Genomic DNA, 52648 nt, shown 5'->3' on the forward strand with positions numbered 1-52648 from the left:
CGTACAGGAGACGCCGCGGATCCCACCCCGGCGCGAAACCGGAGACGCCGACGCCCGGTCGGCAGCACGAGCAGCGGAACAGGCGGCCGCGGAGGCGGAAGCCGAAGCGCATGCAGCGCGCGGGACCGTCCCACCACCGGGCGAGGTCGAGCCCCGGCTGGTCGGCTACCTCGTCGAGCTCAACGTCGACGGAGCCTGACGCTGACGCGAACCTGACGCGTTCGCCAACCTGGCCCGCGCGGTTCAGCCCGCGAGCCCGAGGCTCCGCAGCGTCGCGTCGATCAGGCGCTCGGCCCGCGCCGGCGTCATCCGGTCGGACTGCTCAGCGGCACGCGCCACCGCGATGCCGTCGAGGACGGCCAGAAGGAGTGCCGCGTCGTCGGCCGTGAAGGCCGCATCGGGGAGGGCCTCGACGAGCAGGCGCAGCAGGACCGCTTCGGTGCGCGCCCAGTCCTCGGCGTGGATCGCCCGGATGTCGGCGTTCGTGCTGGCCCGCGCCGCGAACGAGACCCACACGATCCCGTCGGTGAGGTCCGCGCCCTCGATGCAGGCGATCTCGCGACAGAACACCCGGAGCCGCTCCTCGCCCGAGGTGAGGGCCTCGAGACGCTCGGCGACCCGGGCTCGGAACCGCTCGTTCACCTCGGTCATCGCCGCGACGAGCAGGCGGTCCTTCGTCGCGAAGTGATGCTGGACGGCGCCGACGGAGACGCCCGCCTCGCCCGCGACGGTGCGGATCGTCAGCGCGTCGGCACCCTGCGTCGCCATGATCCTGAGCAGGGCGTCGACGATCCGCACCCGGCTGCCGTTCTCGTCCGCCATCGCCTCCGCTTTCACCTCGCCCTCTCGACAGGGTACGGTCTTCCCATGACCAATACGAGCGTATTGCCCACGGCCGTGCGGCCGTCCCCGCGGATCGCCGCCCTCGACGTCGTCCGCGGACTCGCGATCCTCGGCACGCTCGGCACGAACATCTGGGTCTTCTCGCACCCCTGGGGGCTACTCGGCATGCTCGCCGCCCCGGTCACACCGGAGACCGGCCCCGCTGCCGGGGTGACCCAGCTCGCATTGATGGCGCTCACCCAGGGCAAGTTCCTCGCCCTGCTGACCCTCATGTTCGGCGTCGGCCTCGTCATCCAGCACGACGCCGCCCGACGCCGCGCACGCCCTTGGCCCGGCCGTTACCTCTGGCGTGCCACCCTGCTGCTCATCGACGGCGCGGTGAACTACGTCCTCATCGCGGAGTTCGACGTCCTCATGGGCTACGCGATCACCGGCGCGATCGTCGCCTGGCTCCTGCTCACGAGACCGAGGACGCAGCGGGTGATGATCGTCGTCTTCGGCGCGCTGCACGTCCTCCTCATCACCGCGATCGTCGCGTTCGTCGCCACGACACCGTCGGCGTCAGGCGACCTCGAACTCCCGGCCGGGCCGAGCCCGTACGCCACCGACTCCTTCCTCGGACTGGCGGCCTTCCGCCTCGACAACCTCGCGGTGTTCCGGGCGGAACCGGTCCTCATCGGGTTCCTCACCCTGGCCATGTTCCTCGCCGGCGCGCACCTCTTCCGCGCCGGCGTCTTCGGTGAGACCAGCGGTCCGCTCCGACGCCGACTCATGATCATCGGCGCCTGCGCCCTGCCGGTCGACCTCGTGCTCGGCATCGCCGGAGGCACCGCGGGGCTCCTCGCCGAGCGCTATCTGGCCGCACCACTCGTCGCCCTCGGTGTCCTCGGGGCGACCGTCGAGCTGTGTCTCCGCTTCGGCACGGACGGATGGGCCGCGCGACGCCTCCGGGAACTGGGCAAGGTCGCGCTGAGCGCCTATCTGCTGCAGAACCTCCTCGGTGGTGCGATCTTCTATGGCTGGGGCTTCGGCCTCGCCGAGCTCACGGCCGAATGGCGCGTCCCGGTCACGGTCGTCGCCTTCGTCGTGGTCGCCGCCCTCGTGACCGGCTTCGCCCATCTCTGGCTCCGTCGCTTCACCCTCGGCCCCGTCGAGTGGCTCTGGAAGCGCGGTGCAGAGCTCGGAACGCAGCGCTCCGAGGACCGACCCTCGCTACGGTGAGACCATGACCACCGTGCACCTGACCGGCCAGTTGATCTGCGCGACACCGACCGAGGCGGCGACCGTCGAAGCGCATCTCGCGCAGCACCTCACGCTCACGCGCGCCGAACCGGGGTGTGTGTCGTTCGAGGTCACCCGGTCGGACGACCCGCTCGTCTGGGACGTCGCCGAGTTCTTCGACGGCGACGAGGCGTTCGAAGCCCACCAGGCCCGCGTCGCGTCGAGCGAGTGGGGCCGCGCGACCGCCGGCATCGAGCGCCGCTACCAGGTGACGCGGTCGCCAGCCGGCCAGACCGTCATGGACGTCGACGCCGACGAGCTCGCCGACCTCCGCCGTCGACTCCACGACACCCGCTGGCCCGAACGGTGGCCGACGGACGGTTGGGAGGCCGGCACCGACCAGGACGAGCTGCGACGGCTCGTCACCTACTGGGCGGACGGCTTCGACTGGACAGCGCAGCAGTCGGCGATCAACGCCCTGCCGTGGCACCGGGCCGAGATCGACGGTGCGGACATCGGCTACCTCCGATTCGACGCCGAGACTCCGGGTGGGATCCCCATCGTCCTCACGAACGGGTGGCCGAGCACCGCCCTCGAACTCGTCGAACTCGCCAGGCGCCTCGCGACGCCATCCCGCTTCGGCGGCGACCCGGCGAGCGCCGTCACCGTCATCGTGCCCGCGCTGCCCGGGCTGCCGTTCTCGCCGCAGCGGCCGACCTTCGGCCAGCAGACCCACGAGCTGTGGCACACCCTGATGCACGATCACCTCGGGTTCAGCCGGTACGCCGCGCATGGCGGTGACCTCGGTGCGGGGATCACCTCGCGCCTCGGGCAGGCGCACCCCGAGGCGGTCGCGGGTATCCATCTCCTCGCGGTCGCTGCGCCACGTGACGTCGACGCCGAGACGCTCACCGCGGAGGAGCGGGCGCATGTCACCCGGGTGGAGGTCTGGGACGCCGAGGAGGGTGCGTACGAGCATCAGCACCACACGCGTCCACTCACGCTCGCTCCCGCACTGTCCGACTCCCCCGTCGGCCTGCTCTCCTGGATCCTCGAGAAGCACCGGGCCTGGAGCGACTGTGACGGTGACGTCTCCACGCGGTTCAGCGACGACTACCTCGCGACGCTCGCCTCCGTCTACTGGTTCACGAACGCGATCGGCACCTCGCTCCGCCCGTACTACGAGTCCGCGACCGGGATCACGACGCGCGTCGACCGGGTGGGCGTGCCGACGGCGGTCGCGCTCTTCCCGCACGATCTGGCGAGCCCGCCGCGCAGCTGGGCCGAGCGGAGCTACGACGTGCGCCGGTACACGGTCATGCTCCGCGGCGGCCACTTCGCGCCCCACGAAGAGCCCGAGCTCCTCGCGGACGACATCCGGGCATTCCTGGCGGCGCTGTAGCGGACACACGCGCGACCAGCGCTGTCACCGGTAGGCTGCCCCGATCACCGGCCTCATGGAGCGGTCCTCGCTAGACGCGCCTGAACCGGGCCGGAGCACCCCGATCCGTCACACCGCGGAGGCCGCTCAGTCGTGGTCGATGGAGGAGACCGCGTCGGCCACCTGGGACTTGCCTTCGGCGACGCGGTCGTCGTCGTCCGTGACGATGCCGATGGTCTCCACGATCCGCCCCTGCACGGCCTCGAGGACCGCCTTCGGCTGCGGCGCCTCGGGCTCCCGGTCGTCACTCCGCTCCTCGTCCTCCGGGTAGACCTGGAGCCGGTCGTCGTCGCCGTCCGCCACCGTGCGTCGGGCGTGGTCGACGCAGAGTTTGGCGACCTCCTCGGCGTGCGCGTACATGACGGAGTGCGCCGCGCCCGGGATCTCCCAGAGCCGCGAGGAGGGGAGCAGCTCGCCGACCCGCTCCACCCATTCGCGTGGAGCGACCGCGTCGTACTCGCCGCGGATCACGAGGGTGTGCGCCTCGACCTTCGGCAGCGCCTCCTCGATGGGATAGCTGAGCATCTCCGGGAGGACCCGCGAGAACCACTTGAACCCGCAGAAGACGTAGGCGCTGATGGCGAGCACCTTGACGGTGAGCGGCTCGTGCCAACTCGACTGCAGGAAGCGCACCGCCTGGGTGAGCACGCGACGCTGACCGGGCACGACCACCGGACCGATGAGGATGAGCGTCGACAACTCGGGACGACGCGAGACGAGGTCGCTGACCACCTGGCTGCCCATCGAGTGACCGACGATGATCGGGTCCTTCAGGTCGAGCTCGTCGATGACCCGGCCGACGAGGTCGGCGTACTCGCGGATCGTGAGCGTCGACGTCGGGTGCGGGACGCCGCCGAACCCGGGCAGGTCGAGGGCGTGCACGGGGCCGAACTCGTTGAGGTGCGGAGCGAGCCGCTCGAAGTAGGTCGAGGAGACGCCGATACCGGGGATGAGGATGAAGGAGCGGTCGCCGCTGGAGCCCACGGAGTTGACGCGGACGTAGACGTCGCCGTCGTACACGCGATCGACCCGCACACTCCGCTTGCGACGCTTGCGCTCGATCCTCGACATGCCCCAAGCGTACAAGTGGCGGGCACCCGGATGACGAGAGCTGTCAACCGTGCGGGATCCGGCCAGGCGGGCGCGAAGATGGAGAGACCGGAGCGGCCATCCCTCGCTCCTCGAGAGGTGCACCATCATGACCGTCCCCCGCGTCCTCATCTCCGGAGCCAGCATCGCCGGCCCCTCCCTCGCCTTCTGGCTGAACCGCTACGGCTGGCACACCACCGTCGTCGAGCGGGCTCCGGCCTTCCGCGACGGCGGCCAGAACATCGACGTGCGCGGGGCGGCCCGCGAGGTCCTGCGACGTGCCGGCCTCGAGGACGCCGCGAAGGAGGCGACGACCGGCGAACGCGGCACCCGGTTCGTGGGCGACGCCGGCGAGACGATCGCCGAGTTCCCGGTGTCCGAGTCCTCGGAGACCGACGGCGCGACCGCCGAGGTCGAGATCCTCCGCGGCGACCTGGCGCGCATCTTCGTCGACGCGACCGAGGGCGCGACCACCTACCGGTACGGAGACCACATCACCGGGCTCGACGACGACGGCGAGCGCGTGCGCGTGTCGTTCGCGCACGGTGACGACGAGGAGTTCGACCTCGTCGTCGCGGCGGACGGCATCCGCTCCTCGACCCGCGAGCTGGCGTTCCCGGGCGAAGCGGTCATCAGGTCCCTGGGGCTCGAGATGACGTACCTCACCATCCCCCGCGACGCCGCGGACGTCCCCTGGTGGCAGTGGTACTCGGGGGTCGGCGGCCGCAGTGTCACCCTGCGGCCGGACCGCCACGGCACCACCCGGGCCGTCCTCACGGAGGTCACGTCCGACCGCGGCGACGGCGTCGTACCGGCACGCCGCGACCTCGAGGCGCAGCGACGGCACCTGCGGAACCGGTTCGCCGGGCTCCCGTGGCAGGCGAACCGGGTCCTCGACGCCCTGGACCACGCCGACGACGTTTATTACGAGTCCATCGGCCAGGTCCGGACGCCGCGCTGGGCGTCCGGCCGGGTCGCGCTGCTCGGTGACGCCGCCTGGTGCGCGTCACCGGTGAGCGGCATGGGGACGAGCCTGTCGATCGTGGGCGCCTACGTCCTCGCGGGCGAGCTGGCCGCGCACGTGCACCACCGGGACGCGTTCCGCGGGTACGAGCGGATCATGCGCCCGTACGTCGAGCAGGCGCAGACACTCCCCCCGGGCACGCCGCAGCTCGCCAACCCGACCTCAAAGGCCGGTGTCGCCGCCTTCCGCACGGCACTGCGGGTGGCCGGGTCGAAACCGGCGAAGTTCGTCGGCGCACAGCTCTTCTCGCCGCCGGCCGACACGATCGACCTGCCGGAGTACGAGCACCTCGAACCCCTCCGGGACCGCGCGTGACCGACGTACCGGAAACCCGTCTCGCCGCCATCTCCCCCACGGCGACGGCGCTCGCAGGTCCCGTCGTGGCTGCCCAGGAGTGGCGACACCTCGCCTTCGTGCACTGGCGGGTCCCGGCGAGCGCCGTCGCGCCGCTCCTGCCGCCGGGCGTCGTCCCCGACGTCTTCGACGGCTCCACCTGGGTCGGGCTGATCGCGTTCGAACTGGGTGACGCCCGCATCGGACCCCTGCCGCCGTCGCCGATCGGCGGGTCGTTCACCGAGGTGAACGTGCGGCTCTACGGGGTCGACGCCGAGGGGCGCCGCGGCGTCGTGTTCCGTTCGCTCGAGGCGTCGAGCCTGCCCGCGGTCCTCGCGGCCCGGGCGATGTTCGGCCTGCCCTACGAGTGGGCGCGGACCGCGCAGCGCCCGACGACGGACGGCTGGGAGTACGCGTCCCGCCGGATCACCGCGTCACCGACGAAGCGCGGTCCCGGGTTCCGGCTCGGCGTCGACGTGGACGGCACCACGACCGTCGACGACGAGCTGTCGCGGTTCCTCACGGCGCGCTGGGGTCTGTTCCAGAGCCGCTTCGGGCGGACGCAGTGGTTGCCGAACGAGCACGAGCCGTGGGTGCTCCACCCGGCGCGGGTGACCACGCTGCGCGACGAGCTGACGGCGGCGGCGGGTCTCCCCGGCGTCGTAGAGCGGGAGCCCGACTCCGTCCTGTTCAGTCCGGGCGTGAACGCCCGCTTCGGGATCGGGTCGTTCCTGCGCCCCTGAGCCCGGTCAGTCGGTGGCGGTGACCGCGGCGACGACCACCGGGTCCTCGCACCCGCGCGCGAACCCGCGGATCCGGCGGTCGATGTCGCGTTGGAGGACGAACGCGCCGATGCGTTCAGCGATGGGTGCCAACCACCGCGGCTGGCAGGTGAAGTTGTACCGCCACACGGCGAGCGTGCTCCCCTCATCGCCCTCGACCGCGCTGAAGCGCCACCCGCCGGCGAGCCGCTCGAAGAACCACGAGCCCTTCGTCATCTTCATGCCGACGTTGGTGGGCGGGTGGTAGGACACGTATTCACTGACCATGCGGAACCCGAAGCGCTGCACGGTGAAGGTGCGCACACCCTTCGCCGCGGCCGTCGCGCCGTCGAGGAAGTGCTGGCGCCGGATGAACGGGTCCCAGCGCATCCGGATCGCGCCGGTGGTCTGGGAGATCGCGAAGGCGACGTCGGGGGTGACGGGCACGGTGCAGCGGGATTCGACGACGGGCATGCCCCATCCTGACACGGGTGCTTGACATCCATCGCTTGTTTGTGTTCAATCAGTCACATGAGCCGATCGACCGCAGAGGACCAGCGCGTGCGCACCATCGCGAGCGCCGTCGAGGTCTTCGCGATCGCCGGCTACCGGGCCACCCCCGTCACGGACGTGGCCAAGGCCGCCAAGATCTCGCCCGCCTACGTCTTCCGCCTCTTCGACGGCAAGCTCGGACTCTTCGTGGCCGCCGTGGAGCACTGCTACGAGCAGGTGGCGGCCGCCATGTCCGGCGCCGTCGCCGAGCACCCCGAGTGGAGTCCGGCGGACAAGCTCGACGCGATGACCCAGGCCTACATCGAACTCATCCGCGACCGCAGCCTCATCGCCCTTCAGGTGCACGCCCAGAGCGCGTGCGACGTCCCGGAGATCCAGGAGGCCGTCCGCGCCGGCCTCGCACTCGTCGTCCGCGTGATGTCCCGCGACTCGGGGGCGGACGCGGTCTCCGTGCAGCGCAGCCTCGCCTACGGCCAGCTCTGTCACCTCGTGGTCCAGGCGGGGCTCGGCGACGTCGACGCCGACTGGGCGCGCGTCGTGGACCACGGCATCCGACACGACTGACCCGTGACGACCGCCGGTCGTCATCGTTCCGCACCCATCGAAGTGACTGTCCAGTCACACACAACAGGAAAGCAGCCCATCATGAACACGACACCGACCCCCGCCGCCGAGCTCGTCACCACCCAGGTCGTCCTCCCCGGCCTCGTCGAACCGTCCGGACTCGTCGTCACGACGGGCACCGTCCCGTCGCCCGGCCCCGGACAGCTCCTCGTCGAGATGGAGGCGACCGGCATCTCCTTCGCCGAACAGTCCATGCGGAAGGGCCGCTACCTCGGCCAGCCCGCCTTCCCCTTCGTCCCCGGATACGACCTCGTGGGACGTGTGCTGGCCGTCGGCGACGATGGCGACCGGAGCCTGCTCGGCAAGCGCGTCGCCACCCTGACGAAGACGGGCGCCTGGGCGAGCCACTCGCTCGTCGCCGCCCGCGACAGCATCCTCGTCCCCGAGGGCGTCAGCTCGGAGGACGCCGAGACCGTCGTCGTGAACGGTGTCACCGCCTGGCAGATGCTGCACCGCACGGCGCGGGTGCAGCCGGGCCAGACGATCCTCCTCTTCGGCGCGAACGGCGGTGTCGGCGGCATCCTCATCCAACTGGCGCGACTGCACGGCGTCCGGGTCATCGGCGCCGCCTCACCACGACACCATGAGGCCCTGCGTGCTGCGGGGGTCATCCCCGTCGACTACGCGGATCCGGCACTCGCCGAGCGCGTGCGCGAGCTGGCTCCCGACGGGGTCGACGCGGTGTTCGACAACGTCGGCGGGAAGACCACCCGCACGGCGTTCAGGCTCCTCGCGCGGGGCGGCTCGCTCGTGACCTACTCGATCATCTCGGTGGTGGGCGGTTCCGGCGCCCTCATGACCCCGTTCCTCAAGGCCATCGGGCAGGCCGTGCTGTGGTCCGCCCTCCCGAACGGACGCAGTGCGACGTTCTACGACCTGTGGGCGGGCCACCGGCTCCGTCCGGCCCGCTTCCGCCGCCACCTCGAGGCGGACCTCGGCGAGGTCTTCCGACTCCTCGAGCACGGCGAGCTCACGGCCAACATCGCAGCCCGGTTCCCGCTCGCCGACATCGTCCCCGCGATGGAACTCGCCGAGTCCCGGACGCTCAACGGGAAGGTCGTGCTGCACCCCTGAGCGTCGCCGGCAGCACGCGGTCGACGAGCTTGAGGAGCACGGCGAACACGATCGCGACGACGAGCACCAGCAGGGCGTTCCGCACGGCCCCCGGCAGACCGAGCTGGGTCACGTCGAGGAAGGGGTACGGGTACCACCCGGTGATCCCACCGCGGACGAAGGTGAACACCACCCAGGTGAGCGGCCAGATGAACGCCCAGGCGACCGTGCCCCAGGTGAACCGCGGGCGTGGGCCGAACACGAGCCACGCACCGAGCGTCAGCCACGGCGAGAGGTAGTGGAATCCGATCGTGATGACGAGCGCCCACCCGGTGAGGTTCACCTGCGGCGCGAGCACCACGGCGTAGACGATGCCGGTGATGACGATGCTGAGCAGGGCGTCGAGTCGCGCGACCCGCCAGAGCCGTCCGTCGCGGAGCGGATCGATGGCGAGGAGGACGGAGACCGTGAGCACGATGAGGTTGCTGAGGATCGTGAAGGCGCTGAAGATCCTGGCGAAGCGGGTCGCCAAGCCGACGGACATGTCCACCCCGCCCGAGCGGGCGTCGGCTCCGCCGGTGATGACGAGGACGATCTGGATGACGAGCGAGATCGCGATGATGACGGCGATCAGCAGGTACACCACACGACTCGTGGCGAGGGCCGCGGCGGACGGCGCGCGCTCGGCGGGCTGGACAGGGGAACGCACCCGACAACCCTAACCAGCGCCTGGCACCCGTTCCTCCGTAGCGACCGGGCTTGCGCTCAGGCGAGCAACGGCAGCCTGCCGACGATGCGGTCCACCCGGTTGCGGGGGCCGACGAGTGCGACCGCCAGCGGGGCGAGGGCCGCGGACGGCGTCTCGGCGACCGTCTCCCGGTACTCGTCGTACACCCGCGTGAGCTGTGCGGCCTCCGGTATGTCGACGACGAGCACCCCCTCAGAGCCCGCCGCCTTGCTCCGGATCGCCGTCAGCTGCTCGACCGCCGCGGCGAGCACACTGCATCCCGCCCAGGGCAGGCCGACATGGGTCGAGCCGTCGGCGTCCACGGCGTCGGGACCGAGCAGGCCACTCACCCCGGCACCGACGGCTGCGGCGACGCAGGCGACGGCGTTCACGGCACGGCCCGCGGGAACGCCCTCCCGGACGACGACGACCCATTTCAGGCGCGCGGACCGCGTGGGTGCGGCCGTGTCGATCTCCTCCGGCGTGAAGCCGACGCGTTGCTCTTCCGTCATGTCTCTCCCTGATGTCGTGCGTGGAACGGGCAACAGGCTATGACGATCGACGCAGGCCTGGGTTCCAGGCCGTACGTCGTACGGTGATGCTGCGAGAATCGACCACATGGACGAACTTGATACGGCGATCCTGCGCGAACTGCAACGCGATGCACGACGCACCAACCGCGACATCGCGGCGGCGGTCGGCGTCTCCCCCACCACGGCACTGGACCGGACGCGCGGGCTCTTCCGCCGAGGCGTCATCCGCGGTGCGCGATTGGACGTCGATCTGCCGTCCATCGGTCGCTCGGTCCAAGCGCTCATCGCGATCCGCATCCGACCGCCGTCGCGGGTCAACATCGACGCGTTCCGCAGCTGGGCGATCACCCTGCCGGAGACCATCGCCGTCTTCGTCGTGTCCGGCAACGAGGACTTCCTGCTCCAGGTCGCCGTGGCCGACAACGACGCACTCTACGCGTTCGTGATCGACAAGCTCACAGAGCGTGAGGAGGTGGCCGACGTCCGCACGAGCGTCGTGTACGAACACGTCCGGCCCCAGGTGGTGTCGCCGGCCCAGCCGTCCGACTGAGGAAGCGCTCCGCGGAACGCTAGCGCGCGTGCTCCTCGATGAAGGCCCGCACGTCGGTGATCTCGGCCTGGTCGATACCGTGCGCGAGACCGGGATAGGTCCGTTCGGTGAGCGTGGTGTGCAGCGGCAGCCAGGCCGCGGCGCGCGCGACGGCCGGCTCGGCGATGACCCGGTCCTCGAGACCACGTCCCCAGAACACCGCGGGCTTCGTGGCGGCGAGCACCTCGTCGCCTGGCTGCGGGGCGCTCAGCACGAACCCGGCGAGGATCACCGGAGCCACGACCCGCTCAGGCCGCGTGCGGAGCAGCTGCGAGGCCATGAAGCCGCCCTGCGAGAAGCCGATCGGCACGACGCGCGCCTCGGCCGGCACGTGCTCGTCGATCCAGCCCCAGACCTCGTCCGTCGCGCGGGCGATCGGCTCCGGGTCCGGGTTGCCGGGCGTCGTGATCTCGAACCACGCGGCACCGCCGTGGCCCATGTCGAGCGGCGCGCGCAGCGACGCCCACGGCATCCCGAGCGCGAGCGGCTCGACGAGCCCCGTCAGATCGTGTTCATGGGAGCCGTAGCCGTGGAGGAGCACGGCGACGGTCGGCGCGGATGCGGCGGTGCCCACCCAATCGGCGGATCGGACGTCGCGCAGGGTGGTGGTCATCGGGACAGCAGCTCCTCGGTCGAGAGGTCGGGCAGGGCGACGGTGACGCGCGTGCCCCACGGGTCGGACACGCTCACGGACCGGCCGTCCGCGTCGAACGGGATGGCGTGCGAACGCAGTCGTGCGGTCAGCGTATCGAGGTTCGCGAGGTCGGGGACGGTGATGGCGACATCCCCGAGGCCGAGCGCGGCCGCCCGCGGACCGGCACCCTGGCTGTTCCACACGTTCATCGCGATGTGGTGGTGGTATCCGCCGGCGGAGGCGAAGACCGCACCGGGGTACTCCGTCTGCGTCGTCTCGAAGCCGAGGGCGTCGACGTAGAACGCCCGGGCCGTCGCGAGGTCGCCGACCTGCAGGTGCACGTGGCCGACGGCGCCGGCGCGGGAGGGGCCGGCATCGAGGGCGTCCTCGGTGAGGTGCCGCTGCAGGTAGGCGTTGGGATCGAGGTACGTCGTGGTCATGGCGATCTGGTCACCGGACCGCACCCAGGTGCTGCGCGGGCGGTCCGTGTACAGCTCGACGCCGTTACCCTCGGGGTCGGTGAAGTAGAACGCCTCGCTCACGAAGTGGTCGCTGGATCCGACGAACTGGCCACGAGGGTCCTGCGCGGCGCGGTACACCGTCGCCGAGAGGCTCGCCTCGTCCTCGAAGAGGAACGCGGTGTGGAAGAGACCGGCCTGACGGCGGTCCACGGCAGGGAGGTCCGGTGTGTGCACGAGACGCACGAGCGGGGTGTCGCCGCGCCCGAGGGCCCGGTGCACCTCACGAGCCCGACTCCGCTCCTCCAGCGGCTCCATCGCGAACGCGTTGGCGTAGTACCCGGACATGAGGTCCAGATCACCGACGCGCAGCGTGACCGCACCCATCGTCGTCTCCGGGGCGAGCAGTCGCTCGTCGAGCACAGTGGACATGCGATCTCCGTTCGGTGGTGCGGCGATGCGCACGGGTCGATATTACTTGTAGGTATAACCATTTGGAGGCGGCGATATTCCGAATCGCCGGACACGCCTGTCAAGCCCTTGCCTCGCGCGCGCGAGGGGTGTGGGCTGGAGGACCACAACGAGAAGAGTGCTGACATGACCGATGCCAGAAGCGCGGCGGACCGCAGACGGAGTCGCCGCGGACTTCCCCCGATGAAGACCCTCCTCACCGATCTCCGCGAGGACGTCGTCCGCCTCGTCACCGGCGAGATCGCCCTCTTCAAGGCCGAGATGACGAAGAAGGCGAAGGACCTCGGGATCGGGGCCGGCCTGCTCGTCGCAGCACTCGTGCTCGTCCTCTTCGGATTCGGGACCCTGATCGCTGCGGCCGTCCTCGGCCTCGCGACCGTCCTCCCGGCGTGGTTGGCCGCGCTGATCGTCGGCGTCGTCCTGATCCTCGTCGCCGTCATCCTCGCCCTCGTGGGCGTCAAGAAGCTCAAGGCCGGCGCCAAGCCCGTCCCGGAGCGCAGCGTCGAAGCCCTCACCGGCGACCACGTCGCCGACCAGCCGCACCACGACTCGAAGCACGACCGCAAGGAGGCCGCAGCATGAGCGACCAGGACCTCACCCGCCCCACCCCGCCCGAGGGCGCCGGCCTGAACAGCCTCCAGCTCGAGGTCGAGGAGACGCGGGAGCACCTCGCGCAGACGCTCGACCTCCTGTTCCGCAAGTTCGACGTCCGGACCGCGGTCGCCTACCACCTCCGGACCACGGCGATCGTCGTCGCCTCGGTGGCCGTCGTCGGCGCCGGTGTGCTGCTGTGGCGCGCGAACCGGGGGCACCGTGTCTGAGAGCACCAAGCAGGGCCGTGAGCGCAGCGACGCGAGCCAGCCGGACGACCCGGAGAACCGGAACGCGGACGACGGCGAGGAGACGATGCTGCCGCAGCGCGTCCCGGTCCCGAAGGGCTACGTGCTGAAGCGCACGCTGCACTCCTTCCTCTCCAACCAGTGCACCGACCTGGCCGCAGGACTCACCTACTTCGCGATCCTGTCGCTCTTCCCGGCGGTCCTCGCGCTCGTCTCGATCCTCGGCTTGTTCGGGCAGAGCCGCAGCGGCACCGACGCCCTCCTCGAGATCGTCGGCAACCTCGCGCCGGGCGACAGCCTCGGCTTCCTCACGGACGCGGTGAACCAGTTCGTCGAGTCGCCCGCCATCGGCTTCGCCCTGATCGCCGGTATCGCCGGTGCCATCTGGTCGGCCTCCGGCTACGTCGGCGGGTTCGGGCGCGCGCTCAACCGCATGTACGGCGTGGAGGAGGGCCGCACCATCTGGACCCTGCGGCCCACGCAGCTCATCGTGACCCTCGTGGTCCTGCTCGTCGTCTCGGTGATCGCGATCGCGCTCATCGTCTCCGGCCCGGTCGCCCAGGCCATCGGGCAGGCGGTCGGCCTCGGCGAGACGGGCCTCACCGTCTGGTCGATCGCGAAGTGGCCCGTCATGGCCGCGGCGCTCGTCTTCGTCCTCGCGGTGCTGTACTCGGCCACGCCGAACGTGAAGCCGGCCAAGTTCCGCTGGATCAGCATCGGGGCGCTCGTCGCCCTCCTGATCCTGCTCGTCGCCTCGCTCGGCTTCGGGTTCTACATCGCGAACTTCAGCAACTACGACGCCACCTACGGTTCGCTCGCCGGCATCGTGATCTTCCTGTTGTGGATCTGGATCGCGAACCTGGCGCTGCTGTTCGGCGCCCAGCTGGACATCGAGATCCAGCGCGGCCGTCAGCTCGCGGCGGGGGTCGCGGCGGAGACCGAGCTGCAGCTCCCCCTGCGGTCGGACGCCGCCATCAAGGCCGTGGCCGAGCGTGACGCCAAGGACGTCCTCGAGGGCCGCCGGGTCCGCCGAGCGGCAGACCGCGCGGACTGAGCAGGACCTCCACGAGCAGCGCGCCCCACACGACGAAGCGCACGGCCCCGAGGGACCGTGCGCTTCGTCGTGTCGCCGACGCTTACGGCGTGGGCATGCCGCCGTTGACGTTGAGCGTCTCACCGAGCACGTAGCTCGACTCCGCCGACGCCAGGAACACGTACGCGGGGGCGAGCTCGGCCGGCTGGCCCATGCGGCCGAGCGGGGTGTCCTCGCCGAACTCGGCGATCTTGTCCTGCGGCTGACCGTCGGACACCTGGAGCGGCGTCCAGATCGGCCCCGGTGCGACCGCGTTGACGCGGATGCCCTTCGGCGCGAGCTGCTGGGCGAGCGCCTTCGTGAAGGCGTTGATGGTCGCCTTCGTCGACGCGTAGTCCACGAGGATGTCCGACGGCGAGTACGCCTGGATCGACGTGGTGTTGATGATCGACGAACCGGCCGGCAGGTGCGGCAGGGCGGCCTTCGTGATCCAGAACATCGCGTAGACGTTGGTCTTGAAGGTGTCGTCGAACTGCTCGTCCGTGAGGGTGGTGAGGTCCTCGTTGAACTTCTGCTTGCCGCCGTTGTTCACGACGATGTCGAGGCCGCCGAGGCCTTCGACGGTCTTGGCGACGAGGTCGCGGCAGTAGGCGGGGTCGCGCAGGTCGCCCGGGAGGGTGAGCACGGTGGCGCCGGCCTCGCGGACGATGCCCGCGATGCGCTGCGCGTCCTCCTCCTCCTCGGGGAGGTAGGAGAGCGCCACGGAGGCGCCCTCGCGGGCGTAGGCGATCGCGGTGGCGGCACCGATGCCGGAGTCGCCGCCGGTGATGAGCGCCTTGCGGCCGGTGAGCCGCCCGGTGCCCCGGTAGCTCTCCTCGCCGAGGTCGGCCTTGGGGTCGAGCTCCGCGTCGAGCCCCGGCTCGGGCTGGTGCTGCTTCTCGGCGGAGATGTGGGCGTAGAGCTTCGCCGGGTCGGTGAAGGTGTACTGGTCGTCGGCCATGGTGATGGTCCTCTCGTTCAGTGTTCGGTCGGTGGGTGGTCTAGGTGGGTCAGGTCGGTGTGCCGGCGGGGGCGGCTGCCGAGCTTGATCGACGTCCGTAGGTGTTGACGGGTCGGCCGGTCGCCAGACCGTCGAACCGGAAGATGGCGCCGCTCAGCGGGGCGCGCTCGAGCTCGTCCTCGGAGAGGCCGTCGCGCGACGTGCCGACGAAGAGCGTCGAGAGCTCCGGCCCGCCGAAGGCGACGGAGGTGACGCCGGGCACCGGGACCGTGAGGCGGTCCTCGACGGCGCCGTCCGGTCCCCATCGGAGGACGGTTCCGGCTCCGGAGACGCCGTTCCAGAAGCGGCCCTCGGTGTCCAGGGCGAGCCCGTCGGAGTCGTAGTCGACGAGGAAGGCTTCGAGCGGTCCGAGACGTCCGTCCTCGCCGTAGGCGGCGCGGTAGACCGTCTTGACGGCGGTGTCGGTGAGGTAGAAGGTCCGCCCGTCGTCGGACCATTCGAAGCCGTTGGCGACCCCGAAACCGCCGAGGAGCGTGCGGAGCCCGGTGTCGTCGAGGAGGTACAGCGCCGCGTCAGGATCGCCGGTGGTGGTGTTCATCGATCCGACCAGGAAGCGTCCGAACGGGTCGACCTTCGCCTCGTTGCTCCGCATGCCGGCGTGCGCGTGGTCGATCCGTGCGACGGTCTCGGCGATGAGCCCGTCCTCGTCGAGGGTGACGATGCGATCACCGAGTGCGGCGATGTACCCGCTGCCGACGCGCGGCTGCACCGCGCTGAGGGGCGGAGGCAGCTCGGTGACGCGGTCGTCACTGCCGTCGACGGCTCCGTCGAGCGGGCCACGGTGGAGTGTTCCGGCAGCGATGTCGACCCACACGAGTTCGTCCGTGCGGGCGTCCCACCAGATGCTCTCGACGAGGATGGCGGGGGTGCCTCGGAAGACCTGCGGTTGAACATCCATCGCTGCAACGGTACGGATTCCGCGGGCTCCGACCCCGGGGCTTGCAATCCTGGAGCCGAGGGGTTACTCCCGTGCGCGACCGCGCGGGGCGAGGCTGATCGATGACCTCGCCGACCGTCAGCAGGGTTACTCCCGTGCGCGACCGCGCCCGACGCTACTCAGTCCTCGGCGGTGAGCTCCTTGATCGTCAGGGCCGTGTTGATGAGCGCGAGGTGGCTGAGCGCCTGCGGCAGGTTGCCCCAGTGCGCGCCGTCGGCCGGGTCGATCATCTCGGCGAGGATGCCCACGTCGTTCGTCATGCCGACGAGTTCGTCCATGGCGGCGATCGCTTCGTCGTGGCGGCCGACACAGGCGAGGGCGGACGCCCGCCAGAACGCGCACGCGACGAAGGTGAACTCCTCCTGCTGCACGCCCGAGTAGCGGTACAGCAGCGCGCCGTCCCCCAGCTCGGCCGTGATGGCGTCGATCGTCGAGGACATGCGCTCGCCCTGGTCGAAACCGCTCATCGCGTGGAGGAGCACCGAGGCGTCGAGGTCGTCGCTGCCCGGGTGCATGACGTAGGCCCCGCGCTCCTCCGACCAGCCGTGCTCGTCGATCCACTCGCGGATCCTCGTCTGCTCGGCCCGCCAACGATCGGCACTGCCCGCGACCTGACCGAGCTCCGCCAGGTGCACGGCGTCGCCGAGCGCCTGCCAGCAGCCCATCTTGGACGAGACGTAGTGCTCCTCGTCGGGCAGTTCCCACATGCCGGCGTCGCGGTTGCGCCACAGGTCGCAGGTGCGGTCGGCGACCTCGGCGAGCAGTCGTCCGGTCTCGACGTCGAGCACGTTGCCGGCGTCGACGTAGGTGCGGCAGATCGCGATGAGGTCCCCGTAGACGCCGAGTTGCAACTGCCCCTGGGCCGGGTTGCCGCTGACCACCGGGCCGATGCCGCGCCAGCCGGGGACGTCGTGCTCGACCACGCCGTCGGGCACCCCGCCCTCGAGGCCGTAGAAGATGTGGAGCTCCGGTCCGTTCTCACGGATGGTCCTGAGCAGCCACGAGACTGCGGCGTGGGTCTCCTCGCGGAGGCCGAAGCGGACGAGCGCGTGCGCGGTGTACGCGAGGTCGCGCACCCAGGCGAACCGGTAGTCCCAGTTCTTCGCCCCGCGGGGGTTCTCCGGCAGGGACGTCGTCGCCGCGGCGGCGATCGCGCCCGTCGGGCTGAAGATCAGCAGCTTGAGGGCGAGCGCGCTGCGCTGCACCTGTTCGGCCCACGGACCCTCGTAGGAGAACGCCCGCGACCACGCACGCCAGTTCTCGATCGTCCGGTCGATGCCGGCGTCGACGTTGGCCGGCACCGGGAGGTGGATGGGCTCACCGTGGGTGGCGACGACGATCAACAGGTGGCGGGAGTCCTCGCTCGTCGTGAACCCTCCGTCGAGTTCCGTGGCGCCGGATCCGGCCCCGTCGACCGGTGCTGCACCGTGCTCGTCCCCGACGACCGCGATCGTGGTGGCGCCGGAGCGGATGATCGGACCGCGGGTGCTGTCCTCGATCCACGGGGAGGCCGTGCCGAGTGCGGTCCCCGGTCGCACCCGCCACCGGAACTCGACACTGCCGGAGATCCCGTCGATACGACGCGCGAGCTCGGCCCACGGGAGGCGCCCCGCGATGCCGGTGACGAGGGCGTCGGTGATGGACGCCCGGCCGTGCTCGGTGGTGAAGGTCGTCCGCAGCACGTTGGTGTTGGCGACGTAGCGCCGCTTCACGGTGTATTCGCCGACGGGCTCGAGTTCGATGCACCCACCGGTGTCGTCGTCCACGAGCCTCGCGAACACGGGCATCGAACTGAGGTCGGGGATGGGCAACCAGTCGACCTGGCCTCGCATCCCGATGAGGGCGACGGTACGGCCGTCTCCGATCGGTGCGTACGAACGGAGGTCCTCGCCAGCTGCGGTCATGCACTTCACCCTACGAGCCGCGTCCCGGAATCGTCGGGGCTGGCGGGGCCCCCACGCGACTGCTAGCGCCGTCCGCCTCGCCCAGGTCGGGCGTCAACCCCTGGAGGCGGATCTCCCGGATCGGCTTGGGTGGAAAGACCGCACACCGCAGCATGCCGACATCCACAGCAGCACAGGGAGGAACACCATGAATCAGCCCGCTCAGCAGCAGCAGCCACCCGGAACCGAGGGAGCGCTCACGCCGCAGGCCGACCACGGCGAGACCAGCTATCAGGGCTCCGGCAAGCTCGAGGGCAAGGTCGCCATCATCACCGGCGGCGACAGCGGCATCGGCAAGGCCGTCGCCATCGCCTACGCGCGGGAGGGCGCCGACGTCGTCGTCAGCTACCTCGACGAGGACGAGGATGCGGCCGACACGGTCCGCTGGGTCGAGGAGGCCGGCCGGACCGCACTCAGCATCGGTGGCGACCTGACGAGCCCCGAGCACTGCCGTGAGATCGTCCGCGCGACGGTCGAGCGCTTCGGCAAGGTCGACATCCTCGTGAGCAACGCCGCGTACCAGATGACCCGCGAGAGCCTCGCCGAGATCCCGGACGAGGAGTGGGACCACACGCTCGCCACGAACCTGAGCGCGTTCTTCCACCTGAGCAAGGCCGCCGTCCCTCACATGGCACCCGGCTCCGCGATCATCGCGTCCAGCTCCGTGCAGGCCGACTCGCCGTCGCCACAGCTCATGCCCTACGCCATGACGAAGGCGGGCCTCGCGAGCATGACCGCGTCGCTCGCGCAGATGCTCGGTGGGGACGGGATCCGGGTGAACGCCGTCGCCCCCGGCCCCATCTGGACGCCGCTCATCCCGTCCACGATGCCGCCGGAGACGGTCGAGTCGTTCGGGACGGACACACCCCTCGGGCGTCCTGGACAGCCCGCCGAGGTCGCGCCGCCGTACGTGCTGCTCGCGTCGGACGAGGGCAGCTACATCTCGGGTGCCGTGGTCGCGGTCACGGGCGGCAAGCCGATCCTCTGACCGGTCCCGGGCCGACGGGACGCCTCATGCACGGCGTTCCGTCGGCTCCGGCCCGTCACTCCGCCTGGTCGGTCCGCTTCGAGCTCTCGACCTCGGCGTGGATGCGTCGGAGTGCGAAGAGCAGGTTCTCCCCGCCCGGGTCGTCGGCCGGGTCATCTGCCGATCCGGCGTCGGAGCCGGCCTGGTTCACCGCGTCGACGTGCGCCGACCTGACCGCCCGCCGCAGGGCGACGAGCGCCTGATCCGAGGTCTCGAGGGCCTCCGGCAGCCGTTCGTCGTCGATCGCGGCGTCGACGAGGTCGGCGGCTGCGTCCAAGGCGTCGGCGAGCGTCGCACGCACCTCGGTGCCGAGCCGCACGGGCACGGGGATCCCCCACAGGGCGGCGCGGAGCGCGTCGCCGAGCTCCACCACGGCGGGGGCGATCCGCTCGAGCGCCTCCAGTGCACCCTGGTCGCCGCGGAAGTCGTGCTTGTTCCACCTGGTCCTCGGGTTGGCGCGACGACTCTCCGCCGCGTCGCGCACGAGTCCCCTGGCAGCGTCGGTGTCGTGCCGCAGCGACGTCACGGACCGCTCCCACGGCGGTGGGTCGTCGGCCGCCGGCTCCGTCTCGGACGACAGGGTCGTCGACATGGTCCGGAGCGCGTCGACCATGCGGCCGCGCGCCGCGGCGATGCCCGCGGCCGACTCCCGGACGAACAGCGGCGGCATGATGAGCAGGTTCACGAGCAACCCGACGAGCACGCCGAGCGCCATCTGCACGAGGTAGCCGAGCGAGAAGTCGTTCGCGTTGGCGCCGCCAATGATGATGACGAAGAGGGCGGCGATGGGCACGTAGTCGCGTCCCTGACCGAGGCCGGGCAGACCGGCGAGGATCGTCCCGAGCCCGACGGAGAGGGCGACGGACACCCAGCCCGGCGCCGGTGAGACGATGAGCGCCCAGGCGAGGCCGATGCCGAGTCCCAGCCCGATGAGGGTCTGGAGGCTCGACCGGACGGAGTCCATGAGCGTCGGCGTGAGGCTCACGAGCGCGCCGAGCGGCGCGTAGTAGGAGAAGTCGCCGAGCTCGCCGGGGATGAATCCGCCGAGGAACCAGGCGGCCGTCGCGGCGATGGCGGTCTTCAGCGCGAGCATCAGCCGCCAGGGGCGGAGTGCGGGCGTGATCCAGGCACCGAGCCGCTGCCGGGGTGTGCGGATGCTCCCCGTGCTCGTCTCGCGGGCCATCACCGGTTCATCGCTCATCACAGCCGCCATGCTGGTCTCGCCCCGTCAGGGCGTCAACCCCCACCCGTCGATCAGCTCCGCGGCCTAGCGTTGGTGTCGTCATCTCCGATGGCGACAACCAGGAAGGAAGCGAACATGACGAACGCATCTGCATCATCCTCACGTCCCGACGCGGAGGAGATCCCCGACGGCTCGAGCTCCGACGGCTCCGAGTCCACCGATGGTGAGGACACGGCCTCGGGCGGCGGCGCCGAAGACGAGTAGTCGCTGAACCTGGCCGCACGACCTCGGGTGGCGGCGTCCGAAGACGAGTGATCGTCTCCGGACGCCGCCCGTGGTCATCGACTCCGGGTCACCGTGCGGTTCTCCGCGCTGATCATCCACGCGAACTGTTCCAGCTGCTGGATGATCGCGTGCAGGATGTCCGCGCTGGTCGGGTCCTCCTCGTCGACGTCGTCGTGGACACGACGCATCGTGCCGACGGTCGCCTCCAGGCGGACGGTGATCAGGTCGATCGTCTCGGCCGTGTCGATCTCACCCTGCGGGTACTCGGGCAGCGTGGTCGTCTCGGCGACGATGTCGCTCCGGCCGTCCGGCACGGCGTGCAGGGCGCGCATGCGCTCGGCGACGGTGTCGCTGAACTCGCGGGCCGCGTCGATGATCTCATCGAGCTGCAGGTGGGTGTCGCGGAAGTTGCGTCCGACGACGTTCCAGTGGGCCTGCTTGCCCTGGATCGACAACTCGATCAGGTCGACGAGGACCGCCTGCATGTTCTCGTCGAGGGCCTTCGACGCGACGAACCCCTTCTCCGCGTTCTGACGGCGGGTGGGCTTCGCGCCGGTTCCTCCGGGAGCCGATCGGGTCGTGCTGGTCTTCTCTGCTGTTGCCATGGTTTGGCACCTCCTCCAGGGGAGGGTACGCACCTCGGCTGAGGATGTCGGGCCCCTTGACACGACCTCCCGATCGTTCCAGTCTCACCCGTACGTGGGCATCGCGCGGGAACCCGATGGGCACTGGCTGGGAATTCACGGCCTGGAGTCTTATGGTGAAGCATCACATCGCGCGGGACTCCGCGCGACGCACGATGAGGAGAGCACGACCCGCCATGGGAAAACTGATCTACGGTTCCGAGGTCTCGATCACGTTCGAGGATCGGCTGCTGGCGCACCTGCAGTTCGTCATCGGAGGCAAGCTCCGGCGGAACGAGGCGTTCTACTTCGGGTGGAAGGACGACCCGCGGGCCGGCGACGGACGCAGTGTGATCTGGATCCACCCCTCGGTGCCGTTGCGCTTCAAGTACTCGGGCAGCGTGCCGATCGACCTCAACCGCGCGTGGATCGACGCGTTGAACGTCACGGCGAACTCGGCGCACGGCCTGTCGGTCATCGCCGAGCCCGCTCCGAACCGGACAGGACAAAACGCATGAGCCGTATGGAGATCGTCTACCAGGGACTCCCGTATTCCATCGCCGTCGAAGACCCGGACGCGTTCCGCGCCGAGGTCCTCGAGAGCATCGCCTCCGGAACGTTCCGCTGGCTGCAGGTCGATCGCGGTGAGGGGCAGCTCGAGCCCATCAATCTGCTCGTCGGCCCCGGCATCGGCATCGCCATGGGCACGCCCGACGGTGAGTCCCAGGACACACCGTCCTCGGCGCTCTCCGAGGGACAGGATTCCGACCCGCTGTCCTGACCGCATCGCGGAGCAGACACGCATAGCGCAGCCGGCCCCCGGAAATCAACAGTTCAGGGCGACGATTTCAAGCTTCCTAGACTTGTCCGGCGGACATTGAAGTGGGTCTCCAGGCTGGCCGCTCGACACCGACGCATCTCGTCGTGTCGACCGTCGGAGGTCCGGAGAAGGGCAGACACCATGGGCGCGATCGTGTACGGAACGGGCGAGAACCGTTTCCACCTCGAAGACCGGATGCTGGCTCATGTGAAGACCATCACCCTCATGAAGTTGCGCCGGAACGAGTCGTTCTCGGTGACGTTGCGCGACACCTCGACGGAGCGCGGCCGGGTCACGCTCTGGCTGCACCCGTCGATCCCGCTGCAGTTCAGCTTCGAGTCGGATGAGACGTTCGAGATGGACCGCCCGCTGTTGGAGGACCTCATGCACGGCGCCAACGGCGGCGAGGTCACGGTCCGCGCGGACGTCGAAGAGCTGGCCTGACCGACCGCGCAAGCGGCACGAAGCCGCCCCGACGGGACGCACGAAACAGGAGGGACTTCGTGCGGACCGGCGGGGCGGCTTCGTGCTGTCCGAGCGAGTGGCCGCAGCGCCTCAGTCCTCGACGGTGAAGCGGACCGACCGCAGCGCTTCGGCCCGTGACGAGCCACCGACGCGCAGTTCGAACTCACCGGCCTCGACCACGCGGCGACCGCGGGCGTCGACGATCGTGCACTCGGCGACCGGCAGCTCGATCGTGATCACCGCGGTCTCCCCCGGCTCGACGGAGACCTGACGGAACGTCTTCAGTTCCTGGTCCGCCCAGCTGACCGAGGTGACGAGGTCGCTGACGTACACCTGGACCGTCTCGAGCACGGGACGGGTCCCGGTGTTCCGCACCTCGATCTCCGCGCGCACGGTGTCCGTGCGGGTGTGGACGATCCGGTCGAGGCGCGGCTCCCCGTACTCGACGGTCGAGTACGACAGGCCGTCGCCGAACGCGAACGCCGGGTCCTGGGTGAGGTCGGCGTATCGGTCGCCGTGCTGGCCGCGGATCTGGTTGTAGTACGTCGGCTGCTGGCCGGCATGCCGGGCGAACGAGATCGGGAGGCGTCCGGTCGGCTCGATCAGGCCGAGCAGGAGTTCGGCGATCGCTCGACCACCCTGCATGCCGGGGCTCGCGGCCCACACGATCGCGTCCGCCGCGAGCGCTGACGGCGGCAGGACGAGCGGCTTGGAGGCGAGCAGCACCACCACGAGCGGCTTCCCGGTGGCGGCCAGGGCGTCGAGGAGGGCGATCTGGCCGCCGACGAGTTCCAGGGTCGCGGTGGAGCGGCCTTCGCCCACGAGTTCGATCCGGTCGCCGACCACGGCGACCACCACGTCGGCCTGCTCGGCCTGGGCGACGGCTTCCGCGATGAGTGCCGCGTCCGGTTCGGCCGGGGTGACGAGCGGTGGACGGGGTTGTCCGTCGGGGAAGGTCGCTCCGGTCGGATCCGGTGAGAGCGTGAGGATGTCGGCCCCGAACGCGGTCGTGACCGTGCTGCCGGCCGGGGTCGCCGCACGCAGGCCGTCCAGCACGGTCGTGATCAGCTCCCGCGGCTGGCCGTCGGGCAGCCACCCCGCCTGACCGGAGTTCCCGGCCCAGTCACCCAGCTGCATCTGCGCGTCGTCCGCGAGTGGGCCGACGACGGCGATGCGGACGGGTCCGGCCTCGGTCTCGGCGTCGGCGATCGCCCGTCCGGCCTCGTCGGCACGGTATCCGCCGTTGATCGGCAGGACGCCCTCGTTGCGGAGCAGGACGAGCGAGCGACGGGCGGTCTCGAGGTTGAGCTCGGTGTGTGCCGGCGAACCGATCACCGCGAGTTGCTCGGCCGGGTCCGGGTGCCGTGGGTGTTCGAAGAGCCCGAGGGCGAACTTCAGCGTGAGGATGCGACGGACGGCGCGGTCGAGGTCGGACTCCTCGAGCATGCCGCGGTCGAGTGCTTCGAGGGCGCCGTCGAAGAAGCCCGGCGTGTTCATCACCATGTCGTTGCCGGCGCGGACGGCCGCGGCGGAGGCGTGGACGTGGTCGGGGCTCACGTGCTGCTCCCACACCATGCGTCCGACGTTGTCCCAGTCGGTGATGAGCGTCCCCTCGTAGCCCCACTCGTCGCGGAGGACGTCGTTCAGCAACCATTCGTTGACCGTGATCGGGACGCCGTCGATCGACTGGTAGCCGAGCATGAAGCTGGCGCACCCCTCGCGGGCGACACGCTCGAAGGGTGGCAGGAACCAGGACCGCAGCTTGCGCGGCGAGATGTCGGCCTCGCTCGCGTCCCGGCCGCCCTGCGTCTCGGAGTACCCGGCGAAGTGCTTCGCGGTGGCGAGGATGGCGGTCGGGTCCGTGAGCCCGTCGCCCTGGTAGCCGCGGACCATCGCCGAGGCGAGCTCGCCGATGAGGAAGGGGTCCTCACCGAAGGTCTCCCCCACCCGCCCCCAGCGGAGGTCGCGGGCGATGCAGAGCACCGGCGAGAACGTCCAGTGCACCCCGGTGGCGGCGACCTCGACGGCGGTGGCCCTGGCGACCCGTTCGAGCAGCCCGGTGTCCCAGCTGGCGGCCATGGCCAGCTGCGTCGGGAAGATCGTCGCGCCGAGGTGGAAGGAGTGGCCGTGGATGCAGTCCTCCCCCACGATCAACGGGATCTGGAGTCGCGTGCGCCTCGTCAACGCGTGCGCCGTGGCGAGCCGCTCGGGCGAGGCGTGCAGGATCGACCCCACCTGGGTCTCGAGGACGTGTGCCTCGATGTCGTCGCGCGCGTCGAGCTGCATCATCTGCCCGACCTTCTCGCGCACCGTCATGCGGCCCACGAGGTCGTCGACCCGCGCGGCGATCGGCAGGGACGCGTCGAGGTAGCGGGCGGTCTCGGTCTTCATCGTTCGGTCACTCCAGGGCGTTCGGGGTCGGTCGTGTCGGTCGTATTCATCGTGCCGCTCCGTGCTGCAGGTTCGGTGCGGACGGCGGTGACGCTCGCCCCCGGCTTGATGCCGCGCTTCCGCAGCGCCCTGGCACGTTCGCCCGCCGACCGCAGTCGTGGGTTGACGTACTCGTCGATGCCGAAGTTGATGAGCGACAACGCGACGCCGAGGAGTGCGATGCACACACCGGCGGGCACGTACCACCACCAGAAGTCGGGGAAGGCGCCGTTCTGCTGCGCCCAGAACAGGATGGTGCCCCAGTTGAGGTTGGTGATCGGGATGACGCCGATGAAGGCGAGCGTGGTGAGGCCGAGGACCGCCGCGGTCACCGTGCCGACGAAGCTCGACGCGATGATGGCGGTGAGGTTCGGCAGCATCTCGACGGTGATGATCCGGAAGAGGGACTCGCCGTTCGCCTTCGCCGCCTGGACGAAGTCCCGGTTCCGCAAGGACATCGTCTGGGCGCGGAGGACCCGGCCGCCCCACGCCCACCCGGTGAGGGCGAGCACGCCGGCGATGAGGAAGAGGCTCGGGTCGTCGTACTGCGATGCCACGATGATCATGAGCGGGAGGCCGGGGATGACGAGGAACACGTTCGTCAGGGCCGACAAGGACTCGCTCGTGAACCCGGACACGTACCCGGCGGTCACACCGATGGCGACGGCGATGATCGTCGCGAAGATCCCGGCCAGGAACCCGACGACGAGGACGCCGCGGGTGCCGTAGACGAGCTGGCTGAGGACGTCCTCGCCCATGTGGGTGGTCCCGAGGAGATGGGCCGCTGACGGCGCCTGGCGCAGCGCGGTGAAGTCCTTCTCGAGCGGTCCGTAGGGCGCGATGAGATCGCCGAAGATCGCGACGAGGACGAAGAACCCGAGGATGCAGAGGCCGGTGATCGACTTGCCGTTGCGGAACATCGCGAACGACGCTCCGAACCTGGCGCCGAACGAGCGGCCCCTGGGCGACGGCTTCGGCGCCTCCGCGGTGGCGAGGGCCTCGGTGGTGACGGCCTGGGTGGTGGGGATGGTCATGTCAGGACTCCATCTGGCGGGTGCGGGGGTCGAGCACCGCGTAGGCGACGTCGGCCAGGATGTTCGCGACGAGGACGGTGAGGGTGATGACGAGGAACAGGCCCTGCATGAGCGGGTAGTCCTTCGCCGTCGTGGCGTCGAGCAGGAGCTTGCCGACGCCCGGGTAGGAGAAGACCATCTCCATGACGATGGTCCCGCCGACGATGAAGCCGAGCGAGAGCGCGAAGCTCGACAGCTGCGGCAGCATCGCATTGCGGGCGGCGTAGTCCACGAGCACCCGGCGGGTCGGGAGGCCCTTCGCCTGCGCGACCGTGACGTAGTCCTCGTCGAGCACGGTCACCATCATGTTGCGCATGCCGAGGATCCACCCGCCGAGCGAGGCGAGCACGATCGTCGCCGCGGGGAGGAAGCCGTGGGCGATCACCTGCCCGATGAAGTCGAGCGTGAACTCCGGTCTCGACCCCTTGCCGTAGGCGTGCGAGGCGGGGAACCAGCCGAGCAGGGTGGAGAACACGGCGATCGCGATGAGCCCCATCCAGAAGTACGGCACGGTGGAGAAGAAGGTGGACAGCGGGACGATGAAGTCCGCCTTGCTCCCGCGTCGCCAGCCGATGAGGGCGCCGATCGACGTGCCGAGCACGAAGGAGAGGATCGTCGCGATGCCGACGAGCCCGACCGTCCAGGGCAGTGCCGCAGCGATCACGTCGGTGACGGGTGCGAGTCCCTTCGAGAAGGACCGGCCGAGGTCGCCCGAGAAGAGCAGCCGCCAGTAGTCGAGGTACTGCTCGAGCATCGATTTGTCGGCGTCGAGGCCGAACAGGGTGCGGAGCGAGTCGGCGGCCTCGGGGCTGATGCGGCCCTGGTTCTTCGCGATGTACGCCGACACCGGGTCGCCCTTGAGCATCCGTGGCAGGAAGAAGTTGATCGTGATCGCGGCCCAGGCGGTGAACGCGTAGAAGGCGGCGCGGCGGAGGAAGAAGGTCATGCGATGGTCTCCGTTCCAGCGAAGTGGCGGTCCGGGTCTGGTGACGCGTTGCGGAGCGCGAGCGTGTACGGGTGCTGGGGGCGGAGGATGACGTCGTCGGCCGGACCGCGCTCGACCACTTCGCCGTGGTGCAGGACCATGATCTCGTCGCTGAAGTGGCGTGCCGTCGCGAGGTCGTGCGTGATGTACAGGACCCCCAGCTGCGATTCGCGCTGCAACTCGGCGAGCAGGTTGAGGACCCCGAGTCGGATGGAGACGTCGAGCATCGAGACGGGTTCGTCGGCGATGAGGAGGGAGGGCCGCGAGGCGAGCGCGCGGGCGATGGCGACCCGCTGCCGCTGGCCGCCCGACAGCTCGTGTGGCCGCCGGTCGATCGTGCCGGCGGGGTCGAGCTGCACGCGCTCGAGGAGGCGGTGCACCTCGTCTTCGACCTCCGCCTCCGGCACGACGTGGTCGAGGCGCAGCGGTCGCTCCAGGTGATGCCGGATCGTGTGTGAGGGGTTCAGCGAGGCGAACGGGTCCTGGAAGACCATGCGGACCTGCTGCCGGTAGCGGCGGAGCGCGCGACCGCGCCGTGGGATGGCCTTCCCGTCGAGCAGGATGTCGCCACTCGTGGCCCGTTCCAACTGGGTGAGGATCTTCGCGATCGTGGACTTGCCGCTGCCGGACTGCCCCACCAGTGCGAGGGTCTGGCCGGAGCGCAGGGTGAAACTGACGTCGTCGAGCGCGAGCATGTGGCCGGAACCGCGCACCCGGTAGCGCTTGGAGACGTGGGAGAACTCGAGGGTGGTCATGCGGTCACTCCGGTCTGTGCGCCGCGGACGAAGTCGCCGCGTTCGCCGGTGAGGCTCGGGAAGGAGGCGAGGAGTTTCCGGGTGTACGGGTCCTGCGCCTGGCGGTAGATGCGCTCGGCCGTGTCGATCTCGACGAGGCGGCCGGCGCGCATGACGGCGATGCGGTCGGAGATCTCGAGGAGCAACGGGAGGTCGTGGGTGATGAAGATGACGGAGAAGCCGAACTCGGTCCGGAGCTCGGAGATCTGCTGCAGGATCTCCCGCTGGACGAGCACGTCGAGCGCGGTGGTCGGCTCGTCCATGATCATGAGCTGCGGTTTCAGGGCGAGCGCCATCGCGATCATGACCCGCTGGCGCATGCCGCCGGAGAGTTCGTGCGGGTAGGACTTCAGCCGGTCGCGACCGACGCCGACGATGTCGAGCAGCTTGCCGGCCTCGTCGCGGCGCTCGGGCCGGGTCATCCGCCGGCGGTGGGTGGTGAAGACGTCGTCCAGCTGGCGGCCGATGGTGGTCACCGGGTTCAGGGCGTTCATCGCGCCCTGGAACACCATGGAGGCCTTGTCCCAGCGGAACGCGCGCATCTCCTCCTCGCCGAGCGTGCCGAGGTCGATGTCCTCGCCCGACTCGTCGTGGAAGACGGCGCTGCCACCCGTGATGACGGCCGGTGGTTTGAGGAGCCGTTGCAAGCCGTAGGCGAGCGTCGTCTTCCCACAACCGGACTCGCCGGCCAGGCCGAGGATCTCGCCGCGGCGAAGGGTGAGCGAGACGTCGCGCACGGCTTCGACGGGCGGTTCGACGTCGTAGGTGACGCTGAAGTTGGACACTGTCAGCAGGTCGTCGTTGGTCACTGCGTGAGTCCGTTCTGTGCTGATGAAAGAAGGCGCCGGACTGTCAACAGGTCGTCGTTGGTCACTGCGTGAGTCCGTTCTGTGCTGATGAAAGAAGGCGTCGGACTGTCAGCAGGTCGTCGTTGGTCACTGCGTGAGTCCGTTCTGTGCTGATCGCGGTGCATGCCGTTGCGCATGCGGGAGGTGACGGGCGGGGTGGATGAGCACCCCGCCCGTCGGTGTGCGGGTACCCCTACTTCGCGGCCTTGAGCTGCGTGAGGATGTACACGGCGGTCGGCTGCGTCGGGTCGGCCGGGGCGTACGGGTCGTCCTCGCTCGGCCACCCGGTGTAGTTGCGGGTGTTGTACGAGCCGATGAACGGGCGCGTGCCGATCGGCATCGCGGGGACGTCGGAGACGAACAGCTTCTGGACCGTCTCGAGGGCTGCGGCCCGCGTGGCGTCGTCCGTCGCGTTGGCGTAGGCCGAGAGGGCCGCGGTGGCCTCGGGGCTGTCGTAGCGTCCGAAGTTGAAGTCGGCGGCCTCACCCTCGGCGACGAGCCAGCGGCCGTCCATGATGTCGGAGTACAGGTCGTACGGCGTCGCGCCGGTGTCGGTCCAGTGCAGGATCGCCTGGAAGTCGCCGTCCGACTTCGCCGCCCACCAGGTGTCCTGGTCGGGGGTGTCGACGGTGGCGGTGACCCCGAGCGACTTCACCGAATCGGCGATGAGGCTGATGCCGGTGACGTAGTCGTTCCACCCCTGCGGGACGGACAGGGTGAAGGTGACGGCCTCGCCGGAGGGGTCGGTGAGCACGTCGTCGTTCCAGGTGTACCCGGCGTCGGTCAGGACCTGTTTCGCGGCCTTCGCGTCGACGGTGTAGTCCTCACCCTCGAATTCGGCGGGGATGAACGCGTCGCCGGCCGGGGTCGGCAGGCCGGTGATCGAGCTGAGCTCGGGGACGCCGCCCTCACGGGCGATCTGCTGGTGCTGTTCGCGGTCGATGACGAGGTTGACGGCCTGCCGGAAGGCGGGGTCGTTGAAGGGCTTCGTCTGCGTGTTCACGAACATCGCGTCGACGGCGAGACCGGCGGCCGCCCAGTAGACGTTGTGCTCCTTGTCCTTGTCGAGGTACGCGGACTGCACGTTCGGGATGAAGGCCTGCGCCCAGTCGGCGTCGCCGTTCGCGAGGGCCGTGGTGAGCGCCGTGTTGTCGTTGTACGAGACGTAGTAGAGCGTCGGCACGGCCGGCTGCTCGCCCCAGTAGTCGTCGCGGGCGGAGAGTTCGACGCTCTCGGTGCTGAAGCTCGTCAGCGTGTACGGGCCGGTGCCGACGGGCTCGGGGTTCTCGAAGGTGGCCGGGTCGTCGACGGACTCCCAGATGTGCTTCGGGACGATCTGCTTGAGGAGGACCTTGTCCTGCTTCACGAACATCGGGTTCGTGAACGAGAGGGTGACGGTGTCGCCCTCGGTCGCGACGCCGGTGAGGCCGAGGGCCGAGTTGTCGAGTTCCGGGTGGTCGATGAACTGCTGGAAGGTGAAGGCGATGTCGTCGGCGCTGAAGGCCTCGCCGTCGTTCCACGTGACGCCGTCGCGGGCGGTCAGGGCGACGGAGGTGTAGTCGTCGGTCCAGGCGATCTCGGACGCGAGCCACGGCTTGACCTCGGCGCTCGGGTCGACGAGGTTGACGATCGCGAGCGGCTCGAGGATCGCGTTGATGTACCCGAGCTTCATGGCGGATGAGTCGCCGACGTAGGGGTTGTTGGATTCGGTGGCGATCGAGCCGTCGGGCTTCGCGATCGTGAGCGCGGCACCCTCCTCGGGGCCGTCGCTCGACCCGCCGCCACCGGTGCATCCGGTGAGCAGCAGGGCTGTGGCCGCGAACGCGGCCAGCAGTGGGGTTCTCAGCTTCATCGCTTTCTCCTCTTGGGTGTGCGCTGCGGCAGTGCGGCGCAAGTCGGGATTCGGTGATAACTTACTGACCATTCAGTAAGTTGGCAAGCGCGGTATCCTCGCCGCATCGAGGCTCATCGCGGAACGGACGGCATGACGACTGTGAAACCACCCGGCACGGTGAAGAGACAACCGCAGCCCCGTCCCGCGACCGTCGCGCGGCGGGCGGAGGTCGTTCGGTCGGCGCTCGACGTCTTCGGCGCGAAGGGGTACGCGAACGGCACCCTCATCGACATCGCCGAGCTGGTCGACATGACGCCGGCGGGCATCCTGCACCACTTCGGGTCGAAAGACCAGCTGCTCCTCGAGGTGCTCAGCTACCGCGATGCGACCGACGTCGAGAACCTCGACGACCAGCACATCCCCGGCGGCATCGAACTGTTCAAGCACCTCATCCGCACGGCGGCGACGAACGCGCAGCGGGCCGGGATCGTGCAGGCGTTCGTCGTCCTGTCCGCGGAGTCGGTCACGGAGGACCACCCGGCCAGGCACTACTTCGACGACCGCTACCGGACCCTGCGACGTGAGATCGCCGAAGCGTTCCAGGCGGTGTGCGCTGAGCGCGGCGTCGACGCACCGGAGACGATCCATCGCGCGGCGGCGTCGATCCTCGCGGTCATGGACGGACTGCAGGTGCAATGGCTCATCGACCCCGCCGACGTCGACCTCGCCGAGACGAGTGCCTACGCCATCCGCGTCATCGTGGAGTCGGTGCTCGGCCAGGGGGCGCTGGACGACTGAGCCGGATTCGAGCAGCGCCGTGAGGCTCGCAGGGCTACCGTGAGAGGCAAACCACAGCCCCGAACGGAAGGACGTCGAGATGACTGAGCAGCAGTCGAGTACGAAGAGTGGATTCAGCGCTGAAGAACGCGCGGCGATGAAGGAGCGGGCGAAGGAGCTCAAGGCGGCGGCGAACCGCGAGGAGGCGTTGCAGGGTGTCGTCGACGCGATCGCGGACATGGAGGACGCCGACCGGGCGATCGCCGAGCCGTTGCACGAACTGATCATGGGTGGCGACTACGGTCTCGCCGCGAAGACCTGGTACGGCATGCCCGCCTACGTCGGCGCCGACGGCAAGGCGGTCGTGTTCTTCCAGGCTGCCGCGAAGTTCAAGGCACGTTACGCGACCCTCGGGTTCAACGACTCGGCGAAGCTCGACGACGGCGAGATGTGGCCGACCGCGTTCGGGATCACCGCGTGGAACGACGCCGTCGCGAAGCGGGTCACGGAGCTGCTGGCCAGAGCCGTCTGATCGGAGCGGCGCGCGGCGGGTTCCGACCGAATCTCGCTGACGAGCCCCGGTCACTGAGCTTGTCGAAGTGCTCACGGGATGCATCCCCACCCGCCCGGACTCGACGTCTGGAATGTCAGTGGTCCATGGTGGACTGGTGTCATGACCGAGACCACCACCGCGACCCGCGCGAGCGACGAGTACGCCGCGCAGCTCGCCGAGTTCTCGGATGAATATGCGGAGATCGGGCGACTCCGCGCCGTGCTCGACGCGCGTGAAGCGCGCCTGCTCGCGCGCTCCGCCGCCTATGCGGACGCGCTCGCGGACACGGTCGTCCCCGCCATCTACCCGCCTGCAGAACGGCGTGCACTGTCGCGCCGCTCGACGGGCGCGATGCTCGCGATGGCGACGCGTTCCTCGGAGCAGACCGTCCTGCACGCCACAGACGACGCCGAGCGCCTCGTCAACGAGGCACCGTCCGTGCTGGCTGCACTCGAGGCCGGCAGGATCTCCGGCCGGCATGCGCGGACGATCACCGACCAACTGCGCGAGGTCCCCAACGCCGGTCGCGCTTCGTTCCTCGCCGAGGTGCTCACGGTTGCGGAACGGTCCACGGTCGCACGACTGAAGAAGCGCGCGAAGGATCTCCGCGAGCGACTCCACCCAGAATCCATCACCGCGCGCGCCGTGCGTTCCGAGGCTGACCGCCGGGTGGAGTTCGAGGCGGCCTCGGACGGCATGGCGTGGGTGCACCTCTTCACCACCGCTCCGATCGCGCAGGGCATCGTCGAGCGCCTCGAGAGTGCAGCGGCGGAAGCACGTCGCGCTGGCGACCAGCGCACCTGCGGGCAGCTCCAGGCCGATGCCCTTGCAGCCCTCGCCCTCAGCGGCGTCACCCCGGATGACGTCGCCTCGAACGCCGTCCTCCCGCACCCGATCGAGGTCCAGGAACACATCAAGCCGACCGTGCAGATCACCGTCCCCGCGCTCAGCATGGCCGGTGTCTCCGATGCCCCCGCCACGCTCGACGGATACGGCCCCATCGATCCGGAGACCGCAGCCCGCATCGCAGTCAACGCACCCAGCATGACCCGCATCCTCGTCCAGCCCGAAACTGGAGCCGTCCTCTCCGTCGGCCGAGGCCAGTACCGAGTTCCCGCCGATCTGCAGCGCGCGGTCCGCCTTCGAGACGGCACTTGTCGTGCACCTGGCTGCGGGCGCCGCGCCCGGGCCTGCGACCTCGACCATTCGGTCGCCTGGCAAGACGGCGGAACGACAGACGTCGGGAATCTCGCCTGCCTCTGCCGACATCACCACCGCATGAAGCACCTCCCCGGCTGGAACCTCGACCACCAACCGGACGGCGTCCTCGACTGGACGACACCCGACGGCAAGCATCACCGAACAGCCCCGGACCCCGCACCCTTCTGACCGCTCCTGCTCCCGGAGCTGCGCCGCGGAGCCTGTCGAAGTATCGATGAGTTCCTCGTGGGCACTTCGACAAGCTCAGTGACCGGCGGAGGTGCGCCCGGAACGTCCCGCTCCCTGAGCTTGTCGACGGGCATGTGCCCGCCTCTCGCCCTTCAGCTCGCCGGCAGCGCGACCCCGGTCGGTCGGCCCGAGACCGCGAGCAGGAGGTCCAGCGCGGAACCGCGGACCTCGGGCCCGTCACCCCAGCTCAAGCCGGTGTCGTCAGCGACGAGTCGGACACCCTGCCCGCGTTCTTTGCCGCCGCCCATCGAGACGCCCGTCCGAAGCTGATACTCCAACGCCTGGACGACAGCCGTCGTCGGGTAGCTCGCGCGAAGACCGAGCGGCCGGCGGATGTCCTCACCATGCACGATGGCTTCGACGAGTCTGGTCGCGAGGTTCGCCGGCGGCGTGCGGCTCAGCTCGGCGGCAGCGCCCAGGGCCGCAAGCGTCTCCGATGGCCGATTCCGCCGCTCCCGCTCGATGCCGCGTTCGTTGTCGAGGTCGAAGTCGAACCGTGCCGCGATGAGCCGGCGCGCGAACCCGAGGCGCGTCGTCTTCGCCGAATCGACGAGGTGTGCCACGACGTCGTGCACGTCCCATCCCGCGCAGAGGGACGGTGTGGCCCACTGCTCCTCGCTGAGCCCGGCCAGATCGGCGACGAGCTTCCGGCGTTCGTCATGGACGACCGCCCACACCATCCTCGGAGACACCGTCATCCGTGCCCTCCCTTTCACCGATAGTGCTGCTCGCCGAGCGCCGCCTTCGTGACGACGTCGACGATGCGAGCGGCCCGGACGGCGGGCGTCTTGATGCCGTTCAACCGGAAGAAGACCCGGAACCGTTCGGTGCGCCCCAGGGTGGCGAAGTATGCGGCCGCAGCCGGGTCGGCATCGAGTGCGACCTGGAGATCCGCCGGCATGACCGCGTCCTTCTGCCGGTAGGCAGCGTCCCACCGACCATCGGCCTGCGCCCGTTCGACCTCGGCGAGCCCACCCGGACGCATCCGCCCCTCCTCGATGAGCCGGGCCACGTGCTCCCGGTTGATCTGCGACCACGGACTGTTCTTCCGTCGCGGCGTGAACGCCTGCAAGGTGTAGTCGTCGTCGAGCCGCTTGCTCTGCCCGTCGATCCAGCCATGACACAGCGCCACGTCGAGTGCCTCCGACCACGTGATGCCCGGCGCCTTCGAGGTCTTCTTCCGCAGTTTCAGCCGCACCCCGTCGTCGCTCGGCGCGCCGACGAGGTAGGCCTCCCACTCCTCGAGCGTGAGGTCCAGGATCGGTTTCTCCTCGAAGCTCGCCACGTCAGCGAGCGTAGCGCGCACCACCCACGTCCCACAGGGTCCGACGCTGCGCAGGCTCTCACGCTGCACTGGGCACGCAGCCGGAATGGATAGGGTCGGAGCATGCTGATGAACGACGAGACACTGTCGCGCGCCGCCGACACCCTGCGCGCCTGGGCCCTCGACGAGGACCTCAAAGCACGGGTCCTCGCCCACCCGGAGGCCGCCGCCATCGCCCGACGGGTCGCCGTCCGGTACATCGCCGGTGACGACGCCGCTTCGGCGTTGCGACTCCTCGCAGCGAACGCCAGCCGTGGGCACCTCGGCAGCATCGAGCTCGTCGGCGAGTCCGTCCGCGACGCACGGATCGCCGACGAACAGACGGCGGAGTTCGTCGACCTCGCCCGACGCATCGGTGCGGCCGAGCAGACCGCCACGATCTCCCTCGACCTTTCGCACATCGGATCGGTGGTCTCCGCCGAACTCGGCCTCCGCAACGGCCTGACCCTCGCACAGGCGGCCAGGGACGCCGGCACCTCGATCATGATCTCCGCGGAGGGCTCAGACCGCACCGATCTCGTCCTCTCGATCTTCGAGCAGATCGCCGACCGGTTCCCGGAGACCGGCATCACCCTGCAAGCGAGACTCCACCGCACCCCGGCGGACCTCGAACGCGTACTCACCCGTCCCGGGCCGGTGCGCGTCGTGAAGGGTGCCTTCCTCGAATCGACGGAGGTGGCGCACCCGCGCGACGCCGCACCGATGACGGCGGCGTACATCGCGATGGTGACGCGTCTCGTCCGGGCCGGCCACCGCGTCAACATCGCCACCCACGACCCGCACCTGGTCGCGGCACTCGAGGGAGCACTCGGCGACGAACTGCGGCAGCCGCACGTGGAGTTCGAGATGCTCCAGGGGCTCGGCACGGCGTTGCTCGACGATCTCCGCCGGCGCGGATTCACCACACGCGAGTACCTCGTCTACGGACCCGAGTGGTGGCTCTACGTCCTCAACCGGATCGGCGAACACCCCGAACGCGTCATCGAAGCGATCGCGGACATCGGCGCGATCGCGGCACGCGTCTGAGGCTCACCCGCGCCCGGCTGACGCTCAACCGAGCGGGTCGGACTCCAGACGGTGGAAGTTGCGGTTCTGGTAGACGAGCGCCGGCGCGTCCGTCCCTGGCGGGATGACCTCGAGGACCTCGGCGATGACGAGCATCGAGCTGCCGGCCGGCACGGTCTGGACGATCCGGCAGCGCAGCGCGGCACGGGCACTCGGCAGGTAGGGCTCTCCGGTCGAGAGTCGCTCCCAGTGCTGCTCCGGCGTGAACCGCGGTTCGCCCGTCTTGGCGAACGCCTTCGCGACCTCGAGGTGGTGGTCCGCCAGGAGGTGCACGACGACGGTCCCCGCACTGAGGAGCCCACCGGCGGAACCCGTCGCACGGGTGACGGAGAACGACAGCATCGGCGGGTCGACGGCGACGGACGCCACGGATGACGCCGTCAGACCGACGTCGCCTCGATCGGTTGCGGCACTGATGAGCGCGACGCCGGCCGGGTGGTCGCGGAACGCCGCCTTGAACCCGTCGACGGTCGCGGCGTGGGCGAGGGCGTCGGGATCGGTGGACGGCGTGGTGGGAATGGTCATACTGCAACCGTAGAACCTCAATCGGCCTTGAGGTCAACCCAAGCAGAGGACTCCGAGGATGCCGGTGCCCGATGCACCGCGTCGACTCCTACCCGTGGGGAGTTATGCGGACAACCGCCGAACGGTCTCCCTGATGTACTCGGCGTGCGCGTAGATACTGTCGAGAGTCTCGAGTGGGTGCTTCGTCTCGACCTTGGCGTCATCGAACAACCCGAGGTACTTCTGCTTCTTGCCGTTGAACCAGAGTCGCGCGATGGGCTTGCGGTTGTTGTCGTCGAGCAGGATCGCGAAGTAGGACTTCGCATCGCGGTGCACGATCCGTTCGGGCTTCACTTCACTGCATGCGATGGCCTTCACGATCTGGTATCCCTCGAGTTCTTCGAGGGTCGTCTCGATCTCGGTGTCTCGATCAAGGTCGCTCTCCACCACTCCGGCACTCGCGACGGATTCAGCCGGCGCCTCGACCCCCAGTGGCGCGCTGTAGGACGCCCCGAGGGCGGTCTTCAGCCGATCGTTCACCTGTTCGTTGAGGAACTGCTTGGACGCTTTCGCGACGAGCGTCGTGAACTGGGTGCGAGCGTCCTGCGTGAAACGACCGTCATAGACCCGCGAGGTGAACAGACGGACGAAGTCCTCCTCGGGCTCGCGGAACTGCGCTGCGATCGACCGCTTGAGCGCGCCGACGTACTTCAACTCCTCAGCTGCGCTGATGACCGAGTCGAGATCGAAGATCTCTTTCGTCAGCTTCTGCAGCTCGGGCAGAAGCGTCTCGTCGATGTCCGCGAGATCGAGGACGAGGAACGGGCGATCGTCCATCTTGTTCGGAGAGTCGAGGTCGGTGTAGAAGTTGTACACCTCACCGTTGGTGAGCACCGCGATTCGTGCATTGGTCACGGAGAAGTATCGGAACAGCTGCGAGGCGTGCTCGATCTTCAGCGGTTCGGTGGACTTCTTGCATTCGATGAGGATCTGCACCTCGCCGTCACGCATGATCGCGTAGTCGACTTTCTCCCCTCGCTTGACCCCGACGTCGGCGGTGAATTCCGGGACGACCTCCATGGGGTTGAACACGTCATAGCCGAGGATGGTCGAAATGAACGGCATGACGAACGCGTTCTTCGTCGCTTCTTCTGTCTGAATGGCAGCCCGCTGATTGCGGACCTTCGTGGCCAACGCGGCGAGGCGCTCTTCGAACTCCATTGTTCCTCCTGGGTCAGGATCACCATAGTTGGTGCACCGACTCGATCCACGGAACTCGACGCGTCGCGCCGTCCAGCTACTCGAACATCTCCGCCAGGAGCTCATGCGGGTCCCAGTCGACCCGATGCTGCGACAGCCCCTCGGGCCAGAAGGTGACCCCGTCGTCGTCCCAGCAGGGCACGACATGCAGGTGGTAGTGCGGGACGCTCTGCCCGGCATCGACACCGGACGCACTCAACACGACGACCCCGGTCGCCCCGAGCGCCGCCCGCATCGCCCGACCCACCCGCTGGGCCAGGGCGGTCGTCGCCTGCAACGCCCGCGGATCCGCGTCGAGCAGACCGACACTGTGCGCCCGCGGCACCACGAGCGTGTGCCCCGGCGCGAGCGCCGACTCGGGCAACGGTCGGAAGGCGACCGCCTCGTCCTCGCGCTCCACCCAGACGACGCCGGCGGGCTCGTCACGCATCAGCTGACAGAAGGTGCAGGTGTCGGACATCACCCCATTGTCGCGGACGTGACCCGACGGTCGGGTCGCCCAGCCTGACCGCTGCGCCCCTCAGGACACGCGGTCGCGCGCGCGCCGGATCAGCCGCGGGCCGACGATCCACACCAGCCCGACGACGACGACCACTGCACCACCAGCCCCGAGCCGACCAAGCCGCCCCGGGGTCGCCGCAGCGTCACCGCGCGGTGGCGTCCGAACCGCTCTTGCGACGACGGACCAGGCGCGTGATCGCGTACAGGACCACACCCACCGCGACGATGATGCCGCCGCGCAACCACACCTCAGCGCTCTGCTGCGTGAGCAGGATGAGGCACGACAGCACCGCGAGCACCGGCAGGACCGTCCAAGCACGGAAGTGCGTGTGCTCGACCCGCTCGCGACGCAACACGAGCACCGCGATGTTCGTGCTGAGGAACACGATGAGCAGCAGGAGGACGACCGTCTCGGCGAGGGTGGCGATGCTGCCGGTCGCGGTGAGGACCATCGCGACACCCGTGGTGACGAGGATCGCGACCCACGGCGTCCCACGCTTCGGCAGCACCTTCGTGAACACGCTCGGAAGCAGCCCCTGCGAACCCATGCCGTAGGCGAGCCGGCTCGACATGATCATCGTGAGCAGCGCGCCGTTCGCGACGGCCACCAGGGCGATGAGGCTGAACAGCCATGCCGGGATGCCGACGCCGGTCGCCTGGATGACCGTCAGCAGCGGACCGGTCGATTCGCCGAGCTCGTCGGAGGGCACGGCGATCGAGGCCGCGGTGCCCACGAGCACGTAGAGGACACCGGCCGTCGCGAGCGCACCGAACAGCGCCTTCGGGTAGACGCGCGACGGATCCTTGACCTCTTCGATGACGTTCGCACTCGTCTCGAAGCCAACGAAGGAGTAGTACGCGAGCAGGGCCGCACCGAACACCGCGATGACGGGACTCCCGCCCTCGGCGAACTGCGTCGCGCGCCCGAGGTCGCCCTTGCCGCCGCCCAGCATGATCGCGACGGCGACCACCACGAGGACGAGCCCCGTGGTCTCGATCATCGTCATGACGAGGTTCGCCCGGACGGACTCCTTGATGCCGCGGGCGTTGATCAGCGCGATCACGATGAGGAACAGCACGGCGCCGAGGACCGGGGGCAGGTCGATGAAGGTCGCGAGGTAGTCGCCCGCGAACGCCAACGCCAACCCGGAGGCGCTCACGACACCCGCCGCGAGCATGCAGTAGCCGACGAGGAACGAGACCATCGGCCGCTTGTAGGCCCGCTCCGCGAAGACGGCCGAGCCGCCCGCCTTCGGATACTTCGTGACGAGCTCGGCATACGACGCGGCCGTGAGCAGCGCGAGCAGGAGGGCGACGATCATCGGCACCCAGGTGACCCCGCCGACCTCGCCCGCGATCTGCCCGATGAGCGCGTAGATCCCGGCCCCCAGGACGTCGCCGAGGATGAACAGGTAGAGCATCTTCCCGGAGATGTCGCGTTTGAGCGTGGAAGGAGGATCAGCCCTGGTGGTGTCGGTCGAGGTCATCCGCGCAACGGTACGGCAGCCGTAGAACCCCGTCCCGCGCTTGCTATCCCGTCGCGGTTGTGCGTCGGCGTCGGCGTCAGACGGACGTCACTGACGGGCGAGCCTGCGTGCCACCGCGATCACCGGTACAGCGACCACGGCGACTGACACCACCCGCGCGAACACCGACCGCTTCGGGAACTCGGCGCGCTTCCGATCGTCGGCCGTCGGTTCAGCCGCCTCCACGAGGTGCGTCCCGCCGGCGCCGCCCTCCGCGAGGTGCGCGAGCCGACGCAGGGTCTCGATGTTGCGGAGGTGCAGGCCGATGTCGAGCAGCCACACGGGGATCAGGGCGCCCGGCCCGGCGACGGCCTGTTCGTGGAGGTGGACGACGCAACCGCGCTCGTGCGGTTCCACCTCGACCGCGACGCGCGCCTCGCCGAGCGGCCAGCCCTTCGGCTGGATGACGAAGGCGTGCGGCGGGTCCCACTGCAACACGGTCGTCTCGTCGTTCAGCACGGCCGGCCAGACGCCGAAGGAGTGGTGCAGCTTCCCGCCGACGTGCGGCCAACGGTCGCCGACGTCGCGCATGCGTGACGCCCCCACCACCCAGGCTGGGAAGAGCCACCCGTCGGCGAGGACGGCGAAGACACGGTCGGGCGGGCAATCGAGGATGCGGCTGGTGTGGGACACGATGGTGTTCCTTTCGCTGAAGCAGGGACGAGGTCAGCAGGTCGTCGGCGCTCAATCCGGGGCGAGCGAGGGCATGCGGTCGCGTCCGAAGACGGAGCGGAGCGCACTGCGGGCCGCGTGCCACCCCGCGAGCCCATGGACGCCTGGGCCGGGCGGGGTCGAGGACGAGCAGAGGAATATGCCTGGGGTCGGCGTCCGCCATGGGTCGTTCGACAGCACCGGTCTCGCGACGAGCTGGGCGAAACTCGCGGCACCGGCCGCGATGTCGCCGAGCACGTAGTTCGGGTTGTACCGCGCCATGTCGCGGGCGGTCATCGACGCGGAGGTCAGGATCACGTCGCGGAAGCCCGGGGCGAACCGTTCGATCTGCCGGGTGATCGCCTCGGTCTGATCGAGCGCGGAGCCACTCGGCACGTGCGTGTACGCCCAGAGGACCTGCGCGTCACCCGGCGCACGCCCGGGGTCGCCGACGGCGGGCTGCGAGAGGAGGACGTAGGGCGACTCGCTGTGCCGACCGCGCGCGACGTCCCGCTCGGCCGCCGCGATCTCGGGTCGACTGCCGCCCAGGTGGAGGGTCCCCGCCTTCGCGAGTTCGGGGTTCGTCCACGGCACCGGACCGGACAACGCGAAGTCGACCTTCGCGACGCCGTCGCCGTAGCGGAAGCGGGAGAGACGCCGGAGGTAGGTGTCGGGAAGGCGGCTCCCCGCGATCTCGGCGAGCGCCTTCGGCGTCGTGTCGAACAGCACGGCGCGTGCTGTGGGGAGCTCGTCGATGGAGCGCACCTCGGTACCCGTGACGATCTCGCCGCCGTGGGCGAGGAGGTCCGCGGCGAGGGCGTCGACGATCGCCTGGCTGCCGCCGATGGGGATGGGCCAGCCGCGGGCGTGGGCGTAGGCCCCGAGGGACAGGGCTGCCGCCGAGGTGGCGAGGCTCGGCATCGGCCGGATCGAGTGCGCGGCCACACCGCTGAGCATCGCCGGGGCGGTGTCCTCGCGGAACCGGAGGTTCCAGGCGGGGCTCCCCTGTTCGAGCGCGCGCAGGCCGAACCTGGCGACCGTGACCGGGTGGCGGGGCACCTGGAGCAGCTTGCCGCCGGTGAACTGCGACACCCGGTCGGCGTCCGCGGCGAGCGGCCCCATGAGTGCGCGCCAGGCTGCGCCGTCACGGCCGAGCGCGTCGGCGGTGCGGTCGATGTCGCGGTAGGCGATGCCGGCGCGGCCGTCGTCGAGGGGGTGTGCGTAGGAGATCTCCGGCACCACGAGCTCGATCCGACGTTCGAGCTTGAAGGAGCGGAAGAACCCGGAGGCCAGCGCCATCGGGTGGACCGCCGAGCAGATGTCGTGATGGAAGCCCGGGAGGGTGAGTTCCGCGGTCCTGGCGCCACCACCGATGGTGTCGCCCCGCTCCACCACCTGCACGTGCAGGCCTGCCCGGGCGAGGGTCACCGCGGCGGCGAGCCCGTTCGGGCCGGCGCCGACGACGACCGCGTCGAACTCCTCCGTCGACCTGCGCATCCCTGCCCCCACGGCGGTCAGCGGCGCTTCGCCGCGCCGGTCACGAGGGCGACGCCCGCTGCGACGACGCCCAACGCGGTCGCGTACACGGCGGGACGGTGTCGGATCGCCCACGTCTGTGGACTCCACGAGTGCGCCTTGTCGCTGAACACCCCGCGAGCACCGTGATCGCCGGGGGCCGGCGTGTACACGTTGTCGGGCATGCGCGGGTCGTCCTTGTCGGGGGCGAGCTGCCCCGAGTAGCCCGTCCTGGCGAGGAACCAGTCGAGGAACGAACCGGCGAAGCGGTCGCCGAGGATGGTTCCGACGGTCGACTCCCCCACCCAGGTGCGTCGTCGGGGCTTGTCCGCGACGTCGGCGATGGCCGTGGCACCCACCTCGGGCTGGTAGATCGGCGGGACGGGCTGCGGGTGCTCGGGCAGCTGCGACTTCACCCAGCTGAACTGGATGGTGTTCAGGGCGGGCATGTCGACCGTCGAGAGCTTGACGGCACTGCCGGCGTGGATGAGCTCCGCGGTCAGGGACTCGGTGAACCCGCGCGCACCGAACTTGGACCCGCAGTACGCCGCCTGGAGCGGGATGCCGCGGTGCGCGAGCGCCGAGCCCACCTGGACGACGTGTCCGCGATCACGAGGCGCCATGCGCGAGAGCGCCGCGCGCGTGCCGTTGACGAAACCGAAGAAGTTGACGGCGACGGCGCGTTCGAAGTCCGCCGGCTCGGTCGTGAGGAAGTCACCGAACACCCCGACCATGGCGCAGTTGACCCACAGCTCGATCGGTCCGAGCTCGGCCTCGACGCGGTCCGCGGCCCGTTCGACCGCTTCCCGGTCGGCCACGTCGGTCGGCACGGCGAGCGCGCGTCGCCCGGCCTGCTCGACCTCGGCGATGGTCGCCGCGAGTCCGTCCTCACCGCGTGCCAGCACGGCGACGTCCCAGCCGCGCTTCGCGAGTTCCCGGACCGTCGCCCGGCCGAGCCCTGCCGTACCGCCCGTGACGACGGCGACGCCGCGGCTCACCGCACGAGCCGTTCGACGGCGGCGGAACACGGGGCTGAGGGGAATCGTGGGCTTGCGATGGTCTGGGGCATGACGCCACGTTAGGGGACGTCACCCGTTCGACGCCGCCCCTTGCATTCCCAGGGAGGGCGTTCGCGGTGGGCGTTCGAGGCGGGCGTTCCCACACTCAGCGCGGCGTCCGCGTGAACACGTAATGCACCACCCCGCTCGGCGATGCCGTCACCTCCACCGCGAACCGGTCCTCCAGCCCTTCGAGGCCGTCCCACAGGCGCACCCCGCGGCCGAGCAGGATCGGGACGACGACGACGTGGAGGTGGTCGACGAGGTCCGCCTCGAGGAACGTCCGGACGGTCGTGGGCCCACCACCGAGCCGCACGTCGAGACCGCCGGCGAGCGAGGTGGCGAGCGCCAACGCGTCGACCGGCGACAGCGCTCGGAAGAGGAAGGTCGTCTCCCCCACGACGAGGTCCGGTCGCTCGTGGTGCGTGAGGACGACCACCGGGCTGTGGAACGGCGGTTCCTCGCCCCACCATCCGCGCCAGCTCTCGTCCTCCCAGGGCCCGAGCTGCGGACCGAACTTGCGCCGACCCATGATCTCGACACCGATGCGGTCGCCCGTGGCCGACGCGAACGCGTCGTCGATGCCGCGGGTCCCGGCACCGACCGCCTCGGCCTCGTGGCCGGTCATCGCCACGAAGGTGTGCGTCGGCAGGAACCACTGCATCAGCCGGTGCTCGGCGTGGCCGAAGGGCGTCTCGAAGGACTGGCCCTCACCGGTCGCGAAGCCGTCGAGCGAGACGGCGAGATTGTGGACGCGGAGCTTCGTCATGGGCACACGGTAGTCCGGAACCGCCTCGCGCCCCACCCCCAGTCCAGACCACCCGCCGCGCCCGAGTAGCAGCTCGACGACGGAAAGGCAAGAGCGCGCCGAGCGGCTGAACGGGAACGACACTCGAAGGAGGGCACGGCGGTCCGACGACCGGTCGACGCAGCCGGCCCGCCTGACATCGGGTGCCACGACGCGCCCAGAGAGGAGATGCTCGTGTTCACCGAGCTCGACGAATTCCTACGCGGCATGGAGTACCCCTGCCGCCCCAGCGACCTGACGCGTGAGGCCCGCCGCGACCTGCTTCCGACCCATCTGGTGGAGGCGCTCCGCTCGCTCCCCGAGCGCAGCTACACGAGCCGCTGGGACGTCCTGCACCGCACCTCGATCGCGGAGGCGCTGCCGATCGGCGTCTGAGCCGCGAGCTGGACATGGGAGAGGCACCGGTACACGACCGGTGCCTCTCCCGTTCCGCGTCACTGGCTGGCGGCTGCGCGCCAATCGTGTGCCGTGATGTGCGATCCGGCCTGCGGTCCCATCAGGAGCATGCCGCCGTCCACGGGGATGGACACCCCGGTGAGGTAGCTGGAACCCGGCGACGCCAGGAACGCGATGACGGAGGCGATCTCCCGCGCATCGCCCGGGCGGCCGACGGGGATGCCGGGGCGCTCGGTGTCGTGCGGGTCCTCGTCGGTCTGACCCGTCATCGGCGTCGCGATCTCCCCCGGGGCGACCGAGTTCACCGTGATGCCGTACGGGGCGAGTTCGACGGCGGCCGTCTTCACGAGACCGCCGAGTCCGTGCTTGGCGGCGTCGTAGGCGGTGGATCCGACGCGTGGCTGGTGCTCGTGCACACTCGTCACGGCGATGATCCGTCCACCGGCGCCACCCTCGGCGAGGTGTCGGGCGGCGCGTTGCATGCAGACGAACGCGCCGTCGAGGTCCGCGGCGACGACCTGGCGCCACTCCTCGAGCTCGATCTCGAGGAACGGCGTCGAGGCACCGGTTCCGGCGTTGTTCACGAAGACGTCGAGTCCGCCGAGCTCCGCGACGAGCCGGTCGACGACGTCACCGCAGGCGGTGAGGTCGGTGGTGTCGAGCTGGGCGACGACGGCGCGGCGACCGAGCGCACGGACCTCCTCGGCGGTGGCGTCGGCGCCCCCCTCGTCCGTGTGCCACGTGATGCCGACGTCCATCCCGGCTTCGGCGAGCGCGACGGCGGCGGCGCGGCCGATGCCCGAGTCGGAGGCGGTGACGATGGCCCGGGTGGGCGAGAAGGCGAGGTCGAGACGGTTGGGTGGGGTCGGGGTGTCAGTCATGCCGACACGGTAGATCGCTCGTCGTGTCCGCATCGCAGGCTTGCGATCGGGCTCGGGGTGTTGCACCACTCGTGCCTGGACGACGGTTTCGCAACCCCCCTGGGCTCCGTGGCGCTCCCGCGGACTCGGGCCTACCGTTGGAGGAGGGGTGGGCGGACTGGAGGACCCATGGGCAAGATGATCTACGACGCCGACGTCAGCGTGACGTTCGACGACCGGGTGCTCGCGCACCTGCAGCACGTGATCGGCGCGAAGCTGCGCCGCGGTGAAGGGTTCTACTTCGGCTGGAAAGACGACCCGCGAGCGGGCGACGGCCGCTCCACGATCTGGTTGCACCCGGCGATGTCGCTGCGGTTCAAGTACGCGGGCAGTGTCCCGGTCGAATTGAACCGTGCCTGGCTCGAAGCGCTCGCGATCAGCGCGGACTCGACGCACGGGCTCGTCCTCGTGCCGGAGCCGGGACCGCGCGTCTGAAGCACGCAAACGACAGCGGGCCGACGGTTCTCCGTCGGCCCGCTCTCCTGTGTCGAGTGCTCTCCGCAGCTCACATCGAGCGTTGGTCGAACTCCAGGTCGTCGATGTCGGTCAGCTCCGTCGCCCATTCCGGTCTCGCCGGTTGCAGCTCGGCGGTGCGCTGTTCCAGCTCGACGATGGTCGCTTCGTCGAGCGGCTCCTCCGAGGCGTTCTCGACGGGCGTCGAGAACAGCTGACTCGTCGGGCCGATGAGGAGGTGCGCGAAGCCGATGCTCCCGCCCTCGTTGATCGTCGGCACGGTGATGATGTCGGACTCGCCGGACTGGGCGAGGGCGCGGGCATACCGCAGCAGTGCTTTGCAGGTCTGGTCGGCCATCAGCAGATAGCCGCTCGAGTAGTACAGCTTTCTCATGCGACCATTGTCGAAAACCGCGCGGCGACGCGGCAGTGGTTGAATCCTGGACCGGAAAGGTATACCGGCGGTGGGTCGCGCGCCGTGCGCTATCGTCTGGGCATGACCGACAGCGACCAGACTCCGCACACGCACGACGAGAACCGCCACGACCAGCTGACCACGGCCCCGAACGCGACCGAGGCGGACGCGGCTCCCCGCATCGACGTCACCGATCAGGGCGACGGCGTCACCCGGATCGACATCCGCGACGACGCGGCGGTCCGCCCGGGTGCCGACCCCGAGGACACCGACGAGGCCTGAGCCACGACCCTCAATACGACGAAGCGCCGCCGACCCTCGGGTCGGCGGCGCTTCTCGGTCGTGCGGGCGCTCCAGCTCAGTGGCCGTCGGCGTCGTGCAGTGGTGCGGCGTCCGGCTGCTCGAGCACGTCCGGCTCGTCCTCGGTGTCCTCGCCCGTCGGCTCGTCAGGGATCTCGGTGGGAGGGGTGCCCGCGACCATGTCGGGGTCGGTGCCCAATGCGTCTGCTCCGGTGAAGTCGCTCATGTCGCTCCTGCTTTCCTGTGGTGGTGGTTGTGGTGTGGTGCTGGTATCGGTCTGGTGCGCGTCAGGCGACGACGACGTGGAGTCCGCCGGTGATCTCGATCTCCTCGAGCATCTCGGCCGCCATCCGCTCGTCGATCGGCGGCTCGAATTCGGCGTCGAAGGCGAACACGATCGGTTGCTCGGGCGAGACGGTGACGGGTTCGGAGGAGTGGAACCGTCCACGGTGGAGCTGCAGGCGGAAGGACTGGTCATCGAGCATGCGCGTCAGGATCACGTGTTCGAGCTGGGCGAGCGTCTGATCGTCGACCTGTGATCGGAGCGCACCGAGGCGTAGGAATCCCATCGTCAGCTCCCCTCTCAGGTGTGCCACGCTAGCGCGGCATGCGCGGGCTGCAGGGGCCATTGCGCGGAAGGGCCGAGGGGCGGACAATGCGCGCAGGCCGCCTGACCAGTCGGTCGACCGAAGGGGTCTGTGGATAATCGGGCGAACCCCTCGGATGTCTCGTATCCTGGTTGAGCGCCCATCCGACCCGGACCCCGTCGGAGCGCGCTCAGATGTCGGCCATCCGCGCCGACGGCTGTCTCCCGGGGTCGGAAGTCGAGGGTTCCCATGGGACAACTGGTGTATGGCACGGGCGACGCTCGCGTGCGTCTCGACGACCGCATGCTCGCCCACGTCAAGACGATCGCGCTGATGAAGCTCCGCCGGAACGAGTCGTTCGCCCTGACGGTGCGACAGGACTCCACCACCGAGGGGCGGACGACGCTGTGGCTGCACCCCGCGATCGCGCTGCAGTTCTCCTTCGACACCGACGAGGTCGGCGAGATGGACCGCTCCCTGCTCGAGTCGTTCATGCACGAGGCGAACACCGGCGAAGTCGTCGTGCACGCGTCGAGCGAACACGACTCCGCCGCCCGGTCGGAGTGACCTCGGCGGCGGTGCCGCGCGCTCAGCTGTTCCGGAGCATCGAGACGAGTTCGCTCTTCCGCTTGCCGGAGTAGCCGCTCAGCTGTTCCGGAGCATCGAGACCAGTTCGCTCTTCCGCTTGCCGGAGTAGCCGCTCAGGCCGATCTCCTTCGCGCGGTCGCGGAGTTCGGCGACCGTCCAGTCCTCGTACGAACCGGACTCGCCGCCTTTCTCGCCGATCTTCGAGCGGCCCTGTTTCGCCGCGGCGTTCGAGATGCGCGCGGCCTTGCTCTTGGACGCACCGTCGTCTCGGAGCTTCTCGTAGAGTTCAGGGTCCTTCAGTGACGGGTTCTGCTTCTCCGGCATGTCGTCCCTCCCGGTGATTCCAGCTGATCTGCCAGCAGACTACGCCTGCTCGCCCAGGAACCAGTCCCTGGGGTGCTGGTCGGCGGTCGGCGGGGTGCGCTCGATCGTCGGACGCGCCCACTCGGCCGCGTTCGCCAGCACCCGACGGATGTCGGGGTGGTGGTAGACCGGGTACTCCTGGTCGCCGGGCGAGAAGTAGAAGACCCGCCCACGCCCGCGGAGGTAGGCGACACCCGAGCGGAACACCTCGCCGCCGGCGAAGGTGGAGAGGAACACCTCCTCATCGGGCCGCGGGATGTCGAAGTGTTCGCCGTACATCTCCTGCCGGTCGATGACGATCGGGTGCGGGACCCCCTGGGCGATCGGGTGGTCCGGCAGCACGGTCCACACCAGTTCGCGCTCGCCGTCGTTGCGCCACTTGAGCGCGCACGTCGTGCCCATCAGGCGCTGGAAGACGCGGGAGTAGTGACCGGAGTGCAGGACGACGATGCCCATCCCGGCGTGGACATGCCTGACGACGCGCTCGACGACCTCGTCCGACACCTGGTCGTGGGCGATGTGGCCCCACCAGAAGAGGACGTCGGTGTTCGCGAGCGCCTCCTCCGTGAGCCCGTGCTCCGGCTCCTGGAGCGTCGCCGTCGTCACGCTGACGGCCTCGCCGAGCGACTCCTCGAGTCCGTCGGCGATGACCCGGTGGATGCCGTCGGGATAGTGCCCGAGGACGACCGCGTCGCCGCGGGACTCGTGGACGAACTCGTTCCAGACGCGGATGCGGATGGGGGACGTGGTGCTCATGCGGGGACCTCCAGTTCGTGCCCGGCGGCGGCCGAGGCGTAAGCGGCGTCAATGACGCGGCTGCGGTGCAGGGCGTACTCGCCGTGGTGACCGGCGAACCGCAGCTCGCCACCGGCGGACTCGCCCGCACGGATGGTCTCGAGGAACTCCGCGATGACCGACTGATGGTGACCGGACGGCACCTGCACGGCGGGTCGCTCGATCGTCGGCGCGCCGGCCACGTCGCGGTAGATCGTCACCGTGCCCTCGGTGTTGTAGTTGTCGACGTGGAGGCGGACGCCGCCCTCGGACCCGAGGAGCTCGACCGAGATGTCCTCATGGGCCTTCGAGTAGGACGCCCACGACGCCTCGAGGTGCAGGCTGCCGCCGTCCTCGAAGCGCAGGAGGGCTGAGGCGAAGTCCTCGACGTCGAACGCGTGCGTGGACCGGCTCGAGACCGGACCGCCGCCCGAGGAGCCACCGCGACCGGCGCGGCCGAGCTCGTTGTAGGCGACCGCGGAGACGTGCGTCACGCGCGGTTCGCCGAGCAGCGACAGGGCGATGTCGAGGACGTGCGAACCGAGGTCGATGAGCGGTCCGCCACCCGCGGCCGCCTTGTTCGTGAACCAGGAGTCGATCCCGGGTACGCCCTGCCGACGCAGCCAGGAGGCGCGCGAGTGGTAGACACGGCCGATGGGCTCCTCGGCGAGGTAGCGGGCGAGGTAGGCGACGTCGGCGCGACGGCGGTGGTTGTAGGCGACCTCGAGCACGCGGTCGGCGGCCGTCGCCGCCTCCACCATCTCGGCGGCGAGGTCGGCGGTGGTCGCGAGCGGCTTCTCGCAGAAGACGTGCTTGCCGCTGCGGAGTGCGGCCACGGCGATCGGGTGGTGCAGGGCGTTCGGCACGCCGATCGAGACGATGTCGAGGTCGTCGCGGGCGACGAGGTCCTCCCAGTCGGCATACGTGTCGGGGACGCCGCGGCTCTCGGCGAGCTCGGCGAGCCTGGTGGGTTCCTGGCCCGACAGGGCGACGACCGTCGCGCCGGGGAGGGCGGTGAAGGCGTCGAGGTGGGTGGTGCCGGCGAAGCCGAGGCCGATGACGCCGACCCGGAGGTCCGGAGCCTTCGACGGTGACGTGGTGGTGCTCGTGTCCATGCTCGGGCGGATCCTTTCGGGGTGCGGATGCCGGGCACGGAGTCGTGACCGGCGGTGGTCGACCTTCGCCACTAAATATAGCGACCATATCTAGTTTCGCAACCCTGCTACAGTCACCCCATGGTCGAACCGGGGGTCGAGACGGGCCGAGCGAGTGTCGAACTCGTCGCCGCGTACGCCTTCGATCACGGCCCGTTCACCGCCAGCGAGGTCATGGACGCGACCGGGCTGACGCGCGCGACCGTCCTCAACGCGTGCGACCTCCTCGCCGATCGTGGCTGGATCCGGGAGCTCGACGACGCACGCGCCGCGGGCGACTACCGACGGGGCCGGCCGGCGCGACGCTACGAGTTGGCCGCCGACACCGCGTTCGTCGTCGGCCTCGACGTGGGACAGCACCGGGTCGCCGCGCTCGTCGCGACGCTTCGAGGCGACGTCGTCGGCCGGGCGGAACTGCCGATCGTGGGCGGCGACGAGGATCCGGACCTGCGCCTCGCCACCGCCCGCGCCGCCGTCGAGCAGGCGACCGCCCAAGCCGGCACGACGGCCGGCCAGGTGCTCGTGACGGCGGTCGGCGTGCCGGCTCCGGTCGACGTGCACGGTCGCTCTCCGCGCGGCGACCACGACTACTGGGCCCGGATGAACCCCGACTTCGCGACCCGGCTCGGCCCCTGGGGCGAGGTGGTGCTCGAGAACGACGCCAATCTGGCGGCGTCCGCGGAACGGGCCCTCGGCGCGGTGGCGCGCGAGTCCATCGCCGTCCTCCTCGCCGGCGTGAGCTTCGGTGCCGGCCTCATCGTCGACGGCGTCCTGCTGCACGGCGGCGCCGGTGGTGCCGGCGAACTCCGCGTGCTCGGCATGGTCGAGGGTGTCGGCTCCTCGGAGGGACTCGACGGTGCCGCCCGGTCCTGGCTGGAGGAGGACCGCCGGACGGGACGGGTGCCCTCGGCGTCCCCGCTCGCCCTGACGCCCGTCGACGCGCTCGACGTGAGCCACATCGTGGACGCCGCGACCGGAGGCGACGCCTATACGGAGGCGCTGGTCGAACGACTCGGCGAGCGCCTCGGCCGCGTGTGCGTCGTGCTCGGCAGCCTCCTCGACGTCGAGGAGGTCGTCGTCGCCGGTGGCGTGGCGCGGGTCGCCTCCCCCGTCATCGCCGCCGCCCATCGCTGGCTCGAGCAGGGCGTCTACGCGCCGACCCCGCTCGTCCGGGCGTCCGAACTCGGGGCGGACGTCGTGGCCCTCGGTGCCATCACCCGCGCGGTCGCGACGATCCGCTCGCAGCCGTGGCGGTTCGCCGCTTCGATCACGCGCTGAGCCGACAAGCGGTGAGTCGACGGACCCCGGACACCGCGCAGGGCCCCACCTTCCGCCAAGATCGGTGGGGCCCTGAGTGCGGTGTTACCGCGCTGCGACGGTCGTTCCGGCCGTACTCGTTCGGACCGTTCGCAGGTGACGGGCGACGCTGAGCGCGCCTGTGTCCTTCAACCGTTGCAGAAGTCGAACACGCAACCGACCCGAATCAAGCGTTAAGAACGATGGTTCTTAACGAATCGTGAAGAGCGCGGTGCTACTGCACCGACCATCCACCGTCGGACGGCAGGATCACGCCGTTGACGTTCACCCCGTCGTCGCTCAGGAGGAAGGTGATAGATGCCGCGAGCTGCTCGGCCGTCGCGATCGTCGGGATCGCCGCCTGGAACGGGGCGAGCCGTGCGGATCCCGCCTCGGACACGTTCGGCGGGAACGGGATGCCGGTGGCGACTCCGCCGGGGGCGACGGCGTTCACGCGGACACCGTGCGGCCCGTACATGAACGCGGCGCTCTTGGTCATGCCGACGACCGCGTGCTTGGAGGTCGTGTACGCGTTCCCCGAGGCGTTGCCGCGGAGCCCGGCCTCGGAGGCGATGTTGACGACCGAACCCGAGCCGGCAGCGACCATCGCCGGGAGGACCGCCCGGGTCAGCTTGAAGGCGCCCGTCACGTTCACGCCCATGACGCGGTCCCAGGTCGCGTCACTCGTCTCGTGCAGCGGGGAGAAGTCGTCGTTGATGCCGGCGACGTTGGCGAGCGCGTCGATCCGCTCCCCTGCCGCGGCGACGATCGCGTCGATGTCGTCCTGCTTCGTGATGTCGCCCGCGACCGTGACGAGGTCGGCGTCCGGCAGGCTCGCGGCGAGGTCGGCGAGCTTGTCCTCGAAGAGGTCCACCGCCACGACCCGGCCGCCCTCGCGCGCGACGCGGGATGCCGTGGCACGGCCGATGCCGGAGGCCGCACCGGTGACGATCACCGTCTTCCCGGCGAACCGTCCGGCGGTGATGCGCTCCTGCCACCCCTCGGGCGCCGCATCGACCGGCGCGACGCCGTCGTTCGCCGCGAGGACGAGCTCGTCGATGAGCGACTGCGGCAGCTTGCCCTGACTCAGAGCCACGAGCTGCTGGAGCGGCAGGCCGGCGATGGGCGCGAGCTGCGACTCCTCGGTGCCGAGCTGGACGAGGAGGCCGCGGATGAGCGGGCCACCGGTGGGGTCGGCGAGCCAGGCGGCGATCGGGGTGTTGGCGGTGAGGACGCTCATGGGGTTCCTTCGTTCTCGGGATGGTGGCGCACGGCGGATCCGCGATCCGGACATCATTGTCCGGTACACGGTACGCCGCCGACGACATGGCCACCAGCCCTCACGGTGGGCTCCCAGCCAGGTGCACCGGACCGGCCGCGCGGCGTTACGCTACCGGGATGCCGTCGACACCCGCGAAGCCGAACCGCGGCCCGAGCGCGGGTCCGGAGAACCGTCGCGCACTCGTCGCCGCAGCGCGCCAGGTGTTCACCGCGGACGGGTTCGGCGCCCCGCTCAGCGCGGTCGCGAAACGCGCCGGGGTCGGCCAGGGCAGCCTGTACCGCCACTTCCCCGACCGCCTGTCGCTCGCGCTCGCCGTCCTCGAGGAGAACGTCGGCGAGCTCGAGGAGCACGCCGCGCGCCCCGACGCCACCCTGGACACCCTGCTGGACGTCGTGATCGACCAGGCGCTCGTCACCTCACCGTTCGTCGAGGCCATCCTCGGGGCGGGCGACGACCCGCGCGTCACCGCCCTCGGCACCCGCCTCGACCGACTCGCGCACGAGCTGCACGGCCGGGAGCTGGCGGCGGGACGCATCGCGCCGCACGTGGAGCCGGACGACATCCTCATGGCCGTCTCGATGGTGGGTGCGACCCTCACCCGGATCCCGGCATCCCATCGCGCAGACACCGCGGCTC

Annotated in this window: 62 protein-coding genes (2 of these 62 only partly in view); 26 read left to right on the forward strand and 36 right to left on the reverse strand. The window is 70.0% G+C overall.

Translation table 11 applies throughout. The features are described from left to right. Positions 1 to 199 carry the 3' end of a DUF6578 domain-containing protein gene (locus tag ASF68_RS08245; RefSeq protein ID WP_157580259.1) on the forward strand. Its footprint begins 398 nt before the window's first position, so only the last 199 of its 597 coding nucleotides appear in the window; its start codon lies beyond the left edge, outside the window; it ends in the stop codon at positions 197 to 199. A 44-nt stretch (positions 200 to 243) separates the two neighbouring features. Here ASF68_RS08245 and ASF68_RS08250 read toward each other — a convergent pair whose 3' ends face one another. Then, positions 244 to 822 carry a TetR/AcrR family transcriptional regulator gene (locus tag ASF68_RS08250; RefSeq protein WP_056009195.1) on the reverse strand — a complete coding sequence of 193 codons (579 nt, stop codon included), beginning with the start codon at positions 820 to 822 and terminating at the stop codon, positions 244 to 246. A 45-nt stretch (positions 823 to 867) separates the two neighbouring features. On the opposite strand from ASF68_RS08250, the gene ASF68_RS08255 reads away from it, so the two are divergent. Then, positions 868 to 2064: a DUF418 domain-containing protein gene (locus ASF68_RS08255; RefSeq protein WP_056009197.1), complete on the forward strand. Its 1197-nt coding sequence runs from the start codon at positions 868 to 870 to the stop codon at positions 2062 to 2064. Positions 2065 to 2068: 4 nt separating this feature from the next. Then, positions 2069 to 3466 (forward strand): epoxide hydrolase N-terminal domain-containing protein, encoded by a 1398-nt coding sequence (locus ASF68_RS08260; protein WP_157580261.1) that lies wholly within the window; start codon positions 2069 to 2071, stop codon positions 3464 to 3466. A gap of 126 nt (positions 3467 to 3592) precedes the next feature. On the opposite strand, the gene ASF68_RS08265 is transcribed toward ASF68_RS08260, so the two are convergent. Next, on the reverse strand, positions 3593 to 4576 hold the full coding sequence (locus tag ASF68_RS08265; protein WP_056009199.1) for an alpha/beta fold hydrolase: 984 nt from the start codon (positions 4574 to 4576) through the stop codon (positions 3593 to 3595). A 127-nt stretch (positions 4577 to 4703) separates the two neighbouring features. On the opposite strand from ASF68_RS08265, the gene ASF68_RS08270 reads away from it, so the two are divergent. Together ASF68_RS08270 and ASF68_RS08275 are read left to right on the forward strand one after the other, a co-directional pair. Next, positions 4704 to 5933 (forward strand): FAD-dependent monooxygenase, encoded by a 1230-nt coding sequence (locus tag ASF68_RS08270; protein WP_056009201.1) that lies wholly within the window; start codon positions 4704 to 4706, stop codon positions 5931 to 5933. Then, on the forward strand, positions 5930 to 6694 hold the full coding sequence (locus tag ASF68_RS08275) for a YqjF family protein (RefSeq protein ID WP_082498539.1): 765 nt from the start codon (positions 5930 to 5932) through the stop codon (positions 6692 to 6694). Before ASF68_RS08270 ends, ASF68_RS08275 begins: the two co-directional genes overlap by 4 nt. Before the next feature lie 6 nt (positions 6695 to 6700). Here ASF68_RS08275 and ASF68_RS08280 read toward each other — a convergent pair whose 3' ends face one another. Next, positions 6701 to 7186: an SRPBCC family protein gene (locus ASF68_RS08280; RefSeq protein WP_056009203.1), complete on the reverse strand. Its 486-nt coding sequence runs from the start codon at positions 7184 to 7186 to the stop codon at positions 6701 to 6703. A gap of 57 nt (positions 7187 to 7243) precedes the next feature. Here ASF68_RS08280 and ASF68_RS08285 point away from each other — a divergent pair, with 57 nt between their 5' ends. Beyond that, positions 7244 to 7789: a TetR/AcrR family transcriptional regulator gene (locus ASF68_RS08285; RefSeq protein ID WP_056009205.1), complete on the forward strand. Its 546-nt coding sequence runs from the start codon at positions 7244 to 7246 to the stop codon at positions 7787 to 7789. An 81-nt stretch (positions 7790 to 7870) separates the two neighbouring features. Continuing rightward, positions 7871 to 8923: a medium chain dehydrogenase/reductase family protein gene (locus ASF68_RS08290; RefSeq protein ID WP_056009207.1), complete on the forward strand. Its 1053-nt coding sequence runs from the start codon at positions 7871 to 7873 to the stop codon at positions 8921 to 8923. On the opposite strand, the gene ASF68_RS08295 is transcribed toward ASF68_RS08290, so the two are convergent. Beyond that, positions 8895 to 9611 (reverse strand): Pr6Pr family membrane protein, encoded by a 717-nt coding sequence (locus ASF68_RS08295; RefSeq protein WP_056009209.1) that lies wholly within the window; start codon positions 9609 to 9611, stop codon positions 8895 to 8897. The two genes, ASF68_RS08290 and ASF68_RS08295, sit on opposite strands and share 29 nt — an antisense overlap. A gap of 56 nt (positions 9612 to 9667) precedes the next feature. Further along, complete coding sequence (locus ASF68_RS08300; protein ID WP_056009212.1) at positions 9668 to 10141, reverse strand: DUF2000 domain-containing protein; 474 nt, start codon at positions 10139 to 10141, stop codon at positions 9668 to 9670. A 106-nt stretch (positions 10142 to 10247) separates the two neighbouring features. Here ASF68_RS08300 and ASF68_RS08305 point away from each other — a divergent pair, with 106 nt between their 5' ends. Further along, the gene (locus tag ASF68_RS08305) at positions 10248 to 10712 is read left to right on the forward strand and encodes an Lrp/AsnC family transcriptional regulator (RefSeq protein WP_056009213.1); all 465 of its coding nucleotides are present in this window, start codon (positions 10248 to 10250) and stop codon (positions 10710 to 10712) included. Between the two features lie 19 nt (positions 10713 to 10731). Here ASF68_RS08305 and ASF68_RS08310 read toward each other — a convergent pair whose 3' ends face one another. Both ASF68_RS08310 and ASF68_RS08315 read right to left on the reverse strand, forming a co-directional pair. Further along, positions 10732 to 11364 (reverse strand): alpha/beta hydrolase, encoded by a 633-nt coding sequence (locus tag ASF68_RS08310; RefSeq protein WP_056009214.1) that lies wholly within the window; start codon positions 11362 to 11364, stop codon positions 10732 to 10734. Further along, entirely contained in the window at positions 11361 to 12275 is a 915-nt protein-coding gene (locus ASF68_RS08315) for a VOC family protein (protein ID WP_056011619.1), read from the reverse strand. The genes ASF68_RS08310 and ASF68_RS08315 overlap by 4 nt, the downstream gene beginning before the upstream one ends. 165 nt (positions 12276 to 12440) lie before the next feature. Between ASF68_RS08315 and ASF68_RS08320 the strand changes: the two genes are divergently transcribed. From ASF68_RS08320 to ASF68_RS08330, 3 genes are read left to right on the forward strand one after another with little or no spacing between them, the layout of a single operon-like run. Next, positions 12441 to 12896: a phage holin family protein gene (locus ASF68_RS08320; protein WP_082455948.1), complete on the forward strand. Its 456-nt coding sequence runs from the start codon at positions 12441 to 12443 to the stop codon at positions 12894 to 12896. Then, complete coding sequence (locus ASF68_RS08325; protein WP_056009218.1) at positions 12893 to 13135, forward strand: DUF3618 domain-containing protein; 243 nt, start codon at positions 12893 to 12895, stop codon at positions 13133 to 13135. Before ASF68_RS08320 ends, ASF68_RS08325 begins: the two co-directional genes overlap by 4 nt. Beyond that, a complete protein-coding gene (locus ASF68_RS08330) occupies positions 13128 to 14207 on the forward strand; it encodes a YihY/virulence factor BrkB family protein (protein ID WP_056009220.1) in 1080 nt (359 codons plus the stop codon). Before ASF68_RS08325 ends, ASF68_RS08330 begins: the two co-directional genes overlap by 8 nt. An 82-nt stretch (positions 14208 to 14289) precedes the next feature. Here the strand turns inward: ASF68_RS08330 and ASF68_RS08335 are convergent, their stop codons facing one another. From ASF68_RS08335 to ASF68_RS08345, 3 genes are all read right to left on the reverse strand, one after another. Continuing rightward, positions 14290 to 15186, reverse strand: a complete 897-nt coding sequence (locus ASF68_RS08335) for an SDR family oxidoreductase (protein WP_056009222.1) — start codon at positions 15184 to 15186, stop codon at positions 14290 to 14292. Positions 15187 to 15235: 49 nt separating this feature from the next. Then, positions 15236 to 16144, reverse strand: coding sequence for an SMP-30/gluconolactonase/LRE family protein (locus ASF68_RS08340; protein WP_056009224.1), 909 nt, complete (start codon positions 16142 to 16144; stop codon positions 15236 to 15238). A 158-nt stretch (positions 16145 to 16302) separates the two neighbouring features. Continuing rightward, positions 16303 to 18087 carry a glycoside hydrolase family 15 protein gene (locus ASF68_RS08345; RefSeq protein WP_056009226.1) on the reverse strand — a complete coding sequence of 595 codons (1785 nt, stop codon included), beginning with the start codon at positions 18085 to 18087 and terminating at the stop codon, positions 16303 to 16305. Positions 18088 to 18274: 187 nt separating this feature from the next. Between ASF68_RS08345 and ASF68_RS08350 the strand changes: the two genes are divergently transcribed. Continuing rightward, the gene (locus ASF68_RS08350) at positions 18275 to 19114 is read left to right on the forward strand and encodes an SDR family oxidoreductase (protein ID WP_056009228.1); all 840 of its coding nucleotides are present in this window, start codon (positions 18275 to 18277) and stop codon (positions 19112 to 19114) included. Between the two features lie 55 nt (positions 19115 to 19169). Here the strand turns inward: ASF68_RS08350 and ASF68_RS08355 are convergent, their stop codons facing one another. Beyond that, positions 19170 to 20354 carry an aromatic acid exporter family protein gene (locus tag ASF68_RS08355; protein ID WP_162239349.1) on the reverse strand — a complete coding sequence of 395 codons (1185 nt, stop codon included), beginning with the start codon at positions 20352 to 20354 and terminating at the stop codon, positions 19170 to 19172. 117 nt (positions 20355 to 20471) lie between these two features. Between ASF68_RS08355 and ASF68_RS19335 the strand changes: the two genes are divergently transcribed. Next, positions 20472 to 20600, forward strand: coding sequence for a hypothetical protein (locus tag ASF68_RS19335; protein ID WP_255353626.1), 129 nt, complete (start codon positions 20472 to 20474; stop codon positions 20598 to 20600). A gap of 74 nt (positions 20601 to 20674) precedes the next feature. On the opposite strand, the gene ASF68_RS08360 is transcribed toward ASF68_RS19335, so the two are convergent. Further along, a complete protein-coding gene (locus tag ASF68_RS08360; protein ID WP_056009232.1) occupies positions 20675 to 21226 on the reverse strand; it encodes a Dps family protein in 552 nt (183 codons plus the stop codon). 215 nt (positions 21227 to 21441) lie between these two features. On the opposite strand from ASF68_RS08360, the gene ASF68_RS08365 reads away from it, so the two are divergent. The 3 genes from ASF68_RS08365 to ASF68_RS08375 all read left to right on the forward strand — a co-directional run bounded on the left by ASF68_RS08365 (position 21442) and on the right by ASF68_RS08375 (position 22508). Further along, positions 21442 to 21762: a hypothetical protein gene (locus ASF68_RS08365; RefSeq protein WP_056009234.1), complete on the forward strand. Its 321-nt coding sequence runs from the start codon at positions 21442 to 21444 to the stop codon at positions 21760 to 21762. Next, a complete protein-coding gene (locus ASF68_RS08370) occupies positions 21759 to 22025 on the forward strand; it encodes a hypothetical protein (protein WP_157580265.1) in 267 nt (88 codons plus the stop codon). The genes ASF68_RS08365 and ASF68_RS08370 overlap by 4 nt, the downstream gene beginning before the upstream one ends. 180 nt (positions 22026 to 22205) lie before the next feature. Continuing rightward, positions 22206 to 22508 (forward strand): hypothetical protein, encoded by a 303-nt coding sequence (locus ASF68_RS08375; RefSeq protein WP_056009237.1) that lies wholly within the window; start codon positions 22206 to 22208, stop codon positions 22506 to 22508. Positions 22509 to 22619: 111 nt separating this feature from the next. On the opposite strand, the gene ASF68_RS08380 is transcribed toward ASF68_RS08375, so the two are convergent. The 6 genes from ASF68_RS08380 to ASF68_RS08405 all read right to left on the reverse strand — a co-directional run bounded on the left by ASF68_RS08380 (position 22620) and on the right by ASF68_RS08405 (position 30511). Continuing rightward, the gene (locus ASF68_RS08380) at positions 22620 to 24920 is read right to left on the reverse strand and encodes a glycoside hydrolase family 3 N-terminal domain-containing protein (protein ID WP_056009239.1); all 2301 of its coding nucleotides are present in this window, start codon (positions 24918 to 24920) and stop codon (positions 22620 to 22622) included. Beyond that, on the reverse strand, positions 24917 to 25993 hold the full coding sequence (locus tag ASF68_RS08385; protein ID WP_082498540.1) for an ABC transporter permease: 1077 nt from the start codon (positions 25991 to 25993) through the stop codon (positions 24917 to 24919). The genes ASF68_RS08380 and ASF68_RS08385 overlap by 4 nt, the downstream gene beginning before the upstream one ends. Before the next feature lies 1 nt (position 25994). Beyond that, a complete protein-coding gene (locus tag ASF68_RS08390; RefSeq protein ID WP_056009241.1) occupies positions 25995 to 26978 on the reverse strand; it encodes an ABC transporter permease in 984 nt (327 codons plus the stop codon). Beyond that, positions 26975 to 27772, reverse strand: a complete 798-nt coding sequence (locus tag ASF68_RS08395; RefSeq protein WP_056009243.1) for an ABC transporter ATP-binding protein — start codon at positions 27770 to 27772, stop codon at positions 26975 to 26977. The genes ASF68_RS08390 and ASF68_RS08395 overlap by 4 nt, the downstream gene beginning before the upstream one ends. Then, positions 27769 to 28620: an ABC transporter ATP-binding protein gene (locus ASF68_RS08400; protein WP_056009245.1), complete on the reverse strand. Its 852-nt coding sequence runs from the start codon at positions 28618 to 28620 to the stop codon at positions 27769 to 27771. Before ASF68_RS08400 ends, ASF68_RS08395 begins: the two co-directional genes overlap by 4 nt. 232 nt (positions 28621 to 28852) lie before the next feature. After that, positions 28853 to 30511 (reverse strand): ABC transporter substrate-binding protein, encoded by a 1659-nt coding sequence (locus tag ASF68_RS08405; protein WP_056009247.1) that lies wholly within the window; start codon positions 30509 to 30511, stop codon positions 28853 to 28855. A gap of 132 nt (positions 30512 to 30643) precedes the next feature. Here ASF68_RS08405 and ASF68_RS08410 point away from each other — a divergent pair, with 132 nt between their 5' ends. The 3 genes from ASF68_RS08410 (at position 30644) to ASF68_RS08420 (ending at position 33212) form a co-directional block, all read left to right on the forward strand. Further along, on the forward strand, positions 30644 to 31291 hold the full coding sequence (locus tag ASF68_RS08410; protein ID WP_056009249.1) for a TetR/AcrR family transcriptional regulator: 648 nt from the start codon (positions 30644 to 30646) through the stop codon (positions 31289 to 31291). A 79-nt stretch (positions 31292 to 31370) separates the two neighbouring features. Beyond that, positions 31371 to 31802 carry a hypothetical protein gene (locus ASF68_RS08415; protein ID WP_056009251.1) on the forward strand — a complete coding sequence of 144 codons (432 nt, stop codon included), beginning with the start codon at positions 31371 to 31373 and terminating at the stop codon, positions 31800 to 31802. 141 nt (positions 31803 to 31943) lie between these two features. Then, positions 31944 to 33212, forward strand: coding sequence for an HNH endonuclease signature motif containing protein (locus ASF68_RS08420; RefSeq protein WP_056009253.1), 1269 nt, complete (start codon positions 31944 to 31946; stop codon positions 33210 to 33212). 152 nt (positions 33213 to 33364) lie between these two features. On the opposite strand, the gene ASF68_RS08425 is transcribed toward ASF68_RS08420, so the two are convergent. Both ASF68_RS08425 and ASF68_RS08430 read right to left on the reverse strand, forming a co-directional pair. Continuing rightward, positions 33365 to 33970, reverse strand: coding sequence for a maleylpyruvate isomerase family mycothiol-dependent enzyme (locus tag ASF68_RS08425; protein ID WP_056009255.1), 606 nt, complete (start codon positions 33968 to 33970; stop codon positions 33365 to 33367). A gap of 14 nt (positions 33971 to 33984) precedes the next feature. Next, entirely contained in the window at positions 33985 to 34557 is a 573-nt protein-coding gene (locus ASF68_RS08430) for a YdeI family protein (protein WP_082498542.1), read from the reverse strand. A 102-nt stretch (positions 34558 to 34659) separates the two neighbouring features. Between ASF68_RS08430 and ASF68_RS08435 the strand changes: the two genes are divergently transcribed. Beyond that, the gene (locus tag ASF68_RS08435) at positions 34660 to 35622 is read left to right on the forward strand and encodes a proline dehydrogenase family protein (protein WP_200936398.1); all 963 of its coding nucleotides are present in this window, start codon (positions 34660 to 34662) and stop codon (positions 35620 to 35622) included. A 24-nt stretch (positions 35623 to 35646) separates the two neighbouring features. On the opposite strand, the gene ASF68_RS08440 is transcribed toward ASF68_RS08435, so the two are convergent. The 8 genes from ASF68_RS08440 to ASF68_RS08475 all read right to left on the reverse strand — a co-directional run bounded on the left by ASF68_RS08440 (position 35647) and on the right by ASF68_RS08475 (position 43445). Continuing rightward, a complete protein-coding gene (locus ASF68_RS08440; protein WP_056009257.1) occupies positions 35647 to 36186 on the reverse strand; it encodes a flavin reductase family protein in 540 nt (179 codons plus the stop codon). A 102-nt stretch (positions 36187 to 36288) separates the two neighbouring features. Then, positions 36289 to 37386, reverse strand: a complete 1098-nt coding sequence (locus ASF68_RS08445; protein ID WP_056009259.1) for a type I restriction endonuclease — start codon at positions 37384 to 37386, stop codon at positions 36289 to 36291. A 76-nt stretch (positions 37387 to 37462) separates the two neighbouring features. After that, positions 37463 to 37885, reverse strand: a complete 423-nt coding sequence (locus ASF68_RS08450) for an HIT family protein (RefSeq protein ID WP_056009261.1) — start codon at positions 37883 to 37885, stop codon at positions 37463 to 37465. Between the two features lie 184 nt (positions 37886 to 38069). Next, positions 38070 to 39413, reverse strand: a complete 1344-nt coding sequence (locus tag ASF68_RS08455) for an APC family permease (protein WP_056009263.1) — start codon at positions 39411 to 39413, stop codon at positions 38070 to 38072. A gap of 87 nt (positions 39414 to 39500) precedes the next feature. Then, entirely contained in the window at positions 39501 to 40085 is a 585-nt protein-coding gene (locus tag ASF68_RS08460; RefSeq protein WP_082455952.1) for an SRPBCC family protein, read from the reverse strand. A 51-nt stretch (positions 40086 to 40136) separates the two neighbouring features. Further along, a complete protein-coding gene (locus ASF68_RS08465; protein ID WP_056009265.1) occupies positions 40137 to 41600 on the reverse strand; it encodes an NAD(P)/FAD-dependent oxidoreductase in 1464 nt (487 codons plus the stop codon). A 17-nt stretch (positions 41601 to 41617) separates the two neighbouring features. Further along, positions 41618 to 42616: an SDR family oxidoreductase gene (locus ASF68_RS08470; protein WP_056009267.1), complete on the reverse strand. Its 999-nt coding sequence runs from the start codon at positions 42614 to 42616 to the stop codon at positions 41618 to 41620. A gap of 166 nt (positions 42617 to 42782) precedes the next feature. Then, positions 42783 to 43445: a dihydrofolate reductase family protein gene (locus ASF68_RS08475; RefSeq protein WP_056009269.1), complete on the reverse strand. Its 663-nt coding sequence runs from the start codon at positions 43443 to 43445 to the stop codon at positions 42783 to 42785. Between the two features lie 213 nt (positions 43446 to 43658). On the opposite strand from ASF68_RS08475, the gene ASF68_RS08480 reads away from it, so the two are divergent. After that, complete coding sequence (locus ASF68_RS08480) at positions 43659 to 43859, forward strand: DUF2795 domain-containing protein (RefSeq protein WP_162235747.1); 201 nt, start codon at positions 43659 to 43661, stop codon at positions 43857 to 43859. A 59-nt stretch (positions 43860 to 43918) separates the two neighbouring features. Here the strand turns inward: ASF68_RS08480 and ASF68_RS08485 are convergent, their stop codons facing one another. Beyond that, positions 43919 to 44761 carry an SDR family oxidoreductase gene (locus tag ASF68_RS08485; protein ID WP_056011627.1) on the reverse strand — a complete coding sequence of 281 codons (843 nt, stop codon included), beginning with the start codon at positions 44759 to 44761 and terminating at the stop codon, positions 43919 to 43921. A gap of 168 nt (positions 44762 to 44929) precedes the next feature. Here ASF68_RS08485 and ASF68_RS08490 point away from each other — a divergent pair, with 168 nt between their 5' ends. Beyond that, positions 44930 to 45235 carry a hypothetical protein gene (locus ASF68_RS08490; protein WP_056009273.1) on the forward strand — a complete coding sequence of 102 codons (306 nt, stop codon included), beginning with the start codon at positions 44930 to 44932 and terminating at the stop codon, positions 45233 to 45235. A gap of 70 nt (positions 45236 to 45305) precedes the next feature. Here the strand turns inward: ASF68_RS08490 and ASF68_RS08495 are convergent, their stop codons facing one another. Beyond that, positions 45306 to 45647 (reverse strand): hypothetical protein, encoded by a 342-nt coding sequence (locus tag ASF68_RS08495; RefSeq protein ID WP_056009275.1) that lies wholly within the window; start codon positions 45645 to 45647, stop codon positions 45306 to 45308. A 102-nt stretch (positions 45648 to 45749) separates the two neighbouring features. Here ASF68_RS08495 and ASF68_RS08500 point away from each other — a divergent pair, with 102 nt between their 5' ends. After that, positions 45750 to 45950 carry a hypothetical protein gene (locus ASF68_RS08500; protein WP_056009277.1) on the forward strand — a complete coding sequence of 67 codons (201 nt, stop codon included), beginning with the start codon at positions 45750 to 45752 and terminating at the stop codon, positions 45948 to 45950. A 76-nt stretch (positions 45951 to 46026) separates the two neighbouring features. Here ASF68_RS08500 and ASF68_RS18710 read toward each other — a convergent pair whose 3' ends face one another. Together ASF68_RS18710 and ASF68_RS08505 are read right to left on the reverse strand one after the other, a co-directional pair. After that, positions 46027 to 46194 carry a hypothetical protein gene (locus ASF68_RS18710; protein ID WP_157579867.1) on the reverse strand — a complete coding sequence of 56 codons (168 nt, stop codon included), beginning with the start codon at positions 46192 to 46194 and terminating at the stop codon, positions 46027 to 46029. Between the two features lie 61 nt (positions 46195 to 46255). Continuing rightward, the gene (locus ASF68_RS08505; RefSeq protein ID WP_056009279.1) at positions 46256 to 46537 is read right to left on the reverse strand and encodes a hypothetical protein; all 282 of its coding nucleotides are present in this window, start codon (positions 46535 to 46537) and stop codon (positions 46256 to 46258) included. 267 nt (positions 46538 to 46804) lie between these two features. Between ASF68_RS08505 and ASF68_RS08510 the strand changes: the two genes are divergently transcribed. Continuing rightward, positions 46805 to 47122, forward strand: a complete 318-nt coding sequence (locus ASF68_RS08510; protein ID WP_056009281.1) for a hypothetical protein — start codon at positions 46805 to 46807, stop codon at positions 47120 to 47122. Positions 47123 to 47200: 78 nt separating this feature from the next. Here ASF68_RS08510 and ASF68_RS08515 read toward each other — a convergent pair whose 3' ends face one another. Genes ASF68_RS08515 through ASF68_RS08525 form a run of 3 tightly spaced genes read right to left on the reverse strand, consistent with a single transcriptional unit; the run spans position 47201 to position 49395 of the window. Further along, on the reverse strand, positions 47201 to 47467 hold the full coding sequence (locus ASF68_RS08515; RefSeq protein WP_056009283.1) for a Rho termination factor N-terminal domain-containing protein: 267 nt from the start codon (positions 47465 to 47467) through the stop codon (positions 47201 to 47203). 39 nt (positions 47468 to 47506) lie between these two features. Then, positions 47507 to 48262: a ThuA domain-containing protein gene (locus tag ASF68_RS08520; RefSeq protein WP_200936399.1), complete on the reverse strand. Its 756-nt coding sequence runs from the start codon at positions 48260 to 48262 to the stop codon at positions 47507 to 47509. Then, complete coding sequence (locus ASF68_RS08525; protein ID WP_056009285.1) at positions 48259 to 49395, reverse strand: Gfo/Idh/MocA family protein; 1137 nt, start codon at positions 49393 to 49395, stop codon at positions 48259 to 48261. Before ASF68_RS08525 ends, ASF68_RS08520 begins: the two co-directional genes overlap by 4 nt. A 120-nt stretch (positions 49396 to 49515) precedes the next feature. Here ASF68_RS08525 and ASF68_RS08530 point away from each other — a divergent pair, with 120 nt between their 5' ends. Continuing rightward, a complete protein-coding gene (locus ASF68_RS08530; RefSeq protein WP_056009288.1) occupies positions 49516 to 50712 on the forward strand; it encodes an ROK family transcriptional regulator in 1197 nt (398 codons plus the stop codon). Between the two features lie 253 nt (positions 50713 to 50965). Here the strand turns inward: ASF68_RS08530 and ASF68_RS08535 are convergent, their stop codons facing one another. Beyond that, a complete protein-coding gene (locus ASF68_RS08535) occupies positions 50966 to 51970 on the reverse strand; it encodes an SDR family NAD(P)-dependent oxidoreductase (RefSeq protein ID WP_056009290.1) in 1005 nt (334 codons plus the stop codon). Between the two features lie 158 nt (positions 51971 to 52128). Between ASF68_RS08535 and ASF68_RS19340 the strand changes: the two genes are divergently transcribed. Then, positions 52129 to 52648, forward strand: the 5' portion of a protein-coding gene (locus ASF68_RS19340; protein WP_056009292.1) for a TetR/AcrR family transcriptional regulator. 38 nt of this gene lie beyond the right edge of the window; 520 of the gene's 558 nt are visible here — the first part of the coding sequence; the start codon lies at positions 52129 to 52131; its stop codon lies beyond the right edge, outside the window.

Origin of the sequence: Plantibacter sp. Leaf314 (assembly GCF_001423185.1) — a bacterium.
Classification (GTDB): domain Bacteria; phylum Actinomycetota; class Actinomycetes; order Actinomycetales; family Microbacteriaceae; genus Plantibacter.

Excerpts from the sequence above, each read along its gene's own strand:
- ASF68_RS08365 (WP_056009234.1), top strand. The coding sequence starts at position 21,442 with ATGGGAAAACTGATCTACGGTTCCGAGGTCTCGATCACGTTCGAGGAT.
- ASF68_RS08530 (WP_056009288.1), top strand. The coding sequence starts at position 49,516 with ATGGTCGAACCGGGGGTCGAGACGGGCCGAGCGAGTGTCGAACTCGTC.
- ASF68_RS08320 (WP_082455948.1), top strand. The coding sequence starts at position 12,441 with ATGACCGATGCCAGAAGCGCGGCGGACCGCAGACGGAGTCGCCGCGGA.
- ASF68_RS08345 (WP_056009226.1), bottom strand. The coding sequence starts at position 18,087 with ATGACCGCAGCTGGCGAGGACCTCCGTTCGTACGCACCGATCGGAGAC.
- ASF68_RS08280 (WP_056009203.1), bottom strand. The coding sequence starts at position 7,186 with ATGCCCGTCGTCGAATCCCGCTGCACCGTGCCCGTCACCCCCGACGTC.
- ASF68_RS08285 (WP_056009205.1), top strand. The coding sequence starts at position 7,244 with ATGAGCCGATCGACCGCAGAGGACCAGCGCGTGCGCACCATCGCGAGC.
- ASF68_RS08290 (WP_056009207.1), top strand. The coding sequence starts at position 7,871 with ATGAACACGACACCGACCCCCGCCGCCGAGCTCGTCACCACCCAGGTC.
- ASF68_RS08445 (WP_056009259.1), bottom strand. The coding sequence starts at position 37,386 with ATGGAGTTCGAAGAGCGCCTCGCCGCGTTGGCCACGAAGGTCCGCAAT.
- ASF68_RS08500 (WP_056009277.1), top strand. The coding sequence starts at position 45,750 with ATGACCGACAGCGACCAGACTCCGCACACGCACGACGAGAACCGCCAC.
- ASF68_RS08350 (WP_056009228.1), top strand. The coding sequence starts at position 18,275 with ATGAATCAGCCCGCTCAGCAGCAGCAGCCACCCGGAACCGAGGGAGCG.
- ASF68_RS08425 (WP_056009255.1), bottom strand. The coding sequence starts at position 33,970 with ATGACGGTGTCTCCGAGGATGGTGTGGGCGGTCGTCCATGACGAACGC.
- ASF68_RS08305 (WP_056009213.1), top strand. The coding sequence starts at position 10,248 with ATGGACGAACTTGATACGGCGATCCTGCGCGAACTGCAACGCGATGCA.
- ASF68_RS08485 (WP_056011627.1), bottom strand. The coding sequence starts at position 44,761 with ATGACTGACACCCCGACCCCACCCAACCGTCTCGACCTCGCCTTCTCG.
- ASF68_RS08255 (WP_056009197.1), top strand. The coding sequence starts at position 868 with ATGACCAATACGAGCGTATTGCCCACGGCCGTGCGGCCGTCCCCGCGG.
- ASF68_RS08490 (WP_056009273.1), top strand. The coding sequence starts at position 44,930 with ATGGGCAAGATGATCTACGACGCCGACGTCAGCGTGACGTTCGACGAC.
- ASF68_RS08415 (WP_056009251.1), top strand. The coding sequence starts at position 31,371 with ATGACTGAGCAGCAGTCGAGTACGAAGAGTGGATTCAGCGCTGAAGAA.
- ASF68_RS08420 (WP_056009253.1), top strand. The coding sequence starts at position 31,944 with ATGACCGAGACCACCACCGCGACCCGCGCGAGCGACGAGTACGCCGCG.
- ASF68_RS08475 (WP_056009269.1), bottom strand. The coding sequence starts at position 43,445 with ATGACGAAGCTCCGCGTCCACAATCTCGCCGTCTCGCTCGACGGCTTC.
- ASF68_RS08380 (WP_056009239.1), bottom strand. The coding sequence starts at position 24,920 with ATGAAGACCGAGACCGCCCGCTACCTCGACGCGTCCCTGCCGATCGCC.
- ASF68_RS08335 (WP_056009222.1), bottom strand. The coding sequence starts at position 15,186 with ATGGCCGACGACCAGTACACCTTCACCGACCCGGCGAAGCTCTACGCC.
- ASF68_RS08440 (WP_056009257.1), bottom strand. The coding sequence starts at position 36,186 with ATGACCATTCCCACCACGCCGTCCACCGATCCCGACGCCCTCGCCCAC.
- ASF68_RS08315 (WP_056011619.1), bottom strand. The coding sequence starts at position 12,275 with ATGTCCACTGTGCTCGACGAGCGACTGCTCGCCCCGGAGACGACGATG.
- ASF68_RS08455 (WP_056009263.1), bottom strand. The coding sequence starts at position 39,413 with ATGACCTCGACCGACACCACCAGGGCTGATCCTCCTTCCACGCTCAAA.
- ASF68_RS08325 (WP_056009218.1), top strand. The coding sequence starts at position 12,893 with ATGAGCGACCAGGACCTCACCCGCCCCACCCCGCCCGAGGGCGCCGGC.
- ASF68_RS08505 (WP_056009279.1), bottom strand. The coding sequence starts at position 46,537 with ATGGGATTCCTACGCCTCGGTGCGCTCCGATCACAGGTCGACGATCAG.
- ASF68_RS08525 (WP_056009285.1), bottom strand. The coding sequence starts at position 49,395 with ATGGACACGAGCACCACCACGTCACCGTCGAAGGCTCCGGACCTCCGG.
- ASF68_RS08300 (WP_056009212.1), bottom strand. The coding sequence starts at position 10,141 with ATGACGGAAGAGCAACGCGTCGGCTTCACGCCGGAGGAGATCGACACG.
- ASF68_RS08270 (WP_056009201.1), top strand. The coding sequence starts at position 4,704 with ATGACCGTCCCCCGCGTCCTCATCTCCGGAGCCAGCATCGCCGGCCCC.
- ASF68_RS08465 (WP_056009265.1), bottom strand. The coding sequence starts at position 41,600 with ATGCGCAGGTCGACGGAGGAGTTCGACGCGGTCGTCGTCGGCGCCGGC.
- ASF68_RS18710 (WP_157579867.1), bottom strand. The coding sequence starts at position 46,194 with ATGAGCGACTTCACCGGAGCAGACGCATTGGGCACCGACCCCGACATG.
- ASF68_RS08410 (WP_056009249.1), top strand. The coding sequence starts at position 30,644 with ATGACGACTGTGAAACCACCCGGCACGGTGAAGAGACAACCGCAGCCC.
- ASF68_RS08260 (WP_157580261.1), top strand. The coding sequence starts at position 2,069 with ATGACCACCGTGCACCTGACCGGCCAGTTGATCTGCGCGACACCGACC.
- ASF68_RS08355 (WP_162239349.1), bottom strand. The coding sequence starts at position 20,354 with ATGAGCGATGAACCGGTGATGGCCCGCGAGACGAGCACGGGGAGCATC.
- ASF68_RS08265 (WP_056009199.1), bottom strand. The coding sequence starts at position 4,576 with ATGTCGAGGATCGAGCGCAAGCGTCGCAAGCGGAGTGTGCGGGTCGAT.
- ASF68_RS08515 (WP_056009283.1), bottom strand. The coding sequence starts at position 47,467 with ATGCCGGAGAAGCAGAACCCGTCACTGAAGGACCCTGAACTCTACGAG.
- ASF68_RS08370 (WP_157580265.1), top strand. The coding sequence starts at position 21,759 with ATGAGCCGTATGGAGATCGTCTACCAGGGACTCCCGTATTCCATCGCC.
- ASF68_RS08535 (WP_056009290.1), bottom strand. The coding sequence starts at position 51,970 with ATGAGCGTCCTCACCGCCAACACCCCGATCGCCGCCTGGCTCGCCGAC.
- ASF68_RS08375 (WP_056009237.1), top strand. The coding sequence starts at position 22,206 with ATGGGCGCGATCGTGTACGGAACGGGCGAGAACCGTTTCCACCTCGAA.
- ASF68_RS08495 (WP_056009275.1), bottom strand. The coding sequence starts at position 45,647 with ATGAGAAAGCTGTACTACTCGAGCGGCTATCTGCTGATGGCCGACCAG.
- ASF68_RS08390 (WP_056009241.1), bottom strand. The coding sequence starts at position 26,978 with ATGACCTTCTTCCTCCGCCGCGCCGCCTTCTACGCGTTCACCGCCTGG.
- ASF68_RS19335 (WP_255353626.1), top strand. The coding sequence starts at position 20,472 with ATGACGAACGCATCTGCATCATCCTCACGTCCCGACGCGGAGGAGATC.
- ASF68_RS08435 (WP_200936398.1), top strand. The coding sequence starts at position 34,660 with ATGCTGATGAACGACGAGACACTGTCGCGCGCCGCCGACACCCTGCGC.
- ASF68_RS08520 (WP_200936399.1), bottom strand. The coding sequence starts at position 48,262 with ATGAGCACCACGTCCCCCATCCGCATCCGCGTCTGGAACGAGTTCGTC.
- ASF68_RS08250 (WP_056009195.1), bottom strand. The coding sequence starts at position 822 with ATGGCGGACGAGAACGGCAGCCGGGTGCGGATCGTCGACGCCCTGCTC.
- ASF68_RS08360 (WP_056009232.1), bottom strand. The coding sequence starts at position 21,226 with ATGGCAACAGCAGAGAAGACCAGCACGACCCGATCGGCTCCCGGAGGA.
- ASF68_RS08385 (WP_082498540.1), bottom strand. The coding sequence starts at position 25,993 with ATGACCATCCCCACCACCCAGGCCGTCACCACCGAGGCCCTCGCCACC.
- ASF68_RS08450 (WP_056009261.1), bottom strand. The coding sequence starts at position 37,885 with ATGTCCGACACCTGCACCTTCTGTCAGCTGATGCGTGACGAGCCCGCC.
- ASF68_RS08510 (WP_056009281.1), top strand. The coding sequence starts at position 46,805 with ATGGGACAACTGGTGTATGGCACGGGCGACGCTCGCGTGCGTCTCGAC.
- ASF68_RS08395 (WP_056009243.1), bottom strand. The coding sequence starts at position 27,772 with ATGACCACCCTCGAGTTCTCCCACGTCTCCAAGCGCTACCGGGTGCGC.
- ASF68_RS08310 (WP_056009214.1), bottom strand. The coding sequence starts at position 11,364 with ATGACCACCACCCTGCGCGACGTCCGATCCGCCGATTGGGTGGGCACC.
- ASF68_RS08340 (WP_056009224.1), bottom strand. The coding sequence starts at position 16,144 with ATGGATGTTCAACCGCAGGTCTTCCGAGGCACCCCCGCCATCCTCGTC.
- ASF68_RS08405 (WP_056009247.1), bottom strand. The coding sequence starts at position 30,511 with ATGAAGCTGAGAACCCCACTGCTGGCCGCGTTCGCGGCCACAGCCCTG.